Here is a 57,671-nt window from a genome sequence, read left to right as displayed (position 1 = left end):
CCAATGAGACTGAATGAGACAAGCGGAACTTTTGAATCAGGGGAGAACTTTACCAAGACGCTGGAATACAAAAACGGTTATTTCAGAATGACCAACATGGATTATGACAGCAATTACAAGCAGTTTACCCTGATAGACATTCAGTATCTTGACCCTGCCGATACCTCAAAGACTGCATATCATCTGTACATTCCCGTTTATGTTGAAAAAATGCTGAACTTTGATTTCAGGGCAGCTGCTCTTTCGGGAACGACTTACAATGTAAGCGCATATACCGACGGCAATCCTGTTCTTGAAAACTATGGCACTCCTATTACAGCGCACGTTACATATTCTTACAAGAGAACTGCTGAGGAATGGCAGAATGTTATCAACGGCGGAGAAGATCTGCTTACGGCATACGGAAAGTATGTACTTCTGGAAAGCAAGCAAGACCTGCCCGATGATACAAGTCTGGTGCTGGTGGACAGAAACAACGGTTCCAAGGCGTATTATTCCACAATAGGCGAGGCTTTTACCGCCTCTGACGATAAGCTGGACTTTTCTAAGTTCAGCACCTCCGACGGCAAAGGATTTGAGCCTGTGACTTTCTGCGATCTGCTGAAAAAAGCGGCAGATATCACAGTTTCGCAAGCTGACGACGGAACACTTGTAAAATGCAGCAATGATATTTCAAAGGCGACCTTTAAGATAGGAGACGATTATTACAGAAAAAAGACAGAATCCGATACAGATGCCTCATTGCTATACAGCGTGACCCTTACTGCAAAAGAGGGCATGACCGATGCTGACGGTATTCTTATTCTTGATGAGGATTATTACATCAGCTTTTTCACCAAGGCTGACAACAGCGAGCCAATGAGAAACATCACCATGAAATGCGGCTCAAGGCTCGGTGATACTGATATGACACCCTCACGTCTGGATAACGAAAGTGCATCGGAGAGTATGGTGCATATGATACTCGGAAATCTGTATGACCAGACCTTTACTTTCAGGACTACCGGCGACCAGGTCATCAACGACAGTAACCGAGTGCTAAAAGCCGAGCTTACCGCTACCATCTCCTTGAAGTCGGAAAGTGCGGAAAATGTCAAGTCATACCTTAATTATGACTCGATAAAATTGTATCACGGCTTTGTTATTGAAGCCACAAGAACAGACGAAAGCGGCACGGAAAAGGGCATAAAGGGTAATCCCAGCGTTTCGGGCACATATACGATAGGCAGCACGGAATACGCTAAGAATTTCTCCAACACCGATTCTGTGATAATGGTATCGGGAGGAACAGATGAAGCTCCTTTGGACATCAAAGCTCGGCTGATAAGCGGCAGTGTTACCATTACCTGCGATGATATGGTGATAACTTATCCGGACGGAGAGAGCATTATTGCCCAGTTTCCGGAGCGTAAGGATCGGGACGATACCTACGGAGTTACATTGTCGGCAAGTTCAAACCTTGCTTATGTTTCCGATAACATTGAGCAGAGCAAGATGTCTGAAAGCAGGAGCGACAGCAACGGCAAATCATACTATCGTGAAAATATTGAGGCTGCCACACTGAGCTACAATCTCCCTTCAAATTCACCCAATGAGATGATAAGGCTCGGTATCAACGGCCTTGATACCAATGACAAAATCACGGCAGTGGGTTATTACAATGTCCTTAACCTGCCTGAGACTGCTATTGACAAGGCGAAAAAGGTAAGCTTTACGCTTTCGCTGTATCAAAAGACAGACAGCGGTATCTATGATGCTGTTCCGATAGCGGAATATCTTGAGAACATAATACTTTATGACAAAAACGGTACAGCCAAAGCCCCTGTATCAAGCGGAGATTCTTATGAGTATGTATTTGACAGGGAAACCGAGCTGAATTATGAAGCAGGCTCGTTTGAAGTGATATCAAGCTACTCTGTAATAACAGGCGGGGCTTTTGAAAGCAATGGAAAAACATATTCCAACTACAAGGTCCAGCTTACTGCCCAGCTGCTTGATGAGAACGGTGAGCCTATTGAAAATTCAGGCTGCAGTGACTATATAATTTATACAAATGCTAAAATCAATTCGCAGCTAATATCGGTGGGCTGATATAGCATATTGGCAAATGCACTTTTTCGCTTCGGCGGGAGAGTGCATTTTTCTGTGCCATAAAAAGAGCAGCAGTCAAATTAGGCTTGAAATTTGCATAAAAAAACGCTCCTTACTTTGCAATATACAAAATAAGAAGCGTTATATACGAAATATATATGCTGAAAGAAGTCCGTAACTCGGATTTTTTACCCTTTGCGTATATCATAGCTTTGATATATTTTTCTTGATTCAGCAAAAAATGCAATTTTGAAAAAAGCCGCCAAACGACGTATTGAAGCCGTTTAAAATCAGTCTTCTTCCTCTTCCTCAGGCATATCCCAGTTGTGATATACGTTCTGAACATCATCGTTTTCTTCGAGGTTTTCAAGGAGAAGGTTCATCTTTCTGATAGCGTCCTCATCGGTGAGAGTGGTGTAAGTAGAGGGTATCTGCATAGCCTCAGCGGAGATAACCTTGTAGCCCTTTGCTTCAAGAGCTTCTCTTACTGCGCCAACGTCGGAAGGCTCAGTCTCGATCTCAATCTCGTCGTCGTCCATGGTAAAGTCGGAAGCGCCGCAGTCGAAAATGTCTTCCATTACCTTGTCCTCGTCAAGACCTGTGTTCTCAACAATAACAATGCCTTTTTCGGAGAACATGAAGGATACGCAGCCTGTGGTACCCAGGTTGCCGCCGAACTTGTCGAAGTAGTGGCGGATATCGCCTGCTGTACGGTTCTTGTTGTCGGTAAGAGTCTCAACGATAACAGCAACGCCGCAGGGACCATAGCCCTCGTAAACGTTAGCCTCGTAGTTGGTCTTGTCGCCGTCGCCCATAGCCTTCTTGATGATTCTGTCGATGTTGTCGTTGGGCACGTTGTTGGACTTTGCCTTTGCAATAAGGTCACGGAGCTTGGAGTTGTTGTTGGGGTCTCCGCCGCCTTCCTTTACGCAAACGGCGATCTCACGGCCGATCTTTGTGAATACCTTAGCCTTAGCGCCGTCGGTAGCTTCCTTTTTCCTCTTGATATTGTTCCATTTGGAATGTCCTGACATATTAAAAACTCCTTTAAATAAATTTAAGTGATTATGTCCGCCTGTCGGCTTTCTATGATCTGTCAATAAATAACTTATATGATCTGTCTCCGCAGCATATGGGCTTGCCGTGGGAGACGAGTATGCGGTCGGGAGCAAGATCAATGATCCTCTCTATAGCCTCCCTTGCCCGCAGCGGGCTTTCTGCAGTCATGGGGAACATGGGAAATGGGAGATTTGCCACAGCGTCGCCTGCGTACAGGTCATATCCCACCGAGCTTTTGCACAGCACTCCTATAGAACCTCTTGTGTGACCCTCCAGATTGACTATAACGCCATCTATGCCATAGGGAGAAAGGTCAGTGCCCTCTTCCACACAGATATCAGGCTCAAAGCTGTTCATGTGCATACGCATATTCATATCCTTGCGCTTTTTCAGGATATGTCCCCAAGGATTTGTTATGTAATACGGACGTGATGAGCTGTCACTCACAAGGCTCATGTCAAGGGGGCTTGCCATTATGGGAGCATTGTACAGCTTTGAAAAATATGCCGCATTCTGCACCTGAGAGGCATGACCGTGGGTGAGGATTATAAGCTTCACATTGTAGTTCATGAGCCATGTTTCAATGTGATCTCTGTACTGCTCCCTGCCCGTGTCAATAAGCACATCGCCATTTTTGCCCTTTACTATGTAGCAGCTGACGCCGCCGCATTCTATCATATTGAGGTTTTCATACATTATCATTCGGAGTCCACCTCCGTGTTTTCCCAGATATATTCAAACAGCTCTCTTATACGCTTGTCCTCGCCCATAAGGCTCAGATATCCGAACAGCGTTTCAAGTGAAGTCGCCTTGTGATATTCCACGGGGTTTGAGCTTTTCGGAACACTGCTCATACTGCACGAAGCATTCCTGCCCCGCTTCATCACCGCCGCCTCATCTTCCGAGAGCATTGGTTCTATGAGCATTGCCGCCCTTGCCTGATAACACGCACGCACCCTTTTTACGGAAGCGGGATGAAGCTTTTTTACAGGCATATTTGCGGTCATGACAAGCTTTTCACGCACCAGCATACTGTAAACCGCATCGCCCAGAAATGCCAGCGTAAGGGGACTGTATTGATTTACTTCACGCTTTTCTATATCAGCCACCGTCCTTTCAAAGGGGCTTTGCAGCAGGAACTGTAGTGTCCGCCGCAGTCCTTGTGCCCACATGGTCTTTGAAATGGAACAGCACATCAATGAACGACTTGTTATATGGAATGAATATCCCCTCGTCTATCATCGACTTTATCTCATCAGCGTCAGCCCATTTTACCTGCTGCACTTCCTCATACTGCAGTTTCAGCGATGAAATGTCCACGTCCTTTGTGACGGTGTAGAAATCGTCAAAGCCGTGACCGAAATCTATGGTCATAGTCTTTCGAAGCTCAGCGGGGGAGAGCTGTATGCCGACTTCCTCACGGACTTCACGTACAGCCGCATCAATGCTGGTGTCGCCTGCCACCGAGCTGCCGCCTACGGTGATATCCCACAAATTGCTCCAGCCGTCCTTAAAGGGCTGCCTTTGCTGGATAAGCATTTTTCCGTCGGAACTGAAAATGCAGATGTGGACTACCAGATGATAATCCCCGTCCTTCATAGGCTCGCCACGCTTCATGGTCCTGCCTGTTTTATTTCTGTCCTTATCGTAAATATCCCAAAGCTCCAAGAGCTGTCCACCTCTGATCAGAATACAAAGTTAAATTCAAAGCCGAAGATGTTAACGGTGTCGCCCTCTTCAATGCCCATTTCTTCAAGCTTGTCGATAATTCCTGTGTTGCGCAGCACTCTCTGGAAATACTGGAGAGAAGCGTAATCCTCCATATCAACGGTGCGCATGATGTGTTCAAGCCACGGAGCCTCCACATAGAATACAGCGTCGTCTCCACGGGTGATCTCAAATCTTTCGCCCATGCCTGCCTGCTCGTCAAGCTCAGCCTGAGTGGGAGCCTCTGCCTCATATTCCTTGATGGGAGGAAGCTTTTCCAGCTCTCTTGCTGTGGCTGCGATAAGCTCCTTTGTGCCCTGAGTTGTGGCAGCGGATATCTCGTACATCTCAAGTCCCTTGGACTCCACATATTTTCTCAGGTCATCTATCTGCTCGGGAGTTGCCATATCGCACTTGTTTGCGGCAACTATCTGAGGTCTCTCTGCAAGCTCTTCGGAGAAGTTTTTCAGCTCACGGTTGATGATGTCGAAATCCTCCTTGGGATCTCTGCCCTCGCTGCCCGATACATCAATAACGTGAATGATAAGACGGCAGCGGTCAACGTGCCTGAGAAACTCATGACCCAGACCCACGCCCTCGGAAGCACCCTCGATAAGACCGGGGATATCAGCCATTACAAAGGACTTGCCCTCCTGGAGCTTGATAACGCCCAGCACGGGAGTAAGTGTGGTAAAATGATAGTTTGCTATCTTTGGCTTTGCAGCTGAAACAACGGATATGAGCGTTGACTTTCCAACGTTGGGGAAGCCAACCAGACCCACGTCCGCAAGGAGCTTCAGCTCGAGAGTTACCTCGAACTCCTCGCCCAGGAAGCCGGGCTTTGAGAACTTGGGTATCTGCCTTGTGGGGGTGGCAAAACGTGCATTTCCCTTGCCGCCCTTGCCGCCTCTTGCCAGCACCTTAGGCTCGTCCGATGACATATCTGCCATTATTCTGCCTGTGGCGGACTCACGAACAAGTGTGCCTCTGGGTACTTTTATTATAAGGTCGGGAGCATTTTTGCCTGTGCAGTTCCTTGAAGAACCGTCCTGACCACGTTCTGCGGTAAATTTCCTTTTATAGCGGAAGTCGATGAGGGTAGACATACTGTCGTCAACGACAAAAACGACATCTCCGCCCTTGCCGCCGTCGCCGCCGTCGGGACCGCCTGCCGCTACATATTTCTCACGGTGAAAGGAAACAGCGCCGTCGCCGCCGTCCCCGGCCTTTATTTTTATGACTGCCTTATCTACGAACATTTCAGATCTCCTTCCGAGCTGTTTTGGCAACTGTGACTATACAATAATATTTATTATACCACTATTCTGCGTGACTTGTCAATAATTTTTGCAACAAATTCATGGTAATTCGGGCTAAGAATGGCTGCATATAAAAAAGCGGATAAGCTGACAGATTTTCAACAATACAATTCTGAAAAATGCACAAAAAGTCAGCTGAAACGACCCCTTTAGCTATTGAAACAAACCAAAATACCAATTATAATTTAATTATACCAAGCACGAAACGCCAACAGAAAGGGAGAGCGCAATGAAAAAACGTAGGATACTGCCGCTTATAATGGCAGTGATAATGTCCGCCGCCTGCTTTACGGGCTGCGACAAAAAGGGCGAAATGCGGGATATGACCACCGCCGAGATCGTGAACGATATGGGCGTTGGCATCAATCTGGGCAACACCTTTGAATCCAGCGGAATGTCACTCAGCTCCGTACAGGCATACGAAACAGGCTGGGGAAGTCCGACGATCACTCAGAAAATGATACAGGGCTATGCCGACAGCGGCTTCGGCGTTCTCCGTGTACCTGTTGCGTGGTCAAATCTTATGACAGGCAATTATGACATCGACCACGATTACCTTGCAAGAGTTACCGAGGTCATCGACTGGGCACTTGATACCGGAATGTACGTTATCGTCAATATCCACTGGGACGGCGGCTGGTTCTCACGCTTTGCCAATGAAGAGGACAGAGATGAATGTATGTACAAGTATGAGCGCATCTGGACTCAGCTTTCCGACCATTTCAAGAATTACAGCGACTATCTCATGTTCGAGTCCCTTAATGAAGATGGCGGCTGGGAAGAGATATGGAACCGCAGCAGCGGTGAGGGCGATAAGGAGCTGTCTTTCGGTATCCTGAACGATATCAACCAGAAATTCGTTGATATCGTAAGAAATTCCGGCGGCAACAACAAAAAGCGCCACCTGCTCATTGCAGGCTACAACACCGATGTTGAGCTTACCTGCGACGAGCTTTTCAAAATGCCCGACGACCCCGCAGGCAGATGTGCAGTTTCCATTCATTACTACACTCCCTCCACCTTTGCTATCCTTGATAAGGACGCAAGCTGGGGCAAGGCACGCAGCGAGTGGGGTACAGATGCGGATTATGCCGAGCTTAACAGAAATATGGATCTGCTGAAAACTACCTTTATCGACAAGGGTATCCCGGTTATAATGGGTGAGTTCGGAACCTCCACCAAAAATAAGACCGATGAGATGATAAGAAAGTATCTTTCCTCTGTCTGCGAAGCGGCATATATCCGTGGAATATGCCCTGTTCTGTGGGATATCACAGGAGTTTTCTACAACCGCCTTGATGCAAAATTTTATGATGAACAGCTTCTGAGCGACCTCATGGCTGTCAAGGAACTTGAAAGGAACGATTGATATGAGAAATTTCAGAAAAACAGCAGCAATAACAGCAGCAGTGATGCTTTCCGCAGGCTTTGCAGGCTGCGGCGATTCCTCCTCCGATTCAGGCGAGCATGGCAGACTTCTTGACACTACCTCTGAGGCTACCACTCAGATGACCGTTGAGATAAACACCGAAACTCTCGCTCCCGAGCAGCAGGAGCAGGTGTCCGCTCTGGCAGAGACCCTTACCGACAAGGAGCTGGAGAACAAGACCATCAAGTGGCTGTCCTTCTATGACCCATGGCATCCCACAGGCTTCGGCAACAGCAAGCCCGTTTCCGTGGAGCTTTTCGAGGAAAAATACGGCGGAGAGATAAAGTATTATCCCACCACATGGGCAAATCAGTCCTCCGACCTTTCCACATACGTTCTCAGCGGCGAGGGCATCGACTTCTTCCCCGCAATAGAGGCAATTCCCCAGTACGTTATCTCAGGCATGACCGAAAGCTACGATGATTATGTTGACTGGGACAGCCCTATCTGGCAGAGCGTTCAGTCCCTGAACGACCAGTATGCCGTAGGCGGCAAGCATTATCTTATGGCGTGCCAGGCTACTGAGGGCTACGTTGTATATTACAACAAGCAGACCATCGAAAATATGGGCTTTGAGGATCCCGCAGAGCTTTACGCAAACGGCGAGTGGACACTTGAAAAGTTCAGAGAGATGCTTCTTGGTTTTGTTGATACCGATGCAGGTCAGTACGGTCTGGACGGCTGGTTCAACTGCACACCTCTTTACCTTGCCAGCGGCGTTCCCTCAATTTCACTGGAAAACGGCAAGGTCAAGAGCAACCTTATGGACCCCTCGCTTGAAAGAGCAATGACCTTCCAGTACGACCTTTACAGCAACGGTCTTATCTTTGACAAATCCCTTTTCTCCTATAATCCGCAGATAAACTTCATGGGTGAGGGCAAAGAGCTGTTCTACATCGGCGGACTTTACGAGATAGAGTCCGACCCCGAGATATGGACAAAAACATTCGGCTCTGCGGAGGATGTTTTCTTTGTCCCCATTCCCCGTGACGAGCAGGCTGACAAGTATTATTACAATGCTGAGATCGACTGCTACAACCTCTGTAAGGGCGCTCAGAACCCCGAGGGTGTTGCAAGGCTCATGGAGTGTGTTATCGCTTCCTACAACGATGAAAGCGCTATCAAGATAAGCGATGAAAAGCATAAGAACGATTATGGCTGGTCCGATGAAATGGTTGAGATGAAGCACGAAGTCCACAGACTTACTTCCGAAAATCCTGTCCGTGATATCTACGGCGGACTTCCCTCCGATTATTCTACTCTCCTCAGCGACAGCATAAATCAGGCTATAAACGGCACCGACTGGTACTCCACAAGAGATTCCATTGTTGATACCGTAAACACAGGTCTTGAAGAGATAAACGCTCAGATAGACAAGCTCCGGTAACAAAAGTAATCTCCCTGTGAACGTTATGTTCATAGGGAGATTTTGTGTTTAGTATAAGATCAGTCTCTTAAAGAGCTTGTGTCGATATTGTCCGTGTCTATAACGTTGATGTCGCCGTGAACAAAGCTGTTATCGGGCAGGGTCTTGTCACGGAGAACGTCGGTGCTCAGAGCATCGGTGTCGATATCCGAGATATCGCTTTCCGGAGCAGCCTCGGGAGCGTCCCTCAGACCTGTTACTTCGGGAGCTTCGATAGTGGTTTTGGGCTTTCTATTCCTGCGCTTGTCAATGTCCCTGAAAAAGCTGTCGGGGTCAAGTGGGTCGGAGGATGGAGCAGGCTCTTCATCGGGTATCTCAAAGGGTATGTAATGAACGGGATTTGCGGTTTTGTCGGGAAGAATTTCGTCCATCTCTGCATCAATTTCTTCAACATCAACCGTCTTGATATTACCCAGACCCTCTTCCTCGTCAAGGGTCTTGTCTCTCAGTCCGTCAGTGGAAATTGCATCTGTGTCAAGGTTTGACAGAGTGCTTTCGGGGCGGGGGAGAGGCGCTTCCCTGAGGCCTGTTATCTCGGGGGATTCAATGTTGAAATCCACCTTTTTAGGCTTGGGCTTTCTTCCCATGTCCTTGAAAAAGTCATCTGCATTGACGGGCTGCTTTATTGGTGATGAAGCGGGCTTGCTTGGAACAGGAGCAGGTGCGGGAGCTTCATTTTTTTTTGATTTGTTGAATAAGAACATATTTTCACTGCTTTCTTGAATGATTTTGGTGCATTTACATCATTATAGCATATTATGTTCTGTTTGTCTATAGTTTTTTGAAATTAAAGCGGAGTATAATACTAATCACCAATAAAACTATAGACAAAAAATCATCGCATAATCCATATACGCAAGATTATGCTCAATTTTTTGTATAGTTTTTAATTGGTGCTTAGTATAAATTATTATTCCTCAAAATCCCTGATAAATCTCATGTAGCCTATGCAGAACTCACTTTTCCACCAGTTTGCGGCAATGTGGTATTCCGCATAGTCATTGCACCATATCCATGTTACGGGGAAGCTGCCGTCAGGAAGCTGCATTTGTTTTACAAGCCTGCACTGTTCTTTCAGAAGCTCTTCGTTTCCGCCTATGAAAATGCTGTCCTTTGAGCGGATAAAGTCAGCGGGGAGAGATACATATTCCTTTCCCCATTTTGATGTGTCCCTGCAAATGCTGTTATTTACCTGAGTGATGAGCTTTTCTTTGAAGCTGTCCATGCAGCAAACGTCCGCCCCTGTTATGCAAAGACATTCATAAAGCCTTACAAAGCAGTTCGTTACGTGCATTTCGTTGAACGGAACATTTGCATCAAACCATTCCACTGCTTGCTTTGCAATGATAAGCGCTTTATGATAGATCACGCTGTCCTTCTCCGCAAATTTAAGTATAAACCCTGCCAGCGCCGCAGTGGGATTGTAGCGGAAATCGCTCTCGCCGTTGTATGCCCACCATATGGCACAGGGATAGTCATTGTTGCTGGGCACTGTGTTCAGCCACTGTTCATGTGCCTTATCAAAGCAGCTGCCGCTTTCAAGATATCTCAGCATTCCCTTTATTATCGGGTGAGACTTATCCGAAAAGCCTATCTCGTCAAGTATCTCAGCTGCTTTCCACACGCCCATTGGCAGGGAGTTTGGATTAAAATTGTCCTCCTCCAGTGCGTGACCGAAGCCGCCGTCCTCATTCTGAAATGCGCTCAGTGCGGTCACAACATCATCTGCGCTGCCGTTTTCAAAATGAAATCTCCACCGTGCAAGCTCCAAAGGTCTTGCGTTCCTGTAAACAAATCCTCTTGCTTTTTCAAATACTGTCATATGGTATCCTCCTATCATTTTTATTTTATGATATCATGATATCCGCTGCCTGTATTGTAAAAAAGCGACATTTTTGCATTTTCCAGCGCCTGTTTTGGGGTCATGGAGTGATATTTCCTGAAATCTTTCAGCAAATGGGACTGGTCGGTAAAGCCGTATTTCACCACAGCCTCAAATATGTCAAAATCCGCCGAAAAGCACATATCCTGCCACAGCTTCTGATATCTTACCAGCGATGAAAAGCTTTTGGGAGATATGCCCATTTTTTCGCTGAAAATGCGTTCCAGTTTCTTTTTTGATACGGCGTTCTTTTCCGCAAGAGCTGATATCTTTTCTCTTCCGCCCGATGATAATATATCATGCACCGTGTTCATAAGGCATGGATCCATGCGGTCGGCGCACATTATTTGCATGAGATAATTCTGTGCATACAGCGCACGTTCTTCAATGGTGTTGGTGCCTATGAGCATTGGCACCAGCCGGGCGGAGAATGACCCGAAAAATTCATCGGGAGCATATCCGCCGTTTACAGTTCCCGCAAAGGAGTTTCCCGAAAACAGCGCCGCAGTCCAGGCATAAAATCTTATGGCAAAGACCGATGTGCCGTCTGCCATTCCGCTTGAAAGATGTGTGCTATCGTCAATGGTGCAAAAGCACCCATAGACCTTGCCGCTGGCATTGTCAATGCGATAAATGATGTCCATGCAGGTGTCGGGTATAACAAGCTGCGGCTGCATATCAGGACTGCTTTCATATGTCCAGAAGCAGCGGATATACGGCTTCAGCGCTTCACAGGGGGATATTTCCCTGTACCCGTCCGAGCGGTCAAAGGGCTGGGCTGTTATGGGGCGGTACATTTTTGTAAGTGAAAGCATAAAACTCCTTGTTAATAAAAAAGCCGCCGTATTCGGCGGCAATAGTTCAGTCTTTAAAACTGCACTTACGTGCAAACTCCTCAAACATCTCCGTAAGCTTTTCATCAAGCTTTTTGCGGCTGTTGGGCTTATGAAGCTCCATTGTGCAGTCAAGCAATTCACTTTCATCTATCTGCAATAGATAAGAAATTCGGTGAACGCTTTTGTTTCTCATCTCGGCACGAAGCCTCCAAATTCCGTGTTCTGCCTGTTTCACCTCAAAAAATTCAGCCTTGCCGTGAAGTTTTTCCCAAGCGTTACGAATGTTATCCTCATTTAAATTGCAGTCAAGCTCGGCGGCTATGCCGAGGTAAAATTCCGCAGACGGCTCTGCACCCTCTTTGGGAAAATACAAATAAGCCTGATAAAGCTCACCAACACCGTAATCTTCACAGTCAGAAAAATGATTGTCACGGGGAGCAGACACAATCATCGTTGTACCGCTTAAAAGCTCGATAGTTTTTTCGGGATATGGATTGCCTGCGACCTTATCGCTGATTTTTCTGCTACGGTCAAGAGCCTCAATTATAATTTTGCCAAGCTTTTCGGGGTCGGAGTGATCGGTAAATTCAAGAGGTGTGTCAAAGGTAAGTATGCCCTTTTCACCCTGAGATGAATCACAGCTTATAGGGTATTGACATCCCTTTTTATGCCACCATATATTAAATGAGTACTTTTTTCTGAAAATATTATAATAAAGGGAACAGGAATCATAATATCGGTCCAAATCTTTAGTATCCTTAGCATCATAGAATTTCAGAAATGCATCTCTATCTTTGGGAATACTTTCATACTGTTCAATGTCCATGCCAACCAACTCTTTAAACTCGGCAATTGACAAATCGCCTATGTCCTCAAAACTTTTCAGAAGCTTGTCCGCAAGTATTCCGACTTCCTTGATATTGTGTTCATCAATTTTGCATTTTTCTTCAGTGTAAGTTTTGCGTCGAAGCCCGTCAGCTCTTGCGACCTCAATCTGCGTTTGAAAATATATTACATTATTTCTTCTGTATATGCATAACGGTATGCGATTATCAAAATAGCTTTGTAGTTTAAATTTCTTATTAAATACCATTGAAATACTCCTATGATTATTTATGTAAATTTCTTGTTCATACTTTTATATACTTTCATCCCTATGTTAACTGCACTTTCTGAATCATTTAAACTGCAATATACCCCCAAATAGCGCCGACGCCAGAACATACTTTGTGTAAGAGGTACAACAAGTATCTGTCCTTCTCCTCTGTAAAGATCAATATCACGTGGAAATCTTGTTTCACGGCAGCATTTATATCCCTTATCATATTGTTCGTATTCATCAATTCTTCGCATTGCTTCTTCATAGGTAATATTCATTTTTTACTGCCTCACTGTAACAATGGTATTATGATCTGCCGCAAGGTATTTTCTGCAAGCTGAGTTATCGAAATCAGCAGCTCACTGATATGTATTCCTTTAATGCAGCGATAAGAGCGTCGATCTCCTCATCTGTTCCGATAGTTATTCTCAGGTGATCGTCTATTCTCGGCTTGCTGAAATATCTTACATAAATGTCCCTGGTTTTAAGGAATGCGCTGATGTCGGGAGCCTTGTATTTTGGGTGGGTCGCAAAAAGGAAGTTTGTGCAGCTGTCCTTAACGTCAAAGCCCATTTTGCGCATTTCATCGGTAAGGCGTGTCCTTGTGGCGATTATTTTTGCAACAGTGTCGCTGAAATATTTCTCGTCCGCAACAGAAGCGCAGCCTGCTTCAATGGCAATGCTGTCGATGGGGTATGAGTTGTATGAATCCTTTGCGGCTCTCAGGGCTGCGATAAGCTCTGCGCCTGCGGCACAGTAGCCCAGTCTCATACCTGCCATGGAGCGGGATTTTGAGAATGTCTGTATAACTGCCAGGTTGGGATATTCCTTTAAAAGCGGCAGAGCAGATGTGCCGCCGAAATCAACATATGCCTCGTCGGAGATAACAACGCTGTCTGGATTTGCGTCCAGTATCTCACGCATAAAGTCAAGCCCTCTGCCGATACTTGTAGGGGCGTTGGGGTTGCAGATGATAACGCCGCCGTTTTCACGCTTGTAGTCCTCAGCACGGATATTGTAGTTTTCATCTACAGGGATAGTCTCGCAGGGAATGCCCAGCATATCGCACCACACGGGATAAAATGAGTAGGTGATATCAGGATATATAACGGGCTTGCCTGAGTTGAAAAACGCCCTGAATGACAGCGCCAGAACATCGTCCGAGCCGTTGCCGATGAAGATATTTTCCTCTTTAAGTCCCAGTCTTGCGGCAATAGCCCTTACCAGCGGCATTGCATTTGCATCGGGATATTTGTTAAGTCCGCCTGCGTTAAAATTGCGTATTACCTCTGCCACTCCGGGAGCGGGGGGATAGGGATTTTCGTTTGCATTGAGCTTGATAAAGTCCTTTTTTGCGGGCTGCTCGCCTGCAACGTAAGGTTCTATTTTGATGAGATTGTCTTTCCAGTTTGCCATTGTTATCATTCCTTATTTCAACATATTCAGAAATTCTTCTTCGGAGATAATGGTTATGCCCAGCTCCTCAGCCTTGGTGAGCTTGCTTCCCGCTTCCTCGCCTGCAAGAACATAGTCTGTCTTTTTCGACACGGAGGAAGATGCCTTTCCGCCGAAGCTTTCTATCATTTTCTTTGCCTCGTCACGTTTAAGTGTGGGCAAAGTTCCGGTCAGTACAAAGGTCTTGCCCTCAAAGCGCTTGTCGGTAACGCTGCTCTTGTACTCCATTTTCACCCCTGCGTCTCTAAGACGGTTTATGAGATGAATAAAATGCGGCTCTCTGAAAGCCTTTTCGGTGTTTTCGCTCATAACGCCGCCAAAGCCGTCTATCTGAGCGATATCTTCCGCCGAAGCTTTCATTATCTCGTCAATGGAGCCGAAGCGCTCGCACAGGAGCTTTGCCGCAGCCGCACCGATATTGCGTATTCCCAGAGCAAAAATCACTCTGTCAAGGGGAGCGTTCTTTGACTCTTCAATGGCGGCAATAAGATTTTTCGCCGACTTTTCGCCCATGCGGTCAAGAGCGGAGATGTCCTCGGCTCTGAGGGAATATATGTCCGCCGCAGTCTCGATAAGCTTCTTTTCAAGAAGAGCGGATATTACCGCAGGACCCATTCCGTCAATGTTCATAGCGCCCTTTGAGCAGAAGTGGAGTATGTTCCTGTACTGCTGTGCGGGACATTCGGTGTTAGGGCATCTTAGCGCCGCCTCGTCCTCGTATCTTACAGCCTTTGCGCCGCATACGGGACATTCCTCGGGGAGAGTGTACGGCACGGAGTTTTCAGCATGAGCCACGGACTTTATTACCTCGGGGATAATTTCGCCCGCCTTGCGCACAAGGATAGTGTCGCCTATGCGGATATCCTTTTCGCTGATAAATTCCTGATTGTGGAGCACCGCCCTGCTGACGGTGGTTCCTGCCAGCTGAACAGGCTCAAAAACGGCAGTGGGGGTTATGGCGCCCGTTCTGCCAACGTTTACCTCTATATCAATAAGCTTTGTTTCCTTTTCCTCGGGAGGATATTTGTAAGCCACCGCCCACTTGGGAAACTTTGAGGTGGCACCAAGCTTCTCTCTCTGAGCAAAGCTGTCAACCTTTACCACAGCGCCGTCAATATCATAGGGATATTTGCTGCGGTTTGCGCCTATCTCGGTTATCTTTGCGCACATATCATTCACGTCCGTAACGGCTGTGTCGTCGATGACGTGGAAGCCCAGCTTTCGCATAAGCTCCAGCGACTGCCTGTGAGAAGTGACCTCTGCACCGTCTATCTGCTGAATGTTGAAGATGAGTATATCAAGCTTTCGTGCGGCAGTTATTTTCGGGTCTTTCTGACGGAGTGAGCCTGCCGCAGCATTTCGGGGATTTTTAAAGGGCTTTTCGCCGTTCATATCCTGCTGCTCGACCAGCGCCGCAAAGGACTCACGGGGCATATAAACCTCGCCCCTGACTTCAAGAAACGGGAGCTTTTCGGGAAGCTTCTTGGGGATAGAACGGATAGTCCTGAGATTTGCCGTAACGTCCTCGCCCACAAATCCGTCTCCACGGGTGGAGCCTCTTACAAATTCGCCGTCAGCATATTCAAGAGAAACGGACAGACCGTCTATCTTAGGCTCGACGGTGAAAACAGGGTGAGCGCCAAGCTCCTCGGAGCATTTCTGCGCAAATGAAGTCACCTGTTCCATGGAGAAAACGTCCTGCAGGCTGCCCATCTGAACAGCATGAGTGACCTTTTCAAAGGTGTTCATCGCATATCCGCCCACGTGCTGGGTGGGGGAGTCGGGTGTTACAAGCTCGGGATATTCAGCCTCAATGGCTTTAAGCTCCTGCATGAGCCTGTCGTATTCGTCGTCCTCTACCTGCGGGTCGTCAAGAACATAGTAGCTGATGTTGTATTTTTCAAGCACACGGCGCAGCTCTGCCGCCCGTTCCTGTGCTGCCTTGATATCTGCCATTGTTAAGCCTGCTTTCTGTTTATTCCTCTGCTTTTGGGTCGGAAAGACCTGCCGCCTTGCCGCTATCAACCATTATACGCAAAGCGTCATGGACTACATTTACGCAGATGTCCTTCTCCGCTCCGCCGTATTCGCCGTCAAGTGTCCAGGGCACGCTGCCGTCGGTGTAGAACTTGAAATCTGAGGATTTGAAATAGTAGAAATATGGTGCGTCAAATTCTTTCCTGATAAGTGCGTTGAGGGTCTGCTGAAGCTCGATAAGCGAAGAGGGCTTCTTGATGAAAATTCCCTCGAAAATACCGTCATTCATCTGAACGTCATTACCTGCCAGTCCCTTTATTCCGCCGACGGAAAGGGAGTTGGAGACCATTCCGAAAATGAAATCATCTTTTATGGTCTGACCGTTGCACTCGATAGTAATGGAATATTTCTGATTAAGCTCGCCCTTCTGGAGAGCCTCCCTTACGGCAGCTGTCATGTAGGCAAGTGCGCCCCATGTGTTTTTCAGCTGCTGATCGGTGGCATAGCTTACCTGAGTGAATACGCCGAACGCCGCAACATATGTGAAATATCTGCCGTTAAAAGCGCCTATGTCAACATATCTGGGAGTGCCCCCTGCGATGACACGGGCAGCGTCGGGCATATATTTGGGGATCCCTATGCTTGAAGCAAAGTCGTTCATAGTTCCTGCGGGGATAATGCCCACGGGAATATTGCAGCCGCTTTCCATAATGCCCTTGATAGTCTCGTTGGTGGTTCCGTCGCCGCCGCTGGATACGATAAGGTCAAAGTCCGCCGCACGCCTCCTGACCGTTTCCATAGCGTCGTCACGGGCCTGGGTGGGGTGAGCGGTTACTTCATATCCGCCCTTGGTGAAAATATCTATTATTTCCGCAAGATGGGTAAGTATCTGGCACTTGCCCGAATGGGGGTTATATACAAACAAAAGCTTTTTCATAAGAGCCTCCCGATATATGCAAATATTATAGTTGCCCCAATGTTATATTATACGTTATTATAATATAAAAACGGCAAAAAGTCAATTCATTTATACACTTTAAATTATTATTCCGGCAATAATGAGCGACCGCTTACACAGTAAAATAAATGTAAAATAATATTTTTTTATTGACTTGACGGAAGAAAATGTAGTATAATAGATATGTTGCAGAATCAAAAAAATTTATTTGTAAATGTGAGGTGAGCAAAGTGAGCAGCAGTGATAGTCACGGGCGATTGCGGATATGCGTCCCCGTAGGTGTGCGGAGCGTGCCGCTTTGCCGCCGTTTGATGAATATAGTTCGGACTATGCCCGAATAAACGGGAACCTTTGTCCTGCCCGTTATCACTTTCAATGATGAATTTGCAGCAGATTCTTTAATTGAAAGGTTGGGTATCAATGGAATTTGAAAAAGACAAGGCAATGGAAAATGCTTCGGCTGAAGTTCATATCCCCGATTATGAAAAAGAAATAGCCGGCATAATCAAGGGCAATTTTTCGCCGAAAGCAATGCAGGAAAAGCTGGGGGATTACCACGGCAAGGATATTGCAGAGGTAATGACCCAGGTCACTCCCGCTGAAAGAAAAAGGCTGCTGAGGGTGCTTGATGTTTCCGTGCTGGCAGAAATATTCGAGTATGTGCCCGAGGACAGCGCCGCACTTTTCCTTGACGAAATGGATATGAAGAAAGCAGTTACCTTGCTTTCCGAGCTGGACAGTGATTCCTGTGCAGCTATCCTTCGTGAAATGTCAAAGGAAAAGAGGAATCAGCTCATCGATCTGCTGGACGATGAGACCAAAAGAAAAGTAGAGCTTATCGCTTCCTTTGACGAGGACGAGATAGGCAGCAAGCTAAGCGATAATTTTATCGAGCTGAAAAATACCATGTCCGTAAAATCCGCTATGTCAGCGCTTATCGCACAGGCGGAGGATAATGACAACATCTCCACACTTTTCGTTTCGGACGAAAGCGGGGAGTTTTTCGGTGCAATGGATCTTAAAGACCTTATTACCGCAAGGCAGGGGCAGCCGCTGGAAGATCTTATCAGCACGTCCTTCCCTTATGTTTACGGCACCGAAAATATCGACGATTGTATCGAAAGACTGAAGGATTATTCCGAGGACAGTATCCCTGTGCTTGACAACAACAGCCACATTCTTGGCGTTATCACCGCTCACAGTCTCATTGAAGTTGTCGATGACGAAATGGGCGAGGACTACGCAAAGCTGGCAGGTCTTACCGCAGAGGAAGATCTTTCCGAGCCGCTGAGCGCAAGCCTTAAAAAGCGTATGCCCTGGCTTCTGGTGCTGCTGGTGCTGGGAATGTGCGTTTCATCTGTGGTCGGACTTTTTGAAAAGGTAATATCTCAGCTTACCATAATAATGGCGTTCCAGTCCCTTATCCTTGATATGGCGGGCAACGTGGGAACACAGTCGCTGGCTGTGACTATCCGTGTGCTTACCGATGAGAACATCACATTTAAGGAAAAGCTTTCCCTTGTGGCAAAGGAAATGAAGATAGGCTTTTCGGGCGGTGTCATACTCGGCGTTATTTCCATACTGTTCGTGGGGCTTTACCTTATGGTGTTCAAGGCAAAAACAGCCGCTTTCGCATTTGCGGTATCTGCCTGCATAGGTGCGGCGCTGCTGCTTTCAATGGTGATTTCGAGCGCAGTGGGAACACTTATCCCTCTGTTTTTCAAGAAGATAAAGATAGACCCCGCAGTTGCATCCGGTCCTCTGATAACCACCATCAACGACCTTGTTGCCGTGGTGACATATTACGGACTCAGCTGGATACTGCTCATAAACATAATGAATTTAACAGGGTGACAAACCCATGCCCCTGCAATCAAGGTTGCAGGGGTTTTATTGTAAGGAGTATTTTGATGGCAGCAAAGCTTAAATCGGTTTACGTTTGTTCCTCCTGCGGATATGAGTCCGCTAAGTGGAACGGAAGATGCCCCTCCTGCGGCGAGTGGAACACCTTTGAGGAAGAGGTGGTGGAGGCTGCGCCCAAAAAGTCGGGAGCAAAGAAAGTCCCCTCCGCTCTTAATGGCGAGGACTGCTCAGACAAGGTGAGAACTCTCTCCCAGATAGACACCGAAGATGAGATACGCTACTCCACTGGTGCGGGGGAGCTGGACAGAGTTCTTGGCGGCGGACTGGTCAAGGGTTCGCTGGTGCTTCTGGGCGGCGAGCCGGGAATAGGAAAATCCACTCTGCTTTTGCAGATATGCAGCTACTTCGGCAGGGAGCACACCATTCTCTACGTTTCGGGAGAGGAAAGCGTCCGCCAGGTAAAGCTGAGAGCGGACAGATTGGGCGTTGTCACCACTAACCTGTACCTGCTGAGCATTACCGATGCAGAATCCGTGTGCAGCACCATAACCGCCACACGCCCCGATATCGTTATAATCGACTCAATACAGACCATGAATATCCGTGACATAAGCTCCAGCTCGGGCAGCATAACCCAGGTCAGGGAATGCACAAATATGTTCATGCACCTGGCAAAGGACCTGGAGATCCCTATTTTCCTTGTGGGTCATGTCAACAAGGACGGCGCCATTGCAGGCCCTAAGGTAATGGAGCATATCGTTGATACGGTGCTGTTTTTCGAGGGAGACCGTCATCAGAGCTACCGTCTGCTGAGAGCGGTCAAGAACCGTTACGGCTCAACCAACGAGATAGGCGTTTTTGAGATGCTTGACAACGGTCTTTCTCAGGTGGAAAATCCCTCGGAAATGTTTCTTTCGGGCAGACCCTGCGGCGTTTCGGGAAGCTGTGTGGGCTGCGTAATGGAGGGCACAAGACCTATCCTTGCGGAGATTCAGGCACTTGTTACCAAAAGCGGATATTCCGCTCCCAGGCGTACTTCCACAGGCTTTGATTTCAGCCGCCTTGCCATTATCCTTGCGGTGCTTGAAAAGAGAGCGGGACTTTTTTACGGCTCTCTTGATGTATATGTGAACATTGTCGGAGGCTTCCGCCTTGATGAGCCTGCCGCTGACCTGCCCACAGCACTGGCATTGTACAGCAGTCTTATGGATATGCCCATAAACGAAAAGCTTGTTTCATTCGGAGAGATAGGTCTGGGCGGCGAGATAAGAAGCATATCAAACGTTTCCCAGCGTATTGCGGAGGCTCAGCGCCTTGGCTTTGAAAAGTGCATCATTCCAAAGATGTCACTGCGGCAGATAGACCCCAGGCGGTATAAGATAGGCATAATCGCTGTGTCAAATATCCGCCAGGCATTCGATTATCTCAAAAAAGAAAGAGGAATATCCTGAATTTTATAAAAAGAACTGTATAATTTTTTCATATAGTCTTTATTTTTTACAAAAGCTGTGATATAATATATATTGAATATTTATTTTTTATCGGTGGTGGTAATGTGGCGGAAGCGATAGTAAACGTTTCTTCTATGGACAGTATAATAGCTCTTTTCGGCAGATTTGATGAAAATCTGAACTTATTGCAGAGGCAGTACGGCGTGGTCATACTCAGCAGAGGCAATGATATACGCATAAGCGGCGATGAGCCTAACGTTATGAAGGCAAAGGCTGCGGTGGAAGCTCTGGCTGCAATGGCGGACAAGGGCGAGAACATAAACGAGCAGAGCCTCCGATATATTTTCTCCATGGTTGAGGAAAATTCCGTGAACGAGGCTGTAAAGCTTACCGACGGCGGAATATGCGTTACGTCCTCGGGAAAGGTCGTAAAGGCAAAAACTCTCGGACAGAAGAAATATGTTGATGCTATATCCAAGAACACCATTGTAATGGGCATTGGTCCTGCGGGAACGGGAAAGACTTATCTTGCGGTGGCAATGGCTGTCAAGGCGTTCAAGAATCACGAGATAAACAGGATAATACTTACCCGTCCCGCAGTTGAAGCGGGTGAGAAGCTGGGCTTCCTCCCGGGTGATCTCCAGAACAAGGTTGACCCTTACCTCAGACCCCTTTATGACGCTCTTTTTGATATGATGGGAGCGGAGACCTTTGCAAAGTATATTGAGAAGGGCAGCATTGAGGTCGCACCCCTTGCATATATGAGAGGACGTACCCTTGATGATGCGTTTATCATTCTCGATGAGGCGCAGAACACCACAAGGGAGCAGATAAAAATGTTCCTTACCCGTCTTGGCTTCAACAGCAAGATGGTCATTACGGGAGATATCACTCAGATAGACCTGCCCGATGCAGGAAAATCTGGACTGGTAGATGCCATAAGAGTTCTTAAAAATGTAGATGATATTGCGATAGTCCGTTTCAGCGAAAAGGACGTTGTCCGCCACAAGCTGGTACAGGATATTATCAAGGCATACGAAAAGGCAAACGAAGAAAGGAAGAAGTGATCTTATGCCAAAGCTTAAAGTATATATAAAGAACAATCAGAAGAATGTAAAGATACCTGTAGGGCTGAGACTTCTGGTGAGAAAGAGCTGCGCTGCGGTGCTTTCCTATGAGCATTTCGGCAATGATGCTGAGGTAAGCGTTTCTTTCGTCAACAACAACGAGATACGCCGCCTTAACAAGCAGTTCAGAGGAAAGGACAAGTCAACCGACGTGCTGTCATTCCCTCTCGGCGAGGACGGCGTTTACGATATCAATCAGGAAACAGGTGCGCTGCTGCTGGGCGATGTGGTAATCTCCATGGAAACAGCCGTAAAGCAGGCAAAGACCTACGGCCATTCGCTGGAGCGTGAGGTTGGCTTCCTGACCGTTCATTCTATGCTCCACCTGCTGGGCTATGACCATGAGACTTCTCCTCTTGACGCTGCAAATATGCGTGAAAAGGAAGAAGCGATACTGGGCGAGCTTGGCATTTCAAGAGACGTTACCTTCACACCCGATGCTGAATGAGCTGAAGGCTTTCTTTAAAAGCTTTACATACGCTTTTTCGGGCGTGATGCACGCTGTCAGGCATGAGCGTAATATGAGGTTCCATCTCTGCGCTGCTGTGACCGTTTTGGCGGTTTCAGCTATATGCGGGATAACACGGGCGGAGCTGCTGGCGGTGGTCATATGTATTTCCTCGGTAATATCCGCAGAGCTTATAAACACTGCGGTGGAGAATGCCGTTGATGCCGCTTCAAAGAATATATCCCCGAAAGCAAAAGCGGCAAAGGACTGCGCTGCGGGAGCGGTGCTGATATGCGCATTGTTTTCGGCAGTGTGCGGTACTGTGATATTTATAAACAGGGAAAGGCTTACCGTTTTATGGGAGTTTTTCGCGGGTAATTTGACAGCTGTTCTCCTTCTTGCGGTATGGCTCATTCTGGCATTTATGTTTGTTTTTAAACCTAAAAATAATTGAAAGATGGATTGAATTTATGGATACAAGATCTGTTTTTGTCACCATTGCGGGACGTGCAAATGCGGGAAAATCTTCCCTGCTGAATAAGCTTGTGGGTGAAAAGATAGCTATGGTCACCGACAAGCCCCAGACTACTCGTACAAAGATAACGGGCGTTCTCACAAAGGGCGAGATACAGTATGTATTTATCGACACACCCGGTATCCAGAAAGCTAAGAACAAGCTGGGCGAGCATATGAATCAGGCTGTCAAGGACTCGGTAACGGGCATTGACGCCATAATCTACGTTGCCGACGTTACAAAGAAGATAAACGAGATAGATATAAACGCCCTGAACAGCTTCAAGGACGGTAAAACTCCCGTTATACTGCTGCTCAACAAGATAGACCTGCTTGACGACAAGGGCGCTGTGGCTGACAAGATAGCCGAGTTTTCGCAGATAATGGAGTTCAAGTCTGTCATTCCCGTAAGCGTTGCGGAGGACGACGGTCTTGACATTCTCATGGACGAGATAAGCGCACTGGCTGTGCCTGCGCCTCACTATTTCCCCGATGATTCCGTTACCGACCAGCCTGAAAGGGTCATTATGTCGGAGATAATCAGAGAAAAGGTAATGCTTCTCATGCGTGACGAAATTCCCCACGGAATAGCAGTTACCATTGAGCAGCTCAGCGAAAGCGTAACAAAAAGCAGTGAGGATATACTGAACATCTCCGCCACCATTTACTGCGAGAGAGAGTCCCACAAGGGCATGATAATCGGCAAAAAGGGTGCTATGCTCAAGCAGATAGGCAGCCTTGCCCGTGAGGAACTGGAGGAATTTTTCAGAATACGTGTAAATCTACAGCTGTGGCTCAAGGTCAAGGAGGACTGGAGAAACCGTGAGGGGCTTATCCGCAACTTCGGATTATCAAATAATACCAATGATATAAAGTAAGGTTCGGGAAATAATTATAGTAAACTTCTATTGGAGGGTTTGCTATGACTGAGGATTTTTCCCGTGACAGATGGAACGTTTTTGAAAACAGCGGAAGAGTCGCTGATTATCTTTACTATAAAGGCATAGGCAGCAGAGAGCTGCCCACATCAAGGTCAGCGGGAGGGGAGCCGTCAGATGCTCATAACCACTGTAGGAGCGGTGATATCAGTAAGGGACGTGGGGGATAATGACAGGTTCATCACCGTGCTTTCCCCCGATATGGGCCTTGTGGAAATTTCGGTAAAGGGCGCAAAAAAGCTGGGTTCGGGCAATAATGCCTCAACGCAGCTTTTTGCCTGTTCAAAGTTCTGTTTCAGGGAGCGGTCGGGCAGGTATTACCTTAACAGCAGCGAGCCTGTGAAGATATTCTACGGGCTTCGTCTTGATATGCAGAAGCTTGCCCTTGCGTCCTATTTTTCCGAGATAATAACCTGCGCCGTTACCGCAGGGCAGACCGCAAATGACATATACAGGCTTTTCCTCAACAGCCTTTATATGATATCCGAAAAGGAAGCGGACTGCGATTTTATAAAATTCGTTTTTGAGATGAGAGTGTCCGCAGACCTGGGAATGATGCCCGGACTGCTGGGCTGTGATGAGTGTTACCGCTCCGATGTACCGCTGTATTTTCTCATAAAGCAGGGGATATTCCTCTGCGATGAGCATATGCAGACAAGGGTGCTGTACCCCAACAAATATAATATTGAGATAACTCCGGGAATGTTTGAGGCTATAAGGTTTGTGTGCCTGTCCGAGCTTGACAGGATATTCAGCTTCAGGCTTTCCGAGGGCGCTCTTAAAAAGCTGGGCAAAATAAGCGAGCTGTATGCACAGGAGCATTTTGAGAGACATTTCAGGACGCTGGATTTTTATCATTCAATATCAGCGTCTGCACAATATGAGGATAATAAAAATGAATAAACACTATAAAACACTTGAATTACATAAGATAATGGATATGCTGGCGGAGCAGGCAGGAAATGACGAGACTCTCCGCATGATATCCGAGCTGGAGCCTGTTACCGATATCGACAAGGTAAGAACAGAGCTTAAAAAGACCGAGGACGCATTCGACCTTTCGGTAAAATACGGCACACCGCCCTTTTACCGCTTCAAGGATATAAGAGGCTCGCTGCAAAGGGCGCAGTCGGGGTCAAGTCTTACTCTCCGTGAGCTGCTTGACGTGGGCGTGATGCTCAGGCAGATAAGGGGTCTCACCGACTATTACGCTTCCGCAGGAGATGCGGAAAATACGCTTACTCCGCTGTTTACCGAGCTTTCCCCCAACAAGTGGCTGGAGGATAAGATACAGAACGCCATTCTCAGCGAGGACGAGATCGCCGATACCGCCAGTGCCGAGCTTGCCAACATCAGGCGCAAGATAGCTCAGGCGGGCATCAGGATAAGAGAGAGCCTTGACAAGATGGTTCGCTCTGCCGACGTGCAGAAGTCGCTGATGGATAACATCGTAACCGTCCGTGACGGCAGATATGTTCTCCCCGTAAAGGCGGAGTACAAGGGCAACGTAAAGGGTATCGTCCATGCTTCTTCCGCAACAGGCTCCACACTGTTCATCGAGCCTGAGGCTGTTGTTGAGGCAAATAATGATATCCGTGTTCTCCAGGGCAGGGAGCAGGAGGAGATCGAGCGAATTATCGCCGAGCTTTCCTCCGATTGTGCAGCCTGCGCCGAGACTATGAAAAATGACTACATGACCTGCGCCGAGCTTAACCTTTACTTTGCAAAGTCAAACCTTGGCGCAAAGATGAAGGGCTGTATCCCCGAGATATCCGATGACGGCGTGCTGGAGCTTAAAAAGGCACGTCACCCCCTTATTGACCCCGATAAGGTCGTTCCCGTGGATATCACCGTGGGCAAGGATTACAGCACGCTTATAGTAACAGGCCCCAACACAGGCGGTAAGACCGTTCTGCTGAAAACTGCGGGACTTCTTACAGCCATGACCATGTGCGGACTTATGGTGCCTGCCGCTGACGGAACAAAAATATCTGTTTTCAGGCATATCCTTGTTGATATCGGCGATATGCAGAGCATCGAGCAGAGCCTTTCCACATTCTCCTCCCACATGAGCAACGTGGTGAACATCATCAAGACCGCCGACGAAAGCTCCCTTATCCTTATAGATGAGCTGGGTTCGGGAACCGACCCTGTTGAGGGTGCGGCTCTGGCGGTTTCAATCATCGAGGCGCTTATGGAAAAGGGCAGCAGGATATTTGTCACCACCCACTACCAGGAGCTGAAAATTTTTGCTATCGAGCATGAAAATGTAGAGAACGGTTCCTGCGAGTTTGATGTAAAGACCCTCCGGCCCACATACAGGCTCATAATCGGTTCTCCCGGAAAATCAAACGCATTTTCCATTTCATCAAAGCTGGGAGTGCCTGCGGATATCATTGCCAATGCAAAGGCACTGGTCTCAGATGATGACCGCCGCTTTGAAGAGGTTGTCACTCAGCTGGAAGCTTCCAGACGTGCCCTTGACAGGCAGAACACCGAGCTTGCTCAGCTGAAAAAGCAGGCAAAGGAGCAGGCGGAAGCCCTTGAACTTGAGAAGCAGGAGTTTGAAGCCCGTAAGGACGAGGAGTTTGAAAAGGCACATACCCAGGCAATGCGCATAGTTGAGAACTGCCGCTTTCAGTCTGATAAGCTTCTTGAAGAGCTGGCGGATATCCGCAAGGAGCGCAACAAGGAAGCATTTGATAAGCGCACCAGCGCCGCAAAATCCATGAGCCGCAGCTCTCTCGATAAAATGTATGACGAGGCAAATCCCGTCCGCAAGAAGGAAAACGAGTATAAGCCTCCACGTCCTTATAAGAGGGGAGACAGCGTTGTTATCGTTGATATAGGCAAAAAGGGAATACTTGCCGGCGACCCCGATGCCAACGGAAATGTTTTTGTGCAGGTGGGCATTATGAAGACCAAGACCAACGTAAGCCGTCTGCGACTTGCGGAGGAGGACAAGGTGACTGTGGGCAGCAAAAAGGCTCCCGCAGGCGCAAGAGCGGGAGTTTCCAAAACCAAGGTCAGCGGGAAAATGGAGCGCAGAAGTTCGCTGGAGCTTGACATAAGAGGCTGCGCCGTTGACGAGGGCATTCACGAGGTTGATGCTTTCATCGACAACGCCGTAATGGTAAATGCAGGCATAATAACCATTATTCACGGCAAGGGAACGGGACTTCTGAGACAGGGCATACAGCGCCACCTGAAGCATCACCCATCGGTAAAAAGCTTCCGAAACGGACTTTTCGGCGAGGGCGAGGACGGCGTTACCGTTGTTGAGCTGAAATGATAAATGATAAAAAAATCGGACAGGGCGTGTGCCTTGTCCGATTTTTGCTTTACTCATCAATATTTATTTTCATAAGTTGTCCCATATCGTCATAGCAGCGGATATATATAGGCTCACTGCCGCATTGACCGATAAGCGTCTCTGTATCCGCCTGATCGCCGCCGTTCACCTCACGGCTCGAAAGACCTGTGAAGATAACAGTCCTTGCAGTGCCGCTTGCTGTGAGTATCATAACGGTTTCACTGCCCTCGTAATTCTGACCCGCAAAGGAAACAGTGCCCGTTATGTGGGGATAAAGCTTAAAATATTCCTCGTTGTCAAGGACAAGCACTGTTCCGCCGTTCTCGTCCTCGGTGCGGATTTTTTCAAATATGTCGGAAGCACTGCCGCCGAATATTTCGCTGAATTGGTATATCTCACGGATATCCGATGTGTATGAGACATTGCTTTCGCCGTCCGTTAATGTTACAGAGGCAATTTCAGCAGTGTGATGATAATATTTTCGAGTGCTTTTATCCAGTGCATACTGCACCTTTTCGTTCATGGCATCGTCGGAGGGTTCAAGGAAAATTTTCCTGCCCGATTCGCTTTCGATGTCGTTCACAACGGGGACAGCATTTTCGCAAAGCTCGGCGCAGCGTGAATCAATGAGCCAGCCCTCGGCAGTTCTGCGAATGGGCGCAGTATTTTCGGGAAGGCTTATTTGAACATTTCCGTATTCATCGGAAACGTTCAGCATGATGATATATTCGTCGCCTATCTGCATTTCGCCCAGTTCGCCGTCCGCTGCGGGATCGGAGGACACATACATGATATCGGTAAAAGTGCTGTTTGGGGAAACATTATCGGCGTAATAATATTCTATGGGTGACAGCTCATATTCTATCCGTCCCGTATCGCTTTCGGGAAGATAGTTCTTTGTTATCACCCTGCACCTGAGGATAATATCCGCTTCATCAAGAGAAATATCCTGCTGTGAAGCATCGGCAGTGACTGCTGCGTGGAAACAGATGTCTGTGGGTTTAATGAACTCACTCAGCAGATGTTCGCTGCCGCTTTCGAGAAATTTGTCAAGAGACGCAGTGGTCTCGGACATTTCCGCAAGCTCCGCTATGCTTATGTCAGATGTTCCGCTGGAATTCAGATAGGACAACCCGAAGAACGCTGCTGCCGTCACAGCAGCCGCAGTTATTGTCATGGCAGCTATACGCCGCCTGCTGCTGTGCATTTTTATCCTTTTCTTGGCAATAAGCTCGCCCTTTTCAAAACGGAAAAGACTGTCAAAATCGGCAGGCTCGCCGGCATTTCTGTCAAATTGTTCCGCATATTTGTTTCTGCCGTTCATACCGATTCCTCCTTATATAGCTTTTTCAGTTTTTCACGCCCACGCATCATTCGCACACGCACGGTCGATTCCTTTACTCCCAGCATACGGGCTATCTCCGAGGTGGAGAAGTTTTCGTAATAGAACAGGTGCAGTGGAACTCTCTCCTTTTCGGGCAGCCGCATCACCGAGCGGAAAAGGTCGGATTCCTCGCCGAAATCCTCTTCATAGGGAACGGTGTCCAGATCATCTTCCGAGACGATGCGGGTGAACCATGATGAGCGCAGTGTGTTCTTGCAGATGTTCGACGTAACGGTTATGAGCCACGGCTTTATATGCCCGCAGTCGCTCAGCTTATCCATGTTCTTATAGTATTTGAGAAAAACTTCCTGCATAACATCGTTGGAGTCTGAACGGTTTTTCATGTAGCTGAATGCAACCGAATAAACAAGTCGGCTGCAGCTTTCAAATACATTTTTAAATAGCTGCTGTTTTTCGGCATCAGTCAGCATCTGCCCGTTCACCCCCTGTCATATATCCCTGTAATATTTCTATAATTTTGCCCCTATGATAGTAATACAGATCAGCGGGGCAGATTGTTACAATTTACGAAGAAATTTTTTTCTTTCCGAATGTGGCTTCCATCAACTGCTTGTCGGAAGCATATCCTATGATGAGAAGTATGGTCATGAATATCCATACGATAGGCTCCGATATCATTACTCCGAAGTATCCCAGAGCAGGTGCGGCGGTGAATGCGATTACCGCCTTTCCAACCATTTCTATAATGCTGCTGGCTACGGGAACTGCCTTTCTGCCAAGTCCCTGCAGAGAACTTCTCAGCACGATAAGCACCGCAAGCACAAAGTAGAACGGCGTGTTGACACGCATATATTTTGAAGCAAGATCAACGATATACTGCTCGTCCGTGCCTGCTATCCAGCTTACGATGTATGGCGAGAAAACATATCCGATAATGACTGCCGCAGCCGACCATACCCACGCCATAAGGATAGAGCTTTTTACGCCCTTGCCCGCACGGTCAGGTCTGTTCGCACCGATGTTCTGGCTGCAATAGGTGGCGCAGGCGGAGCCGAATGCGGTGTAGGGGAGCATGAGAATGCTGGATATCTTTCTTGCGGCGGTGTGAGCCGCAATGGTCTTTGTGCCGAAATCATTGATGGCACGCTGTAGAATAAGGGAACCTATCTCGACCAGCGAGAACATAAGCGCAAGCGACAGACCCATGGAGAAAAGCTCCCACACCTCTTCCCACGTTATCTTGAATTCCTCGGGCTTTGGGATAAGATAGGGGAAGCGAATCACTATATAAATGCAGCATAGGATAAATGAAACTGCCTGCGATATGATAGTCGCATACGCCGCTCCCGAAACGCCCATGCCGAATTTTGCAATGAAAAGGATATCAAGTCCCACGTTCATGGCGGAGGATATTATAAGGAACACCAGAGGAGTTATGCTGTCGCCCACGGCTCTCAGAACACCTGCGGACATATTGTAAAGCATGGCTGTTACCATAAAGAACAGTGTAACGGAGATGTAGCTGTAAGCCTCATCAAAAATATCTGCGGGAGTGTTCAGCAGGTGCATAAAGGGCTTGATGAAGAATATGCTTGCCACGGTAAGCACTGCCGATACCGCCAGACCGATGATTATAGTTCCCGCTACCGAGCGGCGCATCTTAACGTTATCGCCTGCGCCGTAGTGTCTTGCGGTTATTATTGAAAAGCCGTTGGTAAGACCCGACATGAAGCCGATTATAAGGGTGGAGATATAGCTTGTGGAGCCAAGCGCCGCTATAGCGTCAACGCCGATAGTCCTTCCCACTATAATAGTATCGATCATGCTGTAAAGCTGCTGGAAAAGGTTTCCGATAATAATGGGTACCGAAAAGGCGAATATCACCTTGGCGGGATTGCCCGAAGTAAGTTCTTTCATATGTTCTATCCTTTCAAAAATATATCAATAGTATAGATTATATCATCGCAAAGGATTTGTCAACAAAGAAATTCAGAGGATTTTATTAAAAAAGTTTGCTTATACTAAGCATCAATTAAAAACTATACAAAAAATCGAGCATGATCTTGCGTGTATGGGTTATGTGAAGACTTTTTGTCTATAGTTTTATTGGCGATTGGTATTATAATACCTGACATACCGCTGTCATATTACCTGTGATATAATGATAATTGAAGTTATCTGCGATTTGAACATATTTTTTCAAAAACCAATGACAAATTCGGATAAATGTGTTATAATAAAATAAATACAACAATATCCGACAACATGAGAGGGGGAAGCCGTATGGAGGAAGTAAAGGCTGTTTCCATACTGCACAGGAACAAGACCTCGGGCTGGTTCGGCACCGACTATAATATGAACCTTTACAGGGGCTGCTGCCACGGCTGCATATACTGTGACAGCCGCAGCGACTGCTACGGCATCGGCGACTTTGATTCGGTAAGGTGCAAGGCAAACTCGCTGGAGATCCTCCGTGACGAGCTGCGCAGAAAGGTGCATACGGGGGTCATCGGCACGGGTGCCATGAGCGACCCTTATAATCCATATGAAGAAAAGGCTCTGCTTACCCGCCATGCGCTGGAGCTTATCGACGCTTACGGCTTTGGCTGTGCAGTTCTTTCAAAAAGTGCGCTTATGACCCGTGATATTGATATTTTTCTTTCCGTAAAGGAACATTCTCCCATGATGTGCAAGCTTACAGTCACCACCGCCGATGATGAGCTTTGCAAAAAGCTTGAGCCAAATGTGAGCGTGTCCTCGGAGCGCTTTGAGGCGCTGGCAAAAATGTCGGAAAGCGGACTTTTCACGGGAATAACCATGATGCCCGTTCTGCCGTTTATCGAGGACAGCGAGGAGAATATCCGCTCCATAGTCCGCCTTGGGCATGAAGCGGGAGTGCATTTCATATACCCCGCTTTCGGAGTTACTCTCAGGAACACTCAGCGTGAGCATTTTCTCAGCAGTCTTGACAGCATATTCCCGGGGGAACGGCTGTCCGACAAATATATCCACCGCTTCGGCAATTCCTATGAATGCACCTGCCCAAATGTAAAAGTGCTGTGGAAAGCATTCACCGAGGAATGTGAAAAATACGGCATACTTTATAAAATGCAGGATATCATATCTGCTTCAAAACTGGGGTATGAATACGACCAGATGAGCTTGTTTGAGTAAAAATCCGCTGCCACATTATTGTGACAGCGGATTTTTGCATAATATCAGTAGCTTTCGGAAAGATAAAGCTGAACTCTGTTCTGGATAGCTTCGGCAGCTTCCTTTGAGCTAATGTTTCCGTTAAAATACCGTGACGCTTCCTCACTGATGATGTCGCTTACGGTGGTGTTGTATTTGTGGATATTCTGCACGGAGCTTATAACGGCGTTTACCTTGTCGATATCCGCCTGAGCAGGCTCGCCGATGCCCATAGTTCCGCTTGAAAGCATCATATGTCCCATTATGATTATGGGGTTTGTGACACGGGAGCTGTCGTGGGTCATAGCTTTTTCAGCTTTTTTCTGAAGTGAATCGTTTCTCACAGGGAAGCAGTCAACATAGTCCTGATAATCGGGGAGCAGCAGGGTGCGTACAAATCTCCATGCGCCCTCCTTATTGACTGAGGAGCTTATCGCAAAGCCTGTTTCTATCTCGAATGCAGAGCCTATGCCGCTTTCAACTGGGAATCCCACGGCGGTGGCAGGCTCGCCGAAATTTTCATGCTCAAAGGTGTATATATCCGCATAATCGTTGAGGTGGGATATGAGCAGCAGAGAGCTTTCGTCGGCATACATGGTGGCATATCTGTCCCAGAAGCTGTCATCAAAATAAGCGTCGGTATCCAGTGAGGACATATATTCATTTGCATATTCCAGCAGCCCGATAAAATAGTCGGAGGTAAAATCGCAGGTGCCTTTTTTAATATCAATAAGCCTACTGCCTGACATATAAAGGGCGTAGTCAAGGATATCGTTTTTGCAGGAGCCGGGGAAGATCTCCGTGCCCGAGGGTCTCTGTGCGGCAATATTTCTGAGCTGCTCGGTGGTGATGCCCATTTTATCGCCGAATATGGAAGTTTTTCCCAGAACGGTGAATACCTTGAAGCGGTCGCTGAATGTATAAAGCTTGCTGTCGGTCTCGGAGGCTTTAAGCAGGTTCGGCAGGAAATCCTCACGGCTCAGCTCGCTGTCACTGTCGATAAATTCATACATATCGGCAAAAATTCCCTTTGTAACATATGTATCCGCAGGGGTCTCGTTGCCTATCATAAGTATATCGGGAGTTTTGCCCGAAAGCATATCCATATTCAGCGACTGTATGTCGTTGTAGCATTTAAGGGTTATGCGGTATTCGCTGTCCCTGCGGTTAAAGTTTACCGCCTGATTTTTTATATAAGGGTCAAGGCTGTATTCATCGCCTGCAAGTATAAGCTCTTTTCGTTGTGCGGGCTTTTCGTCCGTTGCCGAAATTTTGTAGGCGCAGGGTCTGCCTGAGGGATATGCGCTTCCGCCGCATATGAAGCCGTCCTCTGTGGGGAATATCTTTGTTACCTCCATTATGCTGACGCCGCTGTCGATCCAGTTGAACAGCTCAGTCTTTGTGCCCACTTCAGGGTCGTAGGAATAAAATGTAGTTCCGTCGGTGATAAAAAGCTCGCTGTCACCATAGCCCGAAACAGGATATGTATCGGACGAATACACCTCGTCAAATGGAAGCGCTGCCTTTACAAGCTCCTTATTGGTCATGTCTGCCTTATACAGTACAAAGCCGTTTGAATATGACCATACATACACCGTTCCCGATGCGCCTTTGACCATATTCCATGCGCTCATGTTTTCTGCGGACATTTTGCAGATAAAGCTGCCGTCATATCCGAAAACATAGATATTGTTGTAGCAGTTGACGAAAAGATAGTCTTCGGCAGCGCATATTCCGTCAATATAAAAATCGTTGTCGATGCCTTCGGGGGAAAGCGGCAGTGATGATACATCGTTGCCCTCTGCGTCTGTTTTTACAAGTGTGCAGGTCTGCCCATCATCATTATATACAGTGCTGACATAATATCCCGAGCCGTCAGCGGTGAATGATATCTCTGAGCGGCGGTCATCTGTGATCAGTCGGGAGCGGAAGTCGCTTCCGTCGGACTTCATGCTGTTGAAATAATATTCAGCCGAATCGTCTGTCATAAGATATGATCTGAAAAAGAGCCTGTCCGATGCGGGGGAGTAGGAAAAATCCTGTATCTCGCCCATAGCCTTGCTGTCAGAAATACTCTGGGTGCTGATATAGTTCAGGGTCTTGACGGCTTCCGTATCGGGCTGAGTTTTGCTGTTCTGAGCGCAGGCAGTGAGCATTGCCGCAGATGCAAGGAGGCATACTGCTTTGACGGTAAGTTTTTTCATTTTTTGAATATCCTTTCTTTTCTTTTGAGGCATTGAAGCCCTCACGCTATATATACAAATGCAAAGTGCGAAATGTTACATAGCTATAACTGTATCGTCTGATATAATACGGTTATAACACATGAATACGGATTTGTCAATAGGCAGCTGCGTGGATATTCGGAAATTTTTCCATGAATGACATTCGCACAGCCGCAGATAATACTTATGTACCCGATCCGTACAAACGCTTGCTTTGGGCAGGCATTTGTATGGAATGCGGTAAAATATAGATAAAAAGAGGTATTTGTCATGTCTAAGAATTCTGCTATCAAGTGCGATGTAACAAGCTGCAAGTATAATCTCAACGCAGAGCATTACTGCTCTCTCGAGTCCATCAAGGTTGGCACTCACGAGGCTAACCCCACCGTTCCCGAGTGCACAGACTGTATGTCCTTCGTCTGCAAGCCCTCCTGCTGCGGCTGATAAATCCACCCTTTGCGGACGTCCGATTTGCTTCGGGCGTCCGCTTCTTTTTTTGACAAATTGTAAAAACATTTTGTCACTGCAAAAAAATGGCATATAATCTCTTGTAAAATTAAATAAAAGGGTGTATAATTAAACTCGGATAAATTTTATTTACAGCTTTGCTCATGCCTTGCTGCGAAATGGAGGAACTAAATTATGATGACTGAAAGTCAGAGAGCGGCGCTTGCGGAATATGCGGCTGTCAAAGGTCGATGCCCCGCAAGAGAACGACTTGCAGCACTTTTTGACGATGGAGTTTATACGGAAACAGGCTCAAATCTCAGAGCCGGTGAGAACCTCGCAGGCGTGGTAACCGCATACGGATATATCGGGGGAACTCCCGCATACGCCTTTTCTCAGGACAGCACTGTTATGAAGGGTGCAGTAAGCCTTGCTCACAGTGCCAAGATATGCAAAATGTTTGAGCTTGCCGCAAGGAACGGCGTTCCCGTTGTGGGAATATATGATTCATGCGGCGCATTCGTTGAGGACGGAGCTGACGCTCTCAACGCTTACAGTGATATTCTTCTCAGCATGGGCAGCCTTTCGGGCGTAGTTCCCATGGTATCGGTAATTTCGGGAGTATGTGCGGGAACTATGGCAATGATAGCTTCCTCCGCTGATTTCTCCGTTATCACCGAGGGCGCTGAGCTTTATCTTGACGCATCGGGAAACAACGCTTCCGCCGAGAGCGCAGCAAAGAGCGGCGCAGTTAGCGCATATGCCAAGTCCGATGCAGAGGCTATGGATACTGTCCGCAGATATCTTTCCCTTATGCCTCAGAATAACCTTTCACCCCTTCCCGAGTTTGAGTTTGACGCTCCCGTGAGCGCAGCTTTCGATAACGCCGAGAACGCAGCCGAGAGCATTGCAGATGCAGGCAGCATTCTTGAGGTTTACGGCGAGTACGGCACAGCTTCCTACACTGCGCTCTGCACAGTTTCGGGAGTTACAGCAGGTATCGCTGCCACCAACAAGACCAAGGACAAGCTCACCTCTGCAGACTGCTCAAAGATCGCAAGATTTGTTCGTCTCTGCGACGCTTACAGCATTCCCGTCATCACTGTTGCCGATACCGAGGGCTTTGACCTTCATGGCGCAGATATGGTACGTGCGGGTGCTGCTCTTGCAGGCGCATATGCCGAGGCTTCATGTGCAAAGATAGCACTGGTAAGCGGCAAGGCATGCGGAATGGCTTATATCGCATTTGCAGGCAGGAATGTTGCTGCCGATGCAGTTTATGCGCTTCCCGAGGCAGTTATCGCTCCCATGGATCCTGTCAGCGCAGCTGAGTTCCTTTATCATGACAAGCTCAAGGGCGCAGATGACCTTGCAGCCGCAAGAGCTCAGATAGCCAAGGAATATGCCGAGAATGAAGGCTCTGCATTTGCGGCAGCAGCCAAGGGTGCGGCTGACGAAGTGGTAACAGCCGAAAACGTAAGAGCAGCAGTTGCTTCCGTTCTTGATGTTACAGCAGGTAAGCGCCTTAACAAGCGCCTTCCCAAGAAGCACAACATTCTTCCCCTTTGATAAAATTAACCTGAAAGGTCGATATACATTATGAAGAGATTTAATATTACAGTAAACGGAAAGTCCTATGACGTAGCAGTTGAGGAAGTAGGAGGCGCAGCTCCCGTTCAGGCAGCTCCCGCAGCAGCACCCGCACCCGCAGCTGCTCCTGCAGCAGGCAACGGCACACCCGTTAAGGCTCCCATGTCCGGAAATATCCTTGATGTCAAGGTAAACGTAGGCGACACTGTTTCCGCAGGCCAGGTCGTTGTAGTTCTCGAGGCACTCAAGATGGAAAATGATATCGTAGCTCCCGTAGCAGGCAAGATCACATCTATCGCTGCCAAGAAGGGCGATACCGTTAATTCCGATGACGTTCTCGCTACCATCGCATAAGCTGAAAGGAGCAATCCACAATGCCTAAAGTAAAAATCACCGAAACCGTTCTCCGAGACGCTCATCAGTCGCTCATCGCAACAAGAATGAGCATTGACGAGATGCTCCCCATTATGCAGGAGATGGATAAGATCGGCTACTATTCCGCAGAGGTCTGGGGCGGCGCAACATTTGATGCTTGTATCCGTTTCCTCGACGAGGATCCCTGGGAGAGACTGAGAATAATCCGTAAGAATATGCCCAACACCAAGCTCCAGATGCTTTTCAGAGGTCAGAATATGCTGGGCTACCGTCACTATGCTGACGATGTTCTTGAATATTTCGTTCAGAAGACTGTTGCAAACGGTATGGATATTATCCGTATCTTTGATGCGCTGAACGATATCAGAAACCTCCAGACAGCTATCCACGCTGCCAAGAAGGAGGGCGCACACGCTCAGGTAGCAATGTCCTTTACACTGGGCGATGTTTTCACCGATGATTACTATGTAAACTACGCAAAGCAGTGCGAAGCAGAGGGCGCTGATTCCATCTGTATCAAGGATATGGCTGCGCTCCTTACTCCTTTCAGAGCTGCTTCCCTTACAAAGGCTCTCAAGGAGAACATCGGTATCCCCATTCAGCTCCACACACACTATACATCGGGTCTCGCTTCAATGTGCCAGCTCAAGGCTATTGAAAACGGCTGCGAGTATATCGACACAGCAATGTCTCCTCTGGCTCACGGTACTTCCCATACTCCTACCGAGTCTATGGTAGCAGCGCTCCAGGGCACAGAGTACGATACAGGTCTTGACCTTGTAAAGCTTACCGAGATCAGAAGCTACTTCATGGGTCTGCGCAAGAAGTATATCGACGAAGGTCTCCTTGACCCCAAGATCCTTGTTGCAGATGCAAACGCACTTATCTATCAGGTTCCCGGAGGAATGCTTTCCAACCTTCTGTCCCAGCTCAAGCAGTCGGGCAAGGAGGATAAGTTCGAGGAAGTGCTCAGAGAAGTTCCCAGAGTTCGTGCAGATGCAGGTAATATCCCTCTTGTTACTCCTTCCTCCCAGATCGTGGGCACACAGGCTGTGTTCAACGTTATCAGCGGCGAGAGATACAAGACCGTTACCAAGGAATTCAAGGACGTTATCGCAGGCAAATACGGAAGAACTCCCACACCTATCGACCCCGAGTTCAGAAAGTCCATACTCAAGGGCGAGGAGGCTATCGATTGCCGTCCCGCAGATCTGCTTGAGCCTGAGCTTGATACTCTCCGCAAGGAATGCGCAGAGTGGATCGAGCAGGACGAGGACGTTCTCACCTACGCAATGTTCCCCAAAGTCGCTCCCAAGTTCTTTGAGAAGAGACGCAACAAGAAGTACGGCATTGACGGAAAGAATTCCGATGCCGCAAGCAAGATCCATATGGTATAAGGCTTTAAGCCCCGCTAACAAAAATCAAGAGATACCGTGCCAAGGTGCGGTATCTCTTTAAATTTGTAAATTATTCCGAGGAACTTCACATTGCTATTGCATTTTTTGGAAAAATAGTATATAATAAGTAAAATACGTTTTTTCTAAGGAGGCTATTTTATGTTAGAAGAGATCATCGGTTCCGTATGCAGATATTCAAATGAGAAAATCAAGATAACAAAGGGCATGGCTGTTGCCGCAGCTCTCGGTGCATTCATTATAGGTCTTATTTCAGGCGTTATAGCTGCCCGTCTGGCACTCAGCAAGAAGTTTGCTGCCTGCTGCTCTTCAAGCGACGATTTCGACGCTGACGAGTATGTTAAAAATCTGAATTTCAGCGACGATGAATGATCTGCGTCCCAATAAATAAATCAGCAAAGGAAAATCAAAGATATGAAATTAGGTATGGTCGGTCTTCCTAACGTAGGAAAAAGTACGCTCTTCAACGCTCTTACAAATGCAGGCGCAGAATCTGCAAACTATCCTTTCTGCACCATCGAGCCCAACGTGGGCATAGTTTCCGTTCCCGACAGCCGTCTTGACAAGCTCAGGGAAATGTACAACCCCGATAAGTTTACCCCTGCCACACTTGAATTTGTTGATATCGCAGGTCTGGTAAGAGGCGCTTCCAAGGGCGAGGGCCTCGGTAACAAGTTCCTTGCAAATATCCGTGAGGTCGATGCCATCGTTCACGTTGTACGCTGCTTTGAGGACGATAACATCGTTCATGTTGACGGCGAGATAAATCCTGAGAGAGATATCGAAACTATCGACTTGGAGCTTATCTTCTCCGATATCGAGCTGCTGGAGCGCCGTATCGACCGCACAAAGAAGCTCATCAAGGGCGATAAGAAGTATCAGGCTGAGCTGGAGTTTCTTGAAGCTCTGAAAGCTCATCTTGAAGAGGGTCACTCTGCCCGTTCCTTCGGCTTCACCGAGGAGCAGGAGGAGATAATCAAGACAACTCCGCTGCTTTCCGCAAAGCCTGTCATCTACGCTGCAAATCTCAGCGAAGATGATTTCAAGAACAACATCGAAAATTCCAAGCATTATAAGACAGTGTGCGAGATAGCTGAGCGTGAACACGCCGCAGTGCTGCCCATCTGCGCCGAGCTTGAAGCCGAGATATCCGACATGAGCGGCGAGGACAAGGAGATGTTCCTTTCCGAGCTGGGTCTTGAGGTATCAGGTCTTGACAGAATTATCAAGGAGGGCTATTCTCTGCTTGGCCTTATCTCCTACCTTACCGCAGGTCAGCCTGAGGTTCGTGCATGGACTATCAAGAAGGGAACCAAGGCTCCCCAGGCAGCAGGAAAGATACACACCGATTTTGAAAAGGGCTTTATCAGAGCGGAAGTCGTTTCCTTTGACGACCTTATGGCGTGCGGCTCCATGGCTGCCGCAAAGGAAAAGGGACTTGTGCGTTCCGAGGGCAAGGAATATGTTATGCAGGACGGAGATATCGTTCTTTTCCGCTTTAATGTCTGATCCTTTCGGGAGGGATTTTTATGAAGAGGCATGAATATTTATACTCTGCGCTGGCAGCATTTGGTGCGGCGTTGGTGTTCATCGTGTTCGGTTCGGTAGTGCTCCATGTGCTCAATCCGTATCTTGATGCGGCTGAGATAGGCTTTATGTTCTTCAAGATGATACCCATTGCGTTCATAGCAATAGGCGCAGTTTTTGCGGTCATCGGCGCATATGCGCTTGTCAATGAAAGAATGATCGAGAACGGCGAGGTCATTGAGGCAGAGATAACAGGCATCAACGAGTTCTTTGTTGGTCAGACCACTGAGATAGTTCATTACAACCTGTTCTGCGAGGCTGTTATCAACGGAAGAAAGTATAGATTTTCCAAGAAAAATCTGGAGACCAATCCCAAGGAGCAGTTTGCGGGCGGCTATGTTCCCGTAAAGATAAATCCTAAAAATCCGATGCAGTATTTTATAATGATGTGATATTGCTACATAATGAGGGGTATATTTCGCTAAGAAATATACCTCTTTTCTGTTTAATTTGTAAAAAATGTCAATTCCAATTAAAGGGCTGCTATGGTATAATATAATGTGGTTTGTTATATTCAAATAACTTATGATGGGACGGTTGTATATGAGTTTTGTATCGTTAAAAAATGTATATAAGCGCTATCAGATGGGCGAGGTAACTATCACCGCATCGGACGGCGTAAGCTTTGATATCGAAAAGGGCGAGTTCGTTGTTATCACAGGTGCCAGCGGTGCGGGAAAGACCACTGTACTGAACCTTATGGGAGGAATGGACACCTGCGATGAGGGCGAGATTATCATTGACGGCAAGGATATCGCAAAGCTCAAACCCAGAGAGCTTACCGCTTACCGTCGATATGACATTGGATTTGTTTTCCAGTTCTACAATCTGGTGCAGAACCTTACCGCATATGAGAATGTGGAGCTTGCGGCTCAGACCTGCAAGGATAAGAGCATTGATGCGGCTCAGGTGCTGAAGCAGGTGGGTCTGGAGGACAGAATGAACAACTTTCCCGCACAGCTTTCCGGCGGCGAACAGCAGAGAGTTTCCATTGCAAGAGCGCTGGCAAAATCACCCAAGCTCCTGCTCTGCGATGAGCCTACAGGCGCTCTCGACTATAACACGGGCAAGACAATACTGAAGCTTTTGCAGGATACCTGCCGTGAAAAGGGTATGACAGTGGTAGTCATCACCCACAATCAGGCGATAACCCCCATGGCTGACCGTGTTATCAAGATAAAGAACAGCAAGGTGGCAAAAATATCCCTCAATCCCAATCCCACACCTGTTGAAAATATTGAATGGTAAGGTAATAACGCTATGAAGAAAAATATGCTTTTACTGAATACGGTCAGAGGTGTAAAGAAATCTCCCGGAAGATTTGTGGCGATCCTTACTATCATTGCGATAGGCTGTGCGTTTTATGCAGGTTTAAGCGCAGTATCAACTGACCTTAAAAATTCCGGCTGGAAGTATTACAGGGAATATGCCCTTGCGGACGTTCAGATTAAATCCACGCTGGGCTTTAACGGCGATGAAATAGAAAAGCTTTCCGACGGTGAGCATTTTGACAGCGGATATGCAGGCTATTCGGCAGACCTATTTGTGGAAAACAACGGCGGTCAGTCGGCTGTAACAGTGCTTTCCTATTCGGCAGATCAGCCGCTCAACAAGCTTTATCTTATGGAGGGCAGACTTCCCGAAAAGGCAGGGGAGTGCGTTGCCGATTATGATTCCATGCACAAGATATCCTTTAAAATAGGAGATACCGTAAAGCTTTCTGCTGACGGCGACAATGATGTGGCTGACTATTTAAATCAGTCGGAATATACCGTGGTGGGCCTTGTAAAATCTCCCGTGTATGTTTCATATGAGCGAGGCTCCACAACTATCGGAACAGGCTCCGTAAGTGCATTTATCTACGTCCCCGAGGAAAACTTTGCCTATGACGCTTATACCGACCTTTACCTTTCGGTAACAGGGGCTATGGACGAAAGCGTCAAGCCTTTTTCAGATGAATACAACGATATCGTAGCCGCTGCCGAGGAATACGCCGAGGGAATGTCAGCTCAGCTTCTCAGCGAGCGTTCGGACGAGATACGTGCCGATGCAGATGAGCAGATAGCCGATGCAAAGGAAAAGCTGGCGGACGGTCAGAAAAAATATGACGACGCCAAAAAGGACTATGACAAGGGTCTGAACGAGTACAACAAGTCCTACAGTCAGATAAACGAGCAGAAAAAAGAGCTTACCGATGCCAAAAAGGATATCGAGGACGGCAGAAAAGAGCTGGCAGAGAATGAGGAAAAGATGAACGCCCTTGCCGCCACCTGCACTCAGATAGACGATATCCTGAAAATATACGAAAAGGCATACGTCAAAGTGCTTCCCGAGGAGCTTCTCAACGAGTCAAGAAGTATCCAGCAGGTGTATGACGATAATGACATTGAGGCTTCCATATCCGACCTTCTGGCGGTTTTCATAATCACAAATCCCGATAAGGATCTCCAGTCAAAGACCGCCGCTCAGGCAGCCATAACAGGCGTAAACGAGCAGGTGAGAGCAGCTTCCGCAGGTGCACTGGAGCAGATATCCGCCCAGAAATGGCAGCTTGACAAGAGCGAAGAGGAAATAGACAAGGGCCTTGAAGAGCTTTCCGCTTATGACAGCGACCTTGCTAAAGCAAAGCATGAACTGGACAGCGGCAAGAAAAAGCTGGACGAGGCTCAGGCTGATATAGACAGCGCTAATGCAGAGATAGCCGATGCTGAAAGCGAGCTTGAGGATAAGCTTGCCGATGGCGAGTGGTACGTGTGGAACAGGGACGAGTTCAATCCCGGCTGCATGAGCTACGGCAGAGATGCGGAAAGGATAGACTCCATTGCCGCAGTTTTCCCCGTGTTCTTTATACTGGTTGCAGCTCTGGTTTGCTGCACCACCATGTCAAGAATGGTCGAGGAGCAGCGCACAGAGGTTGGAACTCTCAGGGCACTGGGCTACGGCACAGGCTCCATAATCCTGCAATATGTATTGTATGCGGCTATAGCAAGCGTTGTGGGCAGCCTTGCGGGAACAGCCATAGGTCTGGCGCTGTTGCCGAGGATAATCTTCATCTGCTATCAGACGATGTATAATTATCCCATATTTGAAGCGCCGTTCATGCCCTCATATGCACTGGGCTGCATGGGCGTATCACTGCTGTGTACATCGCTTTCTGCGGTATATACCTGTGCAAACGAGCTTCTGGAATATCCCGCAAAGCTTATCCGTCCAAAGCCCCCGAAGAATGGCAAAAGGATACTGCTTGAAAAGATAACACCCATCTGGAAGCACTTTTCATTCAGCAGCAAGGTAACTTTCAGAAATCTTTTCAGATACAAGAGCAGATTTTTCATGACAGTTATAAGCATAGGCGGCTGTACAGCCCTTATGCTTACAGCATTCGGATTAAAGGAAGCCATTGCCTGCATTGCAGAAAAGCAGTATGACGATATCTTCCTTTACGATGCTATCGCAGTTATCGGCAGCGATGTTCCCGAGGATGACCTTGCGCACATCGAGGACGTTATAAACGGCGAAAGTGCTATCATTTCACATATGAGCGCCGTTCAGGAGACACACGACGTTTATTCCGAAGGCGGCAATATGGAGGGCTATATCCTTGCCCTTGATGATGTTGCTGACATGGACGATTACGTTCAGCTCCAGAACAGAAAGAGCGGAGAGCATCTTTACATTGAGGACGGCAAGGTGATAATCACCGAGAAAATGGCAAGGGTGCTTGGTGTAAAGGAAGGCGACTTTGTAACTATTGACGGTGCATCTGGCCCCGCAGAGGTATCGGGCATTGCAGAAAACTACACCTTCCACTATGTCTATATGACAAGGGACACTTACACCTCTCTCTTCGGCGAGACCGACGACAACCTTATCCTGATAAACACAGGGGAAACTCCCGAAAAATCCGAAAGAGACAGAATAACCTCCGAGCTTATTTCCTGCGACGGAATAATCTCATCGTCCTTTATGTATGACGGAACGGGAACGTTCAGAACACTGGTATCAAGCCTTGACCTTATAGTTCTTGTCATCATAATTTTTGCGGGAGCGCTTGCTCTTGTAATACTCTTCAACCTGGCAAACATTAACATCAACGAGCGAATAGGGGAGCTTGCCACCATAAAGGTGCTGGGCTTTTTTGACGGCGAGGTGGGAGCGTACATTTACCGTGAGAACACCATTTCCTCCATAATCGGCATTGCCTTTGGACTGGTAGGCGGAATTTTCCTTGAAAGCTTTGTTGTAGGCAAGTCCGAGGTAGATGAAGTAATGTTCTCGCCCGATATACCTTGGTTCTGCTTCGTGCTGGCAGCGGCGGTAATGGTCATCTTCACAGTGCTTGTAAACTTCCTGCTGTATTTCAGACTCAAAAAGATAGATATGACATCTTCACTCAAGGCTATTGAGTGATATTGCCATAAAGCATTTACCGATAGTCAAAGGTTTTGTACAGCATATACATTGACAATTTTTTCACAGGGTAATATAATATTTTAGTGACGTGCCATTCACGGCAGCATCTTTCAGAGGTGCTGCCACTGGCACTTTTTTATGTTTGGGAGATCATGGAGGAAAAAGAAAAATGTTCAGGCAATTTGCAGAAATGCTGAAAAGAGAATTTAAGGGGTACAACGGCAAGAAATTCGGAAAAGACGTTCTTGCAGGCGTAACAGTCGCAGCCGTGGCTCTGCCGCTGGCACTGGCATTCGGCGTAAGCTCGGGAGCTACCGCAGCTTCGGGACTTGTTACCGCAATAATATCGGGACTTATCATCGGCGCACTTTCGGGCGCTTCCTATCAGATAAGCGGCCCCACAGGAGCTATGACAGCCATACTTGTTTCACTGGTGGCTCAGTACGGAATGCAGGGTGTTTTCATCGCAAGCTTATTGGCAGGCATCATACTGCTGCTGTGCGGCATATTCAAGCTGGGCGGACTGGTTTCATACCTGCCCTCGCCTGTTATCACAGGCTTTACCAGCGGTATCGCCATTATCATCGCCCTCGGTCAGATAGATAACCTTACCGGCATGAAGTCCGTGGGACTTAACAACCTGGAAAAGATAGCAAGCTATTTCACAACGCCTCAGAGCTTCAATCTTACAGCGTTCATTATCGGCGTTTGCGTTATAGTTTTCATGTTTGTATATCCTCAGAAGCTGAGCCAGTATTGCCCGGGTTCACTGGCAGCAATTATTCTTGCCACCGCAGCAAACTTTATCTTCAACTTTGATGTAAGCGTTGTCGGTGAGATACCAAAAACAATTTTCCTTGCTGACAGACTTGACATTACCAAGATAAATTTCAGCGAGTTTGGCAACTTTGTTGTTCCCGCTGTTTCCATTGCGGCTCTGGGACTTATTGAGTCCCTGCTCTGCGGAGCTTCCGCAGGACGAATGAAGAATGAAAAGCTCAATGCGGATATCGAGCTTACCGCACAGGGAATAGGAAATATCCTGCTGCCCTTCTTCGGCGGAGTTCCCGCAACGGCAGCTATCGCCAGAACCAGTGTTGCCATAAAGAGCGGCGGAGAGACACGTCTTACTTCCGTTATCCACGCTGTTGTACTGCTGCTTTCCATGTTCGTTCTCGGCGGCGTAATGTCTATGATACCTCTTTCAGCTCTTGCAGGCGTGCTTATCGTAACTGCATGGAGAATGAACGAGTGGAAGACCATAAAGTCCATTTTCAGCAAAAAGCTCAAAACAGCCATTGCACAGTTCATTATCACAATGACAGCTACCGTTGTGTTTGACCTTACAAAGGCTATCCTTATCGGCGTTGTGTTCTCGCTTATCCTCTTTGTTGTAAAGGTATCCGATATGCAGGTAACGGTTGCCGAGGTCGATCCTGATAAGCTTGACGAGGATAACGTTGACCCCGAAAAGCTCAAATACACCAGCGTTGTTTATATCACGGGACCCCTTTATTTCGGAACCTGCGCAAAGCTGGAGGACAAGGTATCCTCTCTCGGTGACAGCTACAACATAATCTTCTCAATGAGAGGCGTTACCGTTGCGGATATCTCGGGAATAGAAGCCCTCCACGAATACTGCGAGAGACTTATCTCCCAGGGAAGAATGGTATATTTCTCCTGCGTTCAGCCGGGAGTTATGGACCTCTTTGAAAGAACAGGACTGAAGCAGGAGCGTTTCAAGCACGATATGTTCTTCTGGAGCACCGACAAGGTGTTCGAGCACATCTCAAATCTTTAAGAACCCGTCTTCACAAGCATATGCGCACGTTTTTTCGGCAAATTTTGCCGCAGACTGCGTTAAAAATCCTTGCCGGGCGAAAGCCCGCCTGCGGATTTTTGCCTACTCTGCAACAAAATTATGCTCGAAAATCCGCACACATTTCTTATGAAGACAGGTTCTAATATCTGCGTAAGGCGTGGTAAATTTATCACGCCTTTTTTATTTATTTGCACTTGAAAAAGACAGCAAAATATGCTAAAATAAAATCACATATGCGGCAAAAGGAGGAAAATATCATCAAAGACGGTACTAAAAGCTTTCCCATAAGAAATCAGATGGTAATGATGTTTTTCATCGTTATACTTCCCCTTTTTGCAGCCAGCGTAATGCTGCTGGTGAATATGCGTACCATAATCAAGGATCAGACACTGAGCAGCACTGTCAGCAGCTCCAACAGCATTCGTTACCGCACCATGGATATGGTGGAGTCCACTGACAGCATAATGCGTATGTTTGCAGGCAGCGGCGAGCTGAAAAGCTTCCTTGAAAAGCGCTCCTCGGAAAAGTCCGAGTATTATGATTTCTATGCCAAGAATATCCATGTGCAGTATGTTCAGGCTTCCCCGCAGGTGAGCAACATATACGTTTTCATCAACAGGAACGAGTTCGTGTATAACTCCAACTATATCTATGCGGACGAAAGCGTGCTTACCCAGAAATGGTACAATTCTGCTGCACAGGACCCAAGCACAGCCGTGTGGGACATTATCAAAAGCCCTACGGACGGCAAGTATTATCTTGGCTGTGCTCAGGCGATAACCGATACCTCCAACGAGACCGTTACCGCTGTGGCTGTGGCGGTCATATCCGATGAATGGCTTATGCGTGTCATGCCCGACGAGCATATAAGAACGGTAATGTGCGTGGGCGGAAAGGCATTTTTCAGCGATTTTGCCGAGATAGTCAAGGGCGACAGCGTGTCGGGGGACAATGACCTTAACGTTAACGACATCTCCAAGACCTATGACTATGGCTTCTGGGGATATGACGGCTACACGGTGCTGAATAACTTCACCATAAACCACAATGCGGATTTTCAGCTGGTCATGCTCATTCCAAACTCCTACATAAACTACTCTCTCAGCAGGCTTTCTGTGGTTTACGGCGGCTACTGCGGACTTATGCTCATACTTTCCCTGCTGATAATCATACTTTTCACCAGTGTGTTCTCACGTCGGATAAAGCTTCTCAGCGAGAAGATGCACGCAGTTGCGGAGGGCGATATCAACGTCACCTTCAACGACAAGGGCGGTGACGAGATAGCCGACCTTTACAGCGACCTTAACCAGATGATCTCCAGTATGCAGAAGATGATGGACGACATCTATCAGGCAAAGCTCCAGAACGAGGCATTCAAGTTCGACCAGATGGAGGCTGAGTTCAAAGCCCTTGCCAGCCAGATAAATCCCCACTTCCTGTACAATACCCTTGAAACCATCAGAATGAAGGCGTACTGCAACAACGACAAGGAAACCGCCGATCTGGTAAAGAAGCTGGGCAAGTTCATGCGCCGCTGCCTTGAATTCAAGGACGGCGAGGTAACGCTCCGCTCCGAGCTGGAGTTCACAAACAGTTATCTGGAGCTTCAGACCGCACGATTCGGCGACAGAGTTTCCTACAGCATTTATTCCGAGGTCTCCAAGGATTATATGATACTGCCCCTGCTGATTCAGCCCGTTGTGGAGAACGCATTCGTCCACGGCATCGAGGGCTGCAAGTCCAACGGACATATCGATATAAAGGTATATTATCACAACGACTGCGTTGTTATCGACGTTTCGGACAACGGCAGCGGAATAACCCCCGAAAGGCTTGCGGAGCTTGAAGAAAAGCTCAGGCGCAACGATACCTCTTCGGGCAAGAGCATCGGTCTTACAAATGTAAACAAGAGAATAAAAATGTATCACGGCGAGCAGTACGGCTTGTCCATAAAAACGGCTCCCGAGGCGGGAACCACCATAAGGATAACTCTCCCGAGAAATCCTGTTCAGAAAAAGATCACTGTTCAGGATACGGACAAGGAAAAGTAACGTATCCTCAGGAAAGGCGGTTATAATATGTTCAAGGTTTTACTTGTTGATGACGAGCCTAATGTTCGTCAGGGCATAAAAATGATGATCCCGTGGGACGAGATAGACTGCGAGGTGATAGGAGAAGCGGACGACGGCGATGACGGACTTAACAAGATAATGATGCACCAGCCCGATATAGTTATCGCAGATATAAAAATGCCCGGAAAGACAGGCATTGAGATGACGGAAGCCGCAAAGGCGCTGGGCTTCAAGGGCAAGGTGCTGATACTTTCCGGCTATTCGGATTTTTCCTATGCCAAGACCGCCATTGCGCTGGGTGTAGAGAATTTTATCCTCAAACCCGTTGACGAGGACGAGCTTATCGAAGCCATAAAGACGGCAGGGAAGAAGATAAAGAGTGAGCGTGAGCACAGATACAAGCAGGAGATAGGCAGGGAATACCTTAATGAGCAGCTTGTCAAGGGGCTTTTTGCGGGTGACCCCATCCATGTGGCAGCTGCCGTAGATGAATATGATTTTCCAAGCTACTGCGCCGCTATCGTCTGCTCCGACGGCAGTCATCCCGAGCAGTCTGCCGACTATAACACAGTCCGCCGCTTCTATGACGCTCTTAACAACGTGGATATAGTTTCGGTGGATATAAGCGGTGCGCTGGGAATACTTTTCAAGGGCTGGAAATATACCGATGTTATGATGTCCCTTGAAAAGCTGCGCAAGGAGCTTTCTCCCGAAGCGTTTATTTCCTGCGGCTGCAATGTAAGCTCTCCGGCAGAGATATGCGTTTCATATTCCGAGGCGGCTGATTTCTACCGCAAGAGATTTATCTTCCATCACTGCGGCGTGGCAAGCACCGAGGTGTTCAAAAAGAGCCGCACCGCCGAGGATATCGACTTTGCCGACAGGATATACGCATACATGGAGATAAACGATACCGAAAAGCTCAACGGCGTTCTTGACAGATTTATGGAGTCCATGCTCACTGCGGACAATACTCCCGAAAAGGCTAAGATAAGCTGTATCACCATGCTTATGGACGTGCGCTCCCAGATGAGCAGAAGCGCTGCGGACAAAAAGCCCGAGAACATGATAAGCGATGATTTTGTAAATGAGATAAGCGATATGCACAGCCTGAGCCAGATGGTGGAGGCTATCAGAACAAAGCTCACCGATATCTCTGATGCCTGCTTCGGCAAGACCACAAAGAGCACCATGGAGCGTGTGGTCCAGTATATCAGAGCAAACTACAACCGTGAGCTTCGCCTTGAAATGCTGGCAGGGATCTTCGGCTACAACAGCGCATATCTTGGCAAGGTGTTCCACCAATATACAGGCGATAACTTCAACAACTATCTCGATGAGATACGTATTTCAGAAGCAAAGCGCCTGCTTGCCATGGACGAATACAGGGTGTATGAGGTGGCTGAAATGGTGGGCTACTCAAACATCAACTATTTCCACAACAAATTCAAGAAATATGTGGGCATGAGTCCATTGAGCTACAAAAAGCAGTTCGGCGGCGGAAAGGACGAATAAGCCTGCATATTTGACAATTCAGAATAAGGGTATGTATAATGTTATATACCCTTATTCTTTTTTTATATTTCTAAAAACGGGCTGTGTATGTTAAGATAAATATATATGCAGAAAATGCGGAATCATACGGCATTTTGATAAATTTTCAGGGATATTTGCCGCCTTCCGTACTGCTTTTTTAAACGAAAGGACAGTGTGAAATGTATAAAATCGTTAGAAAAAAAGCATTAAACCCCACTGTAACACTTATGGATATCGAAGCTCCCGCAGTTGCAAAAAAGGCGGAGCCCGGTCAGTTCATCATTCTCAGAACAGATGAGAACGGCGAGAGAATCCCCCTTACAGTAGCTGATTTTGACAGGGAAAAGGGTACTGTTACCATTATCTTCCAGATAGTTGGTGCAACTACCGAAAAGCTTAATCATATGAACGAGGGCGAATGTCTTCATGACTTTGCAGGCCCTCTCGGCAGAGCAACTCATACAGAAGGTCTCAAGAAGGTAGCTGTTGTAGGCGGCGGTGTTGGCTGTGCTATCGCATACCCCGTTGCAAAGAAGCTCCATCAGGTAGGCTGCGAGGTGCATTCCATCGTCGGCTTCAGAAACAAGGACCTTGTTATCCTTGAAGATGAGTTCAAGGCTTGCTCCGACAAGCTCTGCATGATGACAGATGACGGTTCCTACGGCACAAAGGGTCTTGTTACCAATGCCCTCAAGGAGCTTATCGACAGCGGCGAGCAGTATGACGAAGTAATCGCTATCGGTCCCCTGATAATGATGAAATTCGTTGCTGCCACCACTAAGGAATACGGTATCAAGACCGTTGTTTCCATGAACCCCATTATGATCGACGGCACAGGAATGTGCGGCGGATGTCGTCTTTCCGTTGGCGGCGAGACAAAGTTTGCCTGCGTTGACGGCCCCGAGTTCGACGGTCACCTTGTTGATTTCGACGAGGCTATGAGACGTTCCACAATGTACAAGCCTTTTGAAAAAAGAAAGTACGAAGAAACCTGCAATCTTTTCAAGGAGGTAAAGTGAAATGCCTAATATGTCTCTTAAAAAGAACCCCATGCCCTCTCAGGAGCCTGATGTAAGAAACAAGAACTTCCTGGAGGTAGCACTGGGCTATACAGCTGATATCGCAGTTGACGAGGCACAGAGATGTCTCCACTGCAAGGCTATGCCCTGCGTTTCGGGCTGCCCCGTAAATATTGATATCCCAGGCTTTATCAAGGAGATCGCTGACGGCAACTTTGAGGGCGCATACAGCGTTATCTCCAAGTCCAGCTCCCTCCCCGCAGTCTGCGGTCGTGTATGCCCCCAGGAGAACCAGTGCGAGGGCAAGTGCGTAAGAGGAAAGAAGGGCGAGGCTGTAGCTATCGGCCGTCTGGAAAGATTTGCAGCTGACTATCACAACGCAAACTTCAAGGGCGAGCCTGAGATGCCCGCTTCCAACGGCAAAAGAGTTGCTGTTATCGGCGCAGGTCCTGCAGGTCTTACCTGTGCAGGCGACCTGGCAAAGAGAGGCTACAAGGTAACTGTATTCGAGGCGCTCCACCTTGCAGGCGGCGTTCTGGTTTACGGTATCCCCGAGTTCAGACTTCCCAAGAGCATCGTTCAGCACGAGATCGACGGTCTCAAGGCTATCGGCGTTGATATCGAAACAAATATGATAATCGGCAAGACCGTTACCATTGACGAGCTGTTTGAAAGCGGCTATGAGGCTGTGTTCATCGGTTCAGGCGCAGGTCTGCCCAGATTTATGAACATTCCCGGTGAGAACTACAAGGGTGTTTATTCCGCAAATGAGTTCCTTACCAGAGTTAACCTTATGAAGGCTTATAAGCCCGACAGCGATACTCCCGTCAAGGAGAACAAGAGAGTAGCAGTAGTCGGCGGCGGTAACGTTGCTATGGACGCTGCAAGATGCGCAAAGCGTCTCGGCGCAGAAGAGGTTTACATAGTTTACCGCCGTGGCGAGGCTGAGCTTCCTGCCCGTGCAGAGGAGATCGAGCACGCTAAGGAAGAGGGCATCATCTTCAAGACCCTTACCAACCCCACCGAGATACTTGGCGATGAGAACGGCTTTGTAAGCGGAATCAAGTGCGTATCCATGGAGCTTGGCGAGCCTGACGAGTCGGGCAGAAGACGTCCTGTTGTAAAGGAAGGCTCCGAGCATACCGTTGATGTTGACTGCGTTATCATGTCCATAGGTACATCTCCCAACCCCCTCATCAGAAACACTACAGAGGGACTTGAAACCAACAAGCACGGCTGTATCGTTACCAAGGACGAAAGCGGTCTTACCTCCCGTGAGGGCGTTTATGCAGGCGGCGATGCCGTAACAGGCGCAGCTACCGTTATCCTCGCAATGGGCGCAGGCAAATCCGCAGCTCAGGCTATTGACGAGTATCTTCTTAATAAGTAAGAGATAACCTTTCACCGTATCCGTTCTGCGGGTACGGTGAATTTTTTTGAGCTGTCTTGATTTTTTTTAGTTGATATGGTATAATGATTCAATGTTTTTATCACGATAAATCGGAATTATAGGAATCGAATTTCTGTGGGAAAAAGCGTTTTCAAGCCAAGTAAAAGTCCTTTGACATTTAAAAAAACGAAAAAATTACAGTTGTCAAAAGGTTTTGATAGACAAAACACGCTGCTTTGATTAAAATAAAAATGAAGGAGGCAGATAATATGGAGCTTGGAAGTCAGATAAAAAAACATCGCAATGAATTATCATTATCACAGGAAGAACTGGCAGAAAAAGTATATGTATCAAGGCAAACTATCTCTAACTGGGAGAATGATAAAAGCTATCCCGATGTAAACAGTCTTGTTCTTTTGAGCGAAGTATTTAATGTCTCAATTGATAATTTGATCAAAGGAGATATTGAAATCATGAAAGAACAGATCAGCTCTGAAGACAGAAAGACATTTGAAAGCTTAAGTCGTATCTACGCAGTCTTGTTTTTATTGGCAATGCTTTCACCAATACCGCTGTTCCATTTTTTGAGCTTAGCGGGTATTGTCATCTGGGTCGTGTTAATGGGTGTTACACTTTATATGGCGTTCAGACTGGAAAAAATGAAAAAACAGTTTGATATTCAGACATATAGGGAGATAGTTGCGTTTTCCGAGGGTACGAGGCTTGATGATATTGCCAAAGCCAGGGAAGAAGGTAAAAGACCCTATCAAAAGGTTTTACTTGCCTTGGGTTCAGGTATTTTAACACTTATTATTTCAATTTCATTTGTTATGCTGCTCAAATAATGGAGGATAAAAATATGATTGGGGAAGAGCTTGGAATCAGCTTTGGAACGGCAATTTTGGTTTTAATTGCATTATATTTTGTAATTAAGTGGGCTGTAAAAAACGGAATAGAAGAAGCATATGAGGATATTACAAAAAAAAGATCTGGAAGAAGATATTAAATAACTTACTGAGGAATAGTCAAATTCCAATTTATAGAGTAGCTGCATTCCTCCAATCGACCCAAAAGTTAAATTACGTTAATCTGTAAAAACCAATATTATTTACAAGGAAGATATCAGCCAATGAAAAAATACATTATCAATTCCAACGACGCAGGACAGCGTGTGGATAAGTTCATACAGAAAGCAGCTCCAAGCCTGCCCCAGAGCTTGATGTACAAGGGCATACGCACGAAAAATATCAAGCTCAACCGCAAGCGCTGCGAGATATCCACCCGACTTTCCGAGGGCGATGTGCTGGAGCTGTATCTGCCCGATGAATTTTTCGGCAGTGATGAAAAGGAGTACGAGTTCCTTAAAGCCCCTGCGGATATCACCGTGGTGTATGAGGACGAAAATATCCTGCTGATGGATAAGAAAAACGGACTTGTTGTCCATGAGGATAACGACGGTTCCGTAGATACCCTTGTGAACCGTATGCTCCACTATCTTTATGCAAAAGGGGAGTATGACCCTGCGGACGAAAACAGCTTTACTCCCGCCCTCTGCAACCGCCTTGACAGGAACACGGGTGGTATTGTCATAGCCGCAAAAAATGCCGAATCTTTGCGTATCCTCAACCAGAAGATAAAGGACAGGGAGCTGGAGAAAAAGTATCTTTGTATCCTTGTGGGAGTTCCGCCCAAAAAGTCGGACACCCTTACCCATTATCTTTTCAAGGACAGCAAGACAAATACCGTTACCGTTTCCGACAAAAAAACAGCCTCCAACAAGACTATAATAACAAAGTACCGTGTGCTCAGGACCGACGGCACTCTTACCCTTGCGGAAATAGAGCTGATGACGGGCAGAACTCACCAGATAAGGGCGCATATGGCATATATCGGCTGCCCTCTGCTGGGTGACGGAAAGTACGGCATCAACAGGGTGAACCGAAGCTATAACATCAAAACTCAGGCGCTTTATTCCTACAAGCTGAAATTTGATTTCACCACCGACAGCGGCATTCTCTCGTATCTTAACGGCAGGGAGTTCACCGCAGAAAACGTGTGGTTTGCGGACAAATTTGTTAAATAGCACAAACTTTTTGCCTTGGAAATGTGCAGTATTGTGCAAAGGGCAGTTCTTGAAATTGTGTTCTTTTGTTCACAAATTACCTGTTGAATATGATTTTATATTCCGCTATAATAAATGTTAGACTTCTAACTGATAGATGTCTAACATTTTTCTTTTTCTTGGAATAAAGGAGCTGATGAAATGGAAAATGCCGACTGCGGCTATAGAAATGAGGATGAGCATATCGGCAGATACATAAATCATCTTTCCAAAACATTGCGCTATACCACCAATGCCATGATGATGAAACAGGGCGAGATAATAACAGGGGAGCAGTGCAGGATAATTTTCTATATAGCTCACCGCACGGCCCACGGCGAATGTGTGTATCAGCGTGATCTTGAAGATGATTTCGGGGTAAAGCGCTCATCCGTAGCGAGCATTCTGGGAAATCTTGAAAAAAGCGGGTACATTGCAAGAAGCGTCTGCGAGGAGGACGCACGCATCAAGAGGATAACCCTTACCGAAAAGGGACTTCGCACAAGCAAGCAGATGTACGATAACATCTGCCGTTTGGAGCAGTATCTCTCAAACGGTATGACATCTCATGAGCGTGAAGAGTTCATACGCCTGATGAAGCTTGCAATAGAAAATTTAGAGAAATTCAAAGAAGAATAACTACAAAGGAGTGGTCAACAGATGCTGAAAAAGCTTCTCGCCTGTGTGGGCGAGTACAAAAAATATACCATTCTCACGCCTGTGGTAATGATAGGCGAGGTACTGATGGAAGTTCTTATACCATTGGTAATGGCAAAGATAGTGGACGTGGGAATTGCCAACGGCGATGTGGCGTTCACAGTAAAAATGGGACTTATCATGGTCTCCATGGCAATATTCTCCCTTTGCTGCGGCGCACTGGGCGGAAAGTTTGCCGCAAAGGCAGGCATGGGCTTTGCTAAGAATGTAAGAAAGAAGCTTTTTGACAAGGTTCAGGATTTTTCCTTTGCAAACGTGGATAAGTTCTCCACAGCTTCTCTGGTAACAAGACTTACCACTGACGTTACAAACGTTCAGAACACCTTTATGATGATAATCAGAATGGCGGTACGTGCGCCTTTCATGCTTATCGTCGCACTTATAATGTCGATCTCCCTCAATGCAGAGCTGGCAGTTGTGTTCCTGGTCGCTATCCCCGTTCTGGGCGTTGCAGTGGGACTTATCACAACAAAGGCATTCCCCAGATTTGAGAAAATGCTTGAAAAGTATGACTCCCTCAACTCCAAGGTACAGGAAAACCTTATCGGTATCAGAGTTGTAAAGGCATTCGTAAGAGAAAGGTTTGAGGGCAAGAAGTTCGTAGCTTCCGCTGACGATGTAAGAGCCGCTCAGGTAAATGCCGAAAAGCTCGTTATTCTGGGTCAGCCCGCAATGCAGATAATTATGTATGCCTGCATCGTTGCCGTTATCTATTTCGGCGGAAATATGGTTATCGGCGGTACATTCCTTGTCGGTGAGCTTTCCAGCTTCATCAGCTACGTAACTCAGATACTTATGTCCCTTATGATGCTCTCCATGATCTTCGTTATGACAACTATCTCCCTCGCTTCCATGCACAGAATAGTTGAGATATTCGATGAAGTTCCCGAGATCAGAGATGACGATGCAGACCCCGCACTTGTTCCCGCAGACGGAAGCATCAGATTCAACAATGTTTCTTTCAGCTATGCAAAGGACGAGGATAACCTCACTGTAAAGAATATCAATCTTGATATCAAGTCTGGCGAGACCATCGGCGTTATCGGCGGAACCGGTTCGGCAAAGAGTACCCTTGTTCAGCTTATTCCCCGTCTCTACGATGTGCTTGACGGCAGCGTTGAGGTAGGCGGCAGAAATGTCAAGGACTACAAGCTTGATAACCTGAGAAACGAAGTTGCAATGGTTCTCCAGAAGAACGTTCTGTTCTCAGGCACTATCGAGGATAACCTCCGCTGGGGAAATGAGAACGCTACCCACGAGGAGATAGTTGAAGCGTGCAAGCAGGCACAGGCTCACGACTTTATCATGAGCTTCCCCGACGGATATAATACAGATCTGGGTCAGGGCGGCGTAAACGTGTCCGGCGGTCAGAAGCAGAGACTTTGTATCGCAAGAGCGCTTCTTAAAAAGCCCAAGATAGTTATTCTTGATGACTCCACCAGCGCAGTCGATACTGCCACCGATGCGAAGATCAGAAGCGCATTCAGGCAGGAGCTGGCAGATACCACAACGATCATCATCGCCCAGAGAATTTCCTCCGTCAGCGACGCTGACAGGATAATCGTCCTCGATAACGGCGAGATAAACGCATTCGATACTCACGATAACCTTATAAAGAATAATGAGATCTACCGTGAAGTTTACTACTCACAGCAGAAAGGAGCTGAAGAATAATGCCTCCACGTAAGCAAGGACCTATGCAGAAGCCCAAGAACGCATTCGGCGCATTCAAGAGAATACTTTCCTATATGGCAGAGTACAAGGCGCTGCTCCTGCTGGTAGTCGTTTTCATCATATGCAGCTCGCTTGCAAATGTAATAGGAACCTCTTTCCTCCAGAAAATAATAGATAATTACCTTACCCCCCTTATCAAGGACAGCGGAAATGCCGAGCTTTACCGAGGCTTTATGGCAGTTCTGGGACAGATGATGCTGGTGTATGTTATCGGTGCCCTCTGCACATTCGGATATTCAAGAATAATGCTTAATATCTCCACAAAAACACTGTTCAAGATAAGAACAGACCTGTTCACACACATGGAGACTCTCCCCATAAAGTATTTCGATACCCATACCCACGGTGAGCTTATGAGCCGCTACACCAATGATATCGATACTATCCGTGAGATGCTCTCCAACGCAGTTTCAAGCTTTATTTCTTCGGCTGTTACTATTATCGGCGTGTTCGTAATGATGGTTTACTACAGCTGGCAGCTCACTCTCGTATCTATCGGAATGCTGTTTGTCATTCTCTTCCTCACAGGAAAGATAGGCGGCAAGAGCGGTAAGTACTTCAAGGAGCAGCAGAAGGAGATAGGCGCTGTCAACGGCTACATCGAAGAGATGATAGACGGTCAGAAAGTCGTTAAGGTGTTCGTTCACGAAAAGCAGGCAAAGGAAGAATTCGAGCAGCTCAATGACCGCCTTTGCGAAGCTTCCACAAACGCAAATACCTTTGCAAATATTCTCGGCCCCGTAAACAACAACCTCGGTCACGTTCAGTATGCACTGACCGCAGTTGTGGGCGGAATACTTGCCATCAAGGGCGTTCATTCTTTCAGCGGTCCCATAATGGTCGGTACAGTCGTTGCATTCCTCCAGTACACAAGAAATTTCTCAATGCCTATTTCTCAGGTTTCACAGCTGTTCAACTCAGTTCTCTCCGCACTGGCAGGTGCCGAGCGTATCTTCAATATGATAGATGAGCCCTCCGAGGTCGATGACGGCTATGTAACTCTGGTAAATGCCAAGGAAGCTCCCGACGGAACACTTACCGAGTGCTCCGAGCGCACAGGCGTGTGGGCATGGAAGCATCCCCATAAGGCAGACGGAACCATAACCTACACCAAGGTACAGGGCAGGGTTGAGTTCGATGACGTAACCTTCGGTTACGAGGAGAACAAGACCGTTCTCAACGGAATAAGCCTTTACGCAAAGCCCGGTCAGAAGATCGCTTTCGTAGGCTCCACAGGTGCGGGAAAGACCACTATCACCAACCTGATAAACAGATTTTACGATGTGCCCGACGGAAAGATACGCTACGACGGCATCAACATCAACAAGATTAAGAAGGATGACCTGAGACGTTCGCTGTCAATGGTTCTCCAGGATACACACCTTTTCACAGGAACCGTTATGGATAATATCCGCTACGGAAAGCTTGATGCTACCGATGAAGAGGTCATCAAGGCAGCAAAGCTTGCAAATGCCGACTCCTTTATCAGACATCTGCCCGAGGGATACGATACTATGCTTTATTCCGACGGCGCAAACCTTTCACAGGGTCAGAGACAGCTTCTTGCCATTGCAAGAGCGGCCGTTGCGGATCCTCCCGTTCTTATCCTTGATGAAGCAACATCTTCCATTGATACAAGAACGGAAGCCCTCATCGAAAAGGGCATGGACAGTCTGATGGAGGGCAGAACGGTATTCGTAATCGCTCACAGACTTTCCACCGTAAGAAACTCCGATGCGATAATGGTGCTTGAACATGGAAACATCATAGAGCGTGGCAACCACGACGCACTTATTGCAG

50 protein-coding genes (1 of these 50 cut by a window edge) are annotated in these 57,671 nt (G+C 47.4%); 33 read left to right on the top strand and 17 right to left on the bottom strand.

The window, feature by feature from the left end:
- Positions 1–2,091 carry the final stretch of a hypothetical protein gene (locus OCV68_RS03195; RefSeq protein ID WP_262570670.1) on the top strand. It extends 2,832 nt beyond the left edge of the window, so the window shows 2,091 of its 4,923 coding nt (coding positions 2,833–4,923); its start codon lies beyond the left edge, outside the window; the stop codon is at positions 2,089–2,091.
- A gap of 290 nt (positions 2,092–2,381) precedes the next feature.
- On the opposite strand, the gene OCV68_RS03190 is transcribed toward OCV68_RS03195, so the two are convergent.
- The 5 genes from OCV68_RS03190 to obgE are packed head-to-tail and all read right to left on the bottom strand — an operon-like array spanning position 2,382 to position 6,116.
- Positions 2,382–3,125 (bottom strand): YebC/PmpR family DNA-binding transcriptional regulator, encoded by a 744-nt coding sequence (locus OCV68_RS03190; RefSeq protein ID WP_262570668.1) that lies wholly within the window; start codon positions 3,123–3,125, stop codon positions 2,382–2,384.
- Between the two features lie 52 nt (positions 3,126–3,177).
- Positions 3,178–3,852, bottom strand: coding sequence for an MBL fold metallo-hydrolase (locus tag OCV68_RS03185; RefSeq protein WP_022474818.1), 675 nt, complete (start codon positions 3,850–3,852; stop codon positions 3,178–3,180).
- Positions 3,849–4,259, bottom strand: coding sequence for a Mini-ribonuclease 3 (locus tag OCV68_RS03180; protein WP_262570666.1), 411 nt, complete (start codon positions 4,257–4,259; stop codon positions 3,849–3,851). Before OCV68_RS03180 ends, OCV68_RS03185 begins: the two co-directional genes overlap by 4 nt.
- A 7-nt stretch (positions 4,260–4,266) precedes the next feature.
- Positions 4,267–4,818 carry an NUDIX hydrolase gene (locus tag OCV68_RS03175; RefSeq protein WP_022474820.1) on the bottom strand — a complete coding sequence of 184 codons (552 nt, stop codon included), beginning with the start codon at positions 4,816–4,818 and terminating at the stop codon, positions 4,267–4,269.
- Between the two features lie 17 nt (positions 4,819–4,835).
- Positions 4,836–6,116: a GTPase ObgE gene (gene obgE, locus OCV68_RS03170; RefSeq protein ID WP_022474821.1), complete on the bottom strand. Its 1,281-nt coding sequence runs from the start codon at positions 6,114–6,116 to the stop codon at positions 4,836–4,838.
- 289 nt (positions 6,117–6,405) lie between these two features.
- Between obgE and OCV68_RS03165 the strand changes: the two genes are divergently transcribed.
- Both OCV68_RS03165 and OCV68_RS03160 read left to right on the top strand, forming a co-directional pair.
- Positions 6,406–7,545, top strand: coding sequence for a glycoside hydrolase family 5 protein (locus tag OCV68_RS03165; protein WP_147621215.1), 1,140 nt, complete (start codon positions 6,406–6,408; stop codon positions 7,543–7,545).
- A 1-nt stretch (position 7,546) separates the two neighbouring features.
- A complete protein-coding gene (locus OCV68_RS03160; protein WP_262570660.1) occupies positions 7,547–8,992 on the top strand; it encodes an ABC transporter substrate-binding protein in 1,446 nt (481 codons plus the stop codon).
- 59 nt (positions 8,993–9,051) lie between these two features.
- Here OCV68_RS03160 and OCV68_RS03155 read toward each other — a convergent pair whose 3' ends face one another.
- From OCV68_RS03155 to OCV68_RS03120, 8 genes are all read right to left on the bottom strand, one after another.
- Complete coding sequence (locus tag OCV68_RS03155; protein WP_262570658.1) at positions 9,052–9,735, bottom strand: hypothetical protein; 684 nt, start codon at positions 9,733–9,735, stop codon at positions 9,052–9,054.
- Positions 9,736–9,941: 206 nt separating this feature from the next.
- Positions 9,942–10,853 (bottom strand): hypothetical protein, encoded by a 912-nt coding sequence (locus tag OCV68_RS03150; RefSeq protein ID WP_262570655.1) that lies wholly within the window; start codon positions 10,851–10,853, stop codon positions 9,942–9,944.
- Between the two features lie 20 nt (positions 10,854–10,873).
- Positions 10,874–11,728: a helix-turn-helix domain-containing protein gene (locus tag OCV68_RS03145; RefSeq protein WP_262570652.1), complete on the bottom strand. Its 855-nt coding sequence runs from the start codon at positions 11,726–11,728 to the stop codon at positions 10,874–10,876.
- A 46-nt stretch (positions 11,729–11,774) separates the two neighbouring features.
- On the bottom strand, positions 11,775–12,494 hold the full coding sequence (locus OCV68_RS03140; protein ID WP_262570650.1) for a hypothetical protein: 720 nt from the start codon (positions 12,492–12,494) through the stop codon (positions 11,775–11,777).
- 368 nt (positions 12,495–12,862) lie between these two features.
- Positions 12,863–13,126 carry a hypothetical protein gene (locus OCV68_RS03135; protein WP_262570648.1) on the bottom strand — a complete coding sequence of 88 codons (264 nt, stop codon included), beginning with the start codon at positions 13,124–13,126 and terminating at the stop codon, positions 12,863–12,865.
- A gap of 73 nt (positions 13,127–13,199) precedes the next feature.
- The gene (gene hisC, locus OCV68_RS03130; RefSeq protein ID WP_262570645.1) at positions 13,200–14,264 is read right to left on the bottom strand and encodes a histidinol-phosphate transaminase; all 1,065 of its coding nucleotides are present in this window, start codon (positions 14,262–14,264) and stop codon (positions 13,200–13,202) included.
- Positions 14,265–14,276: 12 nt separating this feature from the next.
- Positions 14,277–16,259 carry an NAD-dependent DNA ligase LigA gene (ligA, locus tag OCV68_RS03125; RefSeq protein ID WP_262570642.1) on the bottom strand — a complete coding sequence of 661 codons (1,983 nt, stop codon included), beginning with the start codon at positions 16,257–16,259 and terminating at the stop codon, positions 14,277–14,279.
- Between the two features lie 19 nt (positions 16,260–16,278).
- Complete coding sequence (locus OCV68_RS03120) at positions 16,279–17,217, bottom strand: diacylglycerol/lipid kinase family protein (protein ID WP_262570639.1); 939 nt, start codon at positions 17,215–17,217, stop codon at positions 16,279–16,281.
- Positions 17,218–17,658: 441 nt separating this feature from the next.
- Between OCV68_RS03120 and mgtE the strand changes: the two genes are divergently transcribed.
- From mgtE to OCV68_RS03075, 9 genes are all read left to right on the top strand, one after another.
- Complete coding sequence (mgtE, locus tag OCV68_RS03115; RefSeq protein ID WP_262570636.1) at positions 17,659–19,092, top strand: magnesium transporter; 1,434 nt, start codon at positions 17,659–17,661, stop codon at positions 19,090–19,092.
- 56 nt (positions 19,093–19,148) lie between these two features.
- Entirely contained in the window at positions 19,149–20,552 is a 1,404-nt protein-coding gene (radA, locus tag OCV68_RS03110) for a DNA repair protein RadA (RefSeq protein WP_262570634.1), read from the top strand.
- A gap of 104 nt (positions 20,553–20,656) precedes the next feature.
- Complete coding sequence (locus OCV68_RS03105) at positions 20,657–21,619, top strand: PhoH family protein (RefSeq protein ID WP_262570632.1); 963 nt, start codon at positions 20,657–20,659, stop codon at positions 21,617–21,619.
- A gap of 4 nt (positions 21,620–21,623) precedes the next feature.
- On the top strand, positions 21,624–22,127 hold the full coding sequence (gene ybeY / locus OCV68_RS03100; protein WP_022475468.1) for an rRNA maturation RNase YbeY: 504 nt from the start codon (positions 21,624–21,626) through the stop codon (positions 22,125–22,127).
- Positions 22,117–22,581, top strand: a complete 465-nt coding sequence (locus OCV68_RS03095) for a diacylglycerol kinase family protein (RefSeq protein WP_262570630.1) — start codon at positions 22,117–22,119, stop codon at positions 22,579–22,581. Before ybeY ends, OCV68_RS03095 begins: the two co-directional genes overlap by 11 nt.
- Positions 22,582–22,597: 16 nt before the next feature.
- Complete coding sequence (gene era, locus OCV68_RS03090; RefSeq protein WP_262570628.1) at positions 22,598–23,518, top strand: GTPase Era; 921 nt, start codon at positions 22,598–22,600, stop codon at positions 23,516–23,518.
- A 44-nt stretch (positions 23,519–23,562) separates the two neighbouring features.
- Positions 23,563–23,748: a hypothetical protein gene (locus tag OCV68_RS03085; RefSeq protein ID WP_262570626.1), complete on the top strand. Its 186-nt coding sequence runs from the start codon at positions 23,563–23,565 to the stop codon at positions 23,746–23,748.
- Positions 23,696–24,481, top strand: coding sequence for a DNA repair protein RecO (gene recO, locus OCV68_RS03080; protein ID WP_262570623.1), 786 nt, complete (start codon positions 23,696–23,698; stop codon positions 24,479–24,481). The genes OCV68_RS03085 and recO overlap by 53 nt, the downstream gene beginning before the upstream one ends.
- Positions 24,474–26,870 (top strand): endonuclease MutS2, encoded by a 2,397-nt coding sequence (locus OCV68_RS03075; protein WP_262570620.1) that lies wholly within the window; start codon positions 24,474–24,476, stop codon positions 26,868–26,870. The genes recO and OCV68_RS03075 overlap by 8 nt, the downstream gene beginning before the upstream one ends.
- Positions 26,871–26,919: 49 nt before the next feature.
- Here OCV68_RS03075 and OCV68_RS03070 read toward each other — a convergent pair whose 3' ends face one another.
- From OCV68_RS03070 to OCV68_RS03060, 3 genes are all read right to left on the bottom strand, one after another.
- Positions 26,920–28,215 carry a hypothetical protein gene (locus tag OCV68_RS03070; protein ID WP_262570617.1) on the bottom strand — a complete coding sequence of 432 codons (1,296 nt, stop codon included), beginning with the start codon at positions 28,213–28,215 and terminating at the stop codon, positions 26,920–26,922.
- Positions 28,212–28,706 (bottom strand): RNA polymerase sigma factor, encoded by a 495-nt coding sequence (locus OCV68_RS03065; RefSeq protein ID WP_022475460.1) that lies wholly within the window; start codon positions 28,704–28,706, stop codon positions 28,212–28,214. Before OCV68_RS03065 ends, OCV68_RS03070 begins: the two co-directional genes overlap by 4 nt.
- A gap of 94 nt (positions 28,707–28,800) precedes the next feature.
- Complete coding sequence (locus OCV68_RS03060) at positions 28,801–30,153, bottom strand: MATE family efflux transporter (RefSeq protein WP_022475459.1); 1,353 nt, start codon at positions 30,151–30,153, stop codon at positions 28,801–28,803.
- 366 nt (positions 30,154–30,519) lie between these two features.
- Here OCV68_RS03060 and OCV68_RS03055 point away from each other — a divergent pair, with 366 nt between their 5' ends.
- Positions 30,520–31,410 (top strand): SPL family radical SAM protein, encoded by an 891-nt coding sequence (locus tag OCV68_RS03055; protein ID WP_022475458.1) that lies wholly within the window; start codon positions 30,520–30,522, stop codon positions 31,408–31,410.
- Between the two features lie 44 nt (positions 31,411–31,454).
- On the opposite strand, the gene OCV68_RS03050 is transcribed toward OCV68_RS03055, so the two are convergent.
- Positions 31,455–33,632 (bottom strand): hypothetical protein, encoded by a 2,178-nt coding sequence (locus OCV68_RS03050; protein ID WP_262570615.1) that lies wholly within the window; start codon positions 33,630–33,632, stop codon positions 31,455–31,457.
- 291 nt (positions 33,633–33,923) lie between these two features.
- Between OCV68_RS03050 and OCV68_RS03045 the strand changes: the two genes are divergently transcribed.
- The 20 genes from OCV68_RS03045 to OCV68_RS02950 all read left to right on the top strand — a co-directional run.
- Complete coding sequence (locus OCV68_RS03045; protein WP_022475456.1) at positions 33,924–34,097, top strand: DUF1540 domain-containing protein; 174 nt, start codon at positions 33,924–33,926, stop codon at positions 34,095–34,097.
- A gap of 198 nt (positions 34,098–34,295) precedes the next feature.
- The gene (locus tag OCV68_RS03040; RefSeq protein WP_262570613.1) at positions 34,296–35,669 is read left to right on the top strand and encodes a carboxyl transferase domain-containing protein; all 1,374 of its coding nucleotides are present in this window, start codon (positions 34,296–34,298) and stop codon (positions 35,667–35,669) included.
- Positions 35,670–35,699: 30 nt separating this feature from the next.
- Positions 35,700–36,044: a biotin/lipoyl-containing protein gene (locus OCV68_RS03035; RefSeq protein WP_262570612.1), complete on the top strand. Its 345-nt coding sequence runs from the start codon at positions 35,700–35,702 to the stop codon at positions 36,042–36,044.
- Between the two features lie 20 nt (positions 36,045–36,064).
- Positions 36,065–37,462, top strand: coding sequence for an oxaloacetate decarboxylase subunit alpha (locus OCV68_RS03030; RefSeq protein WP_022475454.1), 1,398 nt, complete (start codon positions 36,065–36,067; stop codon positions 37,460–37,462).
- A 159-nt stretch (positions 37,463–37,621) separates the two neighbouring features.
- A complete protein-coding gene (locus OCV68_RS03025) occupies positions 37,622–37,852 on the top strand; it encodes a hypothetical protein (protein ID WP_022475453.1) in 231 nt (76 codons plus the stop codon).
- A 42-nt stretch (positions 37,853–37,894) separates the two neighbouring features.
- Positions 37,895–38,989 carry a redox-regulated ATPase YchF gene (ychF, locus tag OCV68_RS03020; RefSeq protein ID WP_022475452.1) on the top strand — a complete coding sequence of 365 codons (1,095 nt, stop codon included), beginning with the start codon at positions 37,895–37,897 and terminating at the stop codon, positions 38,987–38,989.
- Between the two features lie 20 nt (positions 38,990–39,009).
- Positions 39,010–39,459: a hypothetical protein gene (locus OCV68_RS03015; RefSeq protein WP_022475451.1), complete on the top strand. Its 450-nt coding sequence runs from the start codon at positions 39,010–39,012 to the stop codon at positions 39,457–39,459.
- Between the two features lie 151 nt (positions 39,460–39,610).
- A complete protein-coding gene (locus OCV68_RS03010; RefSeq protein ID WP_022475450.1) occupies positions 39,611–40,315 on the top strand; it encodes an ABC transporter ATP-binding protein in 705 nt (234 codons plus the stop codon).
- A gap of 12 nt (positions 40,316–40,327) precedes the next feature.
- The gene (locus OCV68_RS03005) at positions 40,328–43,477 is read left to right on the top strand and encodes an ABC transporter permease (protein WP_262570608.1); all 3,150 of its coding nucleotides are present in this window, start codon (positions 40,328–40,330) and stop codon (positions 43,475–43,477) included.
- 172 nt (positions 43,478–43,649) lie between these two features.
- The gene (locus tag OCV68_RS03000; RefSeq protein ID WP_147621234.1) at positions 43,650–45,281 is read left to right on the top strand and encodes a SulP family inorganic anion transporter; all 1,632 of its coding nucleotides are present in this window, start codon (positions 43,650–43,652) and stop codon (positions 45,279–45,281) included.
- A gap of 254 nt (positions 45,282–45,535) precedes the next feature.
- Positions 45,536–47,353, top strand: a complete 1,818-nt coding sequence (locus tag OCV68_RS02995; RefSeq protein WP_262570605.1) for a sensor histidine kinase — start codon at positions 45,536–45,538, stop codon at positions 47,351–47,353.
- Positions 47,354–47,380: 27 nt separating this feature from the next.
- The gene (locus OCV68_RS02990) at positions 47,381–48,889 is read left to right on the top strand and encodes a response regulator transcription factor (RefSeq protein ID WP_262570602.1); all 1,509 of its coding nucleotides are present in this window, start codon (positions 47,381–47,383) and stop codon (positions 48,887–48,889) included.
- A 200-nt stretch (positions 48,890–49,089) separates the two neighbouring features.
- Positions 49,090–49,929, top strand: a complete 840-nt coding sequence (locus OCV68_RS02985; protein ID WP_022475445.1) for a sulfide/dihydroorotate dehydrogenase-like FAD/NAD-binding protein — start codon at positions 49,090–49,092, stop codon at positions 49,927–49,929.
- Position 49,930: 1 nt separating this feature from the next.
- Positions 49,931–51,319 (top strand): NADPH-dependent glutamate synthase, encoded by a 1,389-nt coding sequence (gene gltA, locus OCV68_RS02980; RefSeq protein WP_262570598.1) that lies wholly within the window; start codon positions 49,931–49,933, stop codon positions 51,317–51,319.
- 269 nt (positions 51,320–51,588) lie between these two features.
- Positions 51,589–52,164 (top strand): helix-turn-helix domain-containing protein, encoded by a 576-nt coding sequence (locus OCV68_RS02975; RefSeq protein ID WP_262570597.1) that lies wholly within the window; start codon positions 51,589–51,591, stop codon positions 52,162–52,164.
- Between the two features lie 14 nt (positions 52,165–52,178).
- Positions 52,179–52,325 (top strand): DUF6019 family protein, encoded by a 147-nt coding sequence (locus OCV68_RS02970; RefSeq protein WP_178724306.1) that lies wholly within the window; start codon positions 52,179–52,181, stop codon positions 52,323–52,325.
- A gap of 123 nt (positions 52,326–52,448) precedes the next feature.
- On the top strand, positions 52,449–53,402 hold the full coding sequence (locus OCV68_RS02965; protein WP_262570592.1) for an RluA family pseudouridine synthase: 954 nt from the start codon (positions 52,449–52,451) through the stop codon (positions 53,400–53,402).
- Positions 53,403–53,582: 180 nt separating this feature from the next.
- Positions 53,583–54,059, top strand: a complete 477-nt coding sequence (locus tag OCV68_RS02960) for a MarR family winged helix-turn-helix transcriptional regulator (RefSeq protein ID WP_262570590.1) — start codon at positions 53,583–53,585, stop codon at positions 54,057–54,059.
- A 21-nt stretch (positions 54,060–54,080) separates the two neighbouring features.
- The gene (locus OCV68_RS02955; RefSeq protein ID WP_262570588.1) at positions 54,081–55,811 is read left to right on the top strand and encodes an ABC transporter ATP-binding protein; all 1,731 of its coding nucleotides are present in this window, start codon (positions 54,081–54,083) and stop codon (positions 55,809–55,811) included.
- The coding region (locus tag OCV68_RS02950; protein ID WP_262570586.1) for an ABC transporter ATP-binding protein at positions 55,811–57,671 on the top strand (1,861 nt) is incomplete at its 3' end. The genes OCV68_RS02955 and OCV68_RS02950, both read left to right, overlap by 1 nt.

Source organism: Huintestinicola butyrica (assembly GCF_025567215.1).
GTDB classification, from domain to species: Bacteria; Bacillota; Clostridia; order Oscillospirales; family Ruminococcaceae; genus Huintestinicola; species Huintestinicola butyrica.
This window is presented reverse-complemented; position numbering and strand designations above follow the sequence as displayed.

Excerpts from the sequence above, each read along its gene's own strand:
- OCV68_RS03190 (WP_262570668.1), bottom strand. The coding sequence starts at position 3,125 with ATGTCAGGACATTCCAAATGGAACAATATCAAGAGGAAAAAGGAAGCT.
- OCV68_RS03185 (WP_022474818.1), bottom strand. The coding sequence starts at position 3,852 with ATGATAATGTATGAAAACCTCAATATGATAGAATGCGGCGGCGTCAGC.
- obgE (WP_022474821.1), bottom strand. The coding sequence starts at position 6,116 with ATGTTCGTAGATAAGGCAGTCATAAAAATAAAGGCCGGGGACGGCGGC.
- OCV68_RS03165 (WP_147621215.1), top strand. The coding sequence starts at position 6,406 with ATGAAAAAACGTAGGATACTGCCGCTTATAATGGCAGTGATAATGTCC.
- OCV68_RS03160 (WP_262570660.1), top strand. The coding sequence starts at position 7,547 with ATGAGAAATTTCAGAAAAACAGCAGCAATAACAGCAGCAGTGATGCTT.
- OCV68_RS03155 (WP_262570658.1), bottom strand. The coding sequence starts at position 9,735 with ATGTTCTTATTCAACAAATCAAAAAAAAATGAAGCTCCCGCACCTGCT.
- OCV68_RS03150 (WP_262570655.1), bottom strand. The coding sequence starts at position 10,853 with ATGACAGTATTTGAAAAAGCAAGAGGATTTGTTTACAGGAACGCAAGA.
- OCV68_RS03145 (WP_262570652.1), bottom strand. The coding sequence starts at position 11,728 with ATGCTTTCACTTACAAAAATGTACCGCCCCATAACAGCCCAGCCCTTT.
- OCV68_RS03135 (WP_262570648.1), bottom strand. The coding sequence starts at position 13,126 with ATGAATATTACCTATGAAGAAGCAATGCGAAGAATTGATGAATACGAA.
- hisC (WP_262570645.1), bottom strand. The coding sequence starts at position 14,264 with ATGGCAAACTGGAAAGACAATCTCATCAAAATAGAACCTTACGTTGCA.
- ligA (WP_262570642.1), bottom strand. The coding sequence starts at position 16,259 with ATGGCAGATATCAAGGCAGCACAGGAACGGGCGGCAGAGCTGCGCCGT.
- OCV68_RS03120 (WP_262570639.1), bottom strand. The coding sequence starts at position 17,217 with ATGAAAAAGCTTTTGTTTGTATATAACCCCCATTCGGGCAAGTGCCAG.
- mgtE (WP_262570636.1), top strand. The coding sequence starts at position 17,659 with ATGGAATTTGAAAAAGACAAGGCAATGGAAAATGCTTCGGCTGAAGTT.
- radA (WP_262570634.1), top strand. The coding sequence starts at position 19,149 with ATGGCAGCAAAGCTTAAATCGGTTTACGTTTGTTCCTCCTGCGGATAT.
- ybeY (WP_022475468.1), top strand. The coding sequence starts at position 21,624 with ATGCCAAAGCTTAAAGTATATATAAAGAACAATCAGAAGAATGTAAAG.
- OCV68_RS03095 (WP_262570630.1), top strand. The coding sequence starts at position 22,117 with ATGCTGAATGAGCTGAAGGCTTTCTTTAAAAGCTTTACATACGCTTTT.
- era (WP_262570628.1), top strand. The coding sequence starts at position 22,598 with ATGGATACAAGATCTGTTTTTGTCACCATTGCGGGACGTGCAAATGCG.
- OCV68_RS03085 (WP_262570626.1), top strand. The coding sequence starts at position 23,563 with ATGACTGAGGATTTTTCCCGTGACAGATGGAACGTTTTTGAAAACAGC.
- recO (WP_262570623.1), top strand. The coding sequence starts at position 23,696 with ATGCTCATAACCACTGTAGGAGCGGTGATATCAGTAAGGGACGTGGGG.
- OCV68_RS03075 (WP_262570620.1), top strand. The coding sequence starts at position 24,474 with ATGAATAAACACTATAAAACACTTGAATTACATAAGATAATGGATATG.
- OCV68_RS03070 (WP_262570617.1), bottom strand. The coding sequence starts at position 28,215 with ATGAACGGCAGAAACAAATATGCGGAACAATTTGACAGAAATGCCGGC.
- OCV68_RS03065 (WP_022475460.1), bottom strand. The coding sequence starts at position 28,706 with ATGCTGACTGATGCCGAAAAACAGCAGCTATTTAAAAATGTATTTGAA.
- OCV68_RS03060 (WP_022475459.1), bottom strand. The coding sequence starts at position 30,153 with ATGAAAGAACTTACTTCGGGCAATCCCGCCAAGGTGATATTCGCCTTT.
- OCV68_RS03055 (WP_022475458.1), top strand. The coding sequence starts at position 30,520 with ATGGAGGAAGTAAAGGCTGTTTCCATACTGCACAGGAACAAGACCTCG.
- OCV68_RS03050 (WP_262570615.1), bottom strand. The coding sequence starts at position 33,632 with ATGAAAAAACTTACCGTCAAAGCAGTATGCCTCCTTGCATCTGCGGCA.
- OCV68_RS03045 (WP_022475456.1), top strand. The coding sequence starts at position 33,924 with ATGTCTAAGAATTCTGCTATCAAGTGCGATGTAACAAGCTGCAAGTAT.
- OCV68_RS03040 (WP_262570613.1), top strand. The coding sequence starts at position 34,296 with ATGATGACTGAAAGTCAGAGAGCGGCGCTTGCGGAATATGCGGCTGTC.
- OCV68_RS03035 (WP_262570612.1), top strand. The coding sequence starts at position 35,700 with ATGAAGAGATTTAATATTACAGTAAACGGAAAGTCCTATGACGTAGCA.
- OCV68_RS03030 (WP_022475454.1), top strand. The coding sequence starts at position 36,065 with ATGCCTAAAGTAAAAATCACCGAAACCGTTCTCCGAGACGCTCATCAG.
- OCV68_RS03025 (WP_022475453.1), top strand. The coding sequence starts at position 37,622 with ATGTTAGAAGAGATCATCGGTTCCGTATGCAGATATTCAAATGAGAAA.
- ychF (WP_022475452.1), top strand. The coding sequence starts at position 37,895 with ATGAAATTAGGTATGGTCGGTCTTCCTAACGTAGGAAAAAGTACGCTC.
- OCV68_RS03015 (WP_022475451.1), top strand. The coding sequence starts at position 39,010 with ATGAAGAGGCATGAATATTTATACTCTGCGCTGGCAGCATTTGGTGCG.
- OCV68_RS03010 (WP_022475450.1), top strand. The coding sequence starts at position 39,611 with ATGAGTTTTGTATCGTTAAAAAATGTATATAAGCGCTATCAGATGGGC.
- OCV68_RS03005 (WP_262570608.1), top strand. The coding sequence starts at position 40,328 with ATGAAGAAAAATATGCTTTTACTGAATACGGTCAGAGGTGTAAAGAAA.
- OCV68_RS03000 (WP_147621234.1), top strand. The coding sequence starts at position 43,650 with ATGTTCAGGCAATTTGCAGAAATGCTGAAAAGAGAATTTAAGGGGTAC.
- OCV68_RS02995 (WP_262570605.1), top strand. The coding sequence starts at position 45,536 with ATGCGGCAAAAGGAGGAAAATATCATCAAAGACGGTACTAAAAGCTTT.
- OCV68_RS02990 (WP_262570602.1), top strand. The coding sequence starts at position 47,381 with ATGTTCAAGGTTTTACTTGTTGATGACGAGCCTAATGTTCGTCAGGGC.
- OCV68_RS02985 (WP_022475445.1), top strand. The coding sequence starts at position 49,090 with ATGTATAAAATCGTTAGAAAAAAAGCATTAAACCCCACTGTAACACTT.
- gltA (WP_262570598.1), top strand. The coding sequence starts at position 49,931 with ATGCCTAATATGTCTCTTAAAAAGAACCCCATGCCCTCTCAGGAGCCT.
- OCV68_RS02975 (WP_262570597.1), top strand. The coding sequence starts at position 51,589 with ATGGAGCTTGGAAGTCAGATAAAAAAACATCGCAATGAATTATCATTA.
- OCV68_RS02970 (WP_178724306.1), top strand. The coding sequence starts at position 52,179 with ATGATTGGGGAAGAGCTTGGAATCAGCTTTGGAACGGCAATTTTGGTT.
- OCV68_RS02965 (WP_262570592.1), top strand. The coding sequence starts at position 52,449 with ATGAAAAAATACATTATCAATTCCAACGACGCAGGACAGCGTGTGGAT.
- OCV68_RS02960 (WP_262570590.1), top strand. The coding sequence starts at position 53,583 with ATGGAAAATGCCGACTGCGGCTATAGAAATGAGGATGAGCATATCGGC.
- OCV68_RS02955 (WP_262570588.1), top strand. The coding sequence starts at position 54,081 with ATGCTGAAAAAGCTTCTCGCCTGTGTGGGCGAGTACAAAAAATATACC.